The organism is Saccharopolyspora oryzae (genome assembly GCF_027853915.1).
Classification (GTDB): Bacteria; Actinomycetota; Actinomycetes; order Mycobacteriales; family Pseudonocardiaceae; genus Saccharopolyspora; species Saccharopolyspora oryzae.
The window spans coordinates 55884-113010 of sequence record NZ_JAQGLA010000014.1; the positions used below are offsets into that span (position 1 = coordinate 55884).

The following is a 57127-nucleotide window of genomic DNA, read 5'->3' on the forward strand; positions in this document are numbered from 1 at the left end:
GACTTCGGCGACGAGGTCGACGCGGCGGTGGCGTTCGTGGCGGGCCGCCTCGTCGAACGGGAGCAGACCCGCAAGGCCGAACGCCGCGCGCAGTGGTGGGAGACCTGGGAAGCCCTCACCTCAGCGGCGGAAGCCGTCTGACGCAGGAGGGTGCCGGTTCCAGACCGGCACCCCTCCGGTCACTCCGCCAAGCGCTTGGCCGCGGTGGCGATGCGCTCGTCCGTCGCCGTCAGGGCGATGCGGACGTGGTGGCCTCCGGCCGGTCCGTAGAAGGTGCCCGGTGCCGCGAGGATCCCCCGCTGCGCCAACCAGTCCACCGTCTGCCACGAGTCCTCACCGCGCGTCGCCCACAGGTACAGGCCCGCCTGCGAGTGGTCGATCCGGAAGCCCGCCGACTCCAGCGCGGGCCGCAGCACCGCGCGCCGCGCCGCGTACAGCTCGCGCTGCGCGCTCACGTGCGAGTCGTCGCTGAGCGCCGCGGTGATCGCTTGCTGCACCGGGCGCGGGACGATCATCCCGGCGTGCTTGCGCAGTTCCAGCAGGCGCCGCACCAGATCCGGGTCACCGGTGATGAACCCGGCGCGGTACCCGGCCAGGTTCGAGGACTTCGACAGCGAGTGCACGGCGAGCACGCCGCGCCGGTCCGCGCCCACCGAGGGGTGCAGCACCGACACCGGCTCGGTGTCCCAACCCAGCGCCAGGTAGCACTCGTCGGAGGCGATCACCGCGCCGAGCTCCTGCGCGGCCCGCACCTGCTCGCCCAGCTGCTGCGCGTCCAGCACGCGACCCGTCGGGTTCGACGGGGAGTTCAGCCACAGCAAGGTGGTTCCGGCCGGCGGCAGCTCACCGGGCGCGAGGCGCACGACCTCGGCACCGGCGATCTTGGCGCCCACCTCGTAGGTCGGGTACGCCAGCTCCGGGATGGCCACGACGTCGCCGGGCCGCACGCCGACCAGCGTGGGCAACCAGGCGACGAGCTCCTTGGAACCGATGGTCGGCACCACGGCGTCGGGCTCCAGCCCGGTGATCCCGTAGCGGCGCTGCAGCGACGAGATCGCCGCCTCGCGCAGCTCGGGGGTGCCGTGCGTGGCCGGGTAGCCCGGCTCGTCGGCGACCTCGGCCAAGGCGCGCTGCAAGTTCTCCGGCACCGGGTCGACCGGGGTCCCGACGGACAGGTCGACGATGCCGTCCGGGTGGGCCTTCGCCGCGGCGGACTGCCGGGCCAGCGAATCCCACGGGAACTGCGGCAACTGCGGACCGCGGGGCCCGGACGTCGCGTCCGGGCCGGTCGCGGCGCTCATTCGCCCTGCGGGGGCAGGCTCTTGATGGGCTCCACGTCGAAGTCCTTCTTGCCCACCTTCGCCGCACCACCCGGCGAACCGAGTTCGTCGAAGAAGTCGACGTTCGCCTTGGTGTAAGCGGCCCACTCGTCCGGCACGTCGTCCTCGTAGTAGATGGCCTCCACCGGGCAGACCGGCTCGCAGGCACCGCAGTCGACGCACTCATCGGGGTGGATGTAGAGCATCCGCCCGCCCTCGTAGATGCAGTCGACAGGGCACTCCTCGATGCAGGCCTTGTCGAGCACGTCCACGCAGGGCTCGGCGATCACGTAGGTCACGGTTGCACTCCTGCTCGAAGCGTTGTCCTACTCGCGCGCAGGAACCTCCTGCCGCGACTGCTGACAGTATCTCCCCTACCCACCCAGGACGCGTAACCGGTCCACAGCTCGGGAGCGCTGGCAACTCTACGATGCGGGCGTTAACGCCGTAAACCACTTCGGCCCCCGAACGACCCGCTGCGCACGCGTCCGACGTGGTCGATCAACGTCCGAACACCGACGTGCGCTACGCCACATTGGCACCGGGTTCAGTGCCTGCCACGGATCCTGGCTTTTGATCTTTGATTCGTCGTCAGGCGAATAACCCACCCTCGCAACTCGCACCGCCGCGGGTTCTCAGACGTCGCCTGGCGAGGACGGCCCGACTGCCGTGTATTGGCATACATAAAGTTGGGCACCCGCAGTCCAGGCGGCGTCTGAGGTTCCGCTACCGGCACCGCTACGCAAAACGAGTGCTTCAGACAGCTGTTCAGGCGTTCGCGCGCTTGCCCAGGACGATTCCCAGCATCATCGCGCTCGGCAGCGCACCGGCACCGAGCAGCAGCAGGGTCCGCCAGTCGTTGCCGAGCAGGACCATGTCGCCGCCCGGGCCGAGGACTCCGAACACGAGCACGGTCAGGAACCACACCACCAGCGGCGCCCCGGCGACCCGGCGGTGCGGGGAGAACCTCGCGGCCTCCGCCACCAGCAGCGGCGTGGTGACGGCCGCGAGCGCCGCGGTGATCGGGAACTGCACGGCGCCGATGTACGACGGCAGGAAGAGCAGTTCGACCAGCGCCAGGATGACGGCATCGACGAGCAGGAAGCCGAACACCACCCGGTCCAGGGGACTCAACGGTCGCCCACCGGTTCGGTGCCGCTCACCCCGAGGCCACCGAACAGGTCCGACTCGCAGCCCTGCGGATCACCGCTGGCCAGCACGTAGTGCTCGGTCGGGACGATGGGCTGCGCGACACCGTTGGACAGCGCGTAGGCCGCGATGCCCTCGCCGTGGTCCCACCGGTCCAGCCACACCTTGACCTGGGTGCCGTGCGCCCGCAGCGCGCTGATCTTGGCGGGCAGGTGCTCGGACACGTCGATCACGGTGGTGATCTCGTCGTCCTGGACGCTGGCCAGCTCGTGCGGTTCGGGCAGTTCGAAGGGCATGTCCTCGACTTCGGCCAGGGCGGCCAGGCCCTTCTCGATCGTGCCCTGCGACGGCACGGCGTAGAAGACGCGCTGCACGTCGGGCACCTGCGCGGCGGCGGCCACGGTGACCTCGTGCGCGCGGACGTGGTCGGGGTGGCCGTAACCGCCGTCGGCCGCGTAGCTCACGACGACCTGCGGCTTGACCTCGCGCAGCACGTCGGCCAGCGCGCCCGCCTGCTCCTCGCCGTCACCGATCGCGAAGGCCCGGGGGTGCGCGTCCGGCAGCGCACCCGCCTGTCCCGGCTGCTCCCAGAGCATCCCGGAGTCGCGCCAGCGGCCGATGCCGCCGAGGAACCGGTGGTCGGCCACCCGGAGCGCGGCGCACGCCGAGCGCAGCTCGCCGACCCGGTAGCCGCCGAGCTGGTCCGCCTGGTCGGCGGCCAGGCCGCGCAGGCTCTCCGGGATGACCTCGCCTTCCTCACCGAGGGTGCAGGTCACCACGAACACCTGAACGCCGCGGGCGGCGTAGCGGGCGATCGTCCCGCCGGTCCAGAGGCTCTCGTCATCGGGGTGTGCGTGCACCAGCAACAACCGCGGTGGGGCCGTCAGCTTCACCGGTCCAGCCTAATCTGCGGCGCGCACCACACGACGGACGGCATTCGCATTGCTCCGGATGATCTAGTGCCCAACAGCGAACAGCTCAACCCGGACATCAGTAGCCGTCGCTGTCGGCGTAGGTCCCGAGCCAGTCGGCCGCCGTCGAGAACGGACCGGACAAGCCGTTGCCCGGCTGAACGCCCTTGGCCTCCGGGCGCACCGCCAGCACCTGCGCCTGCTGGTACAGCGGCATCGCCACGCCCGACCGCCACAGCACCGGCTCCACGATCGAGGACGCCTCGTTGAACGGGATCTTGCCGGTCATGGCCGCGTCGATGGTCGGCTGCAGCAGCTCGTCGCAGTAACCGGCCGCGTTGTGCGGGAACGGCTGCTCGGTGTCCGAAGCGACGCCGGGGCAGCCGTAGGCCGAAGCCATCGTCGCCGCCGGGTCACCACCGGCCGGACGCGGCGCGATCGCCATGTCCACCGAAGCCACCGCACCGGACGCCCCGGCCTTCGGGTTCGCCGACAGCATCTCGCCGAACAGCTGGTCCCCGGTCGGCGTCACCACAGTCGCCTGGATCCCCTGCTCGCGCAGCTGCCGCGCGGTCTCCTCCGCGACCCGGATGTAGGACTCGTGCTCGAAGGGCGCGGCGATGACCAGGTTCAACGGCCGCCCGTCGCGCAGCCAGGCACCGCCGCTGCGGTGGTAGCCGGCCTCCTCGAGCAGCTTCTGCACCCGCGCCGGGTCGGGCTTCTCCGGGAACGCACCGGCCGGTTCCGTCGGGTTGTAGCCGGGCTCGGACGGCGCGAGGACCTGGGCGTGCGACTGCATCTGATCGGCCGGGCCACCGCCGGTGCCCGACTCGATCAGCGCCGGGCGGTCGAGCGAGGCGAGAACGGCCTGCCGCACCTTGATGTCGGACAGCACGCGGCTGTCCGGGCGCAGCAGCACCTCCACCGTCGCCGGCCGCGGCACGTTGATCAGCTTCACGGAGTCGCCGAGATCGCGCAGCGCCTGCATGGTCCCGCTGTCCGCGCCGAAGACCGCCAGGTGGCTGTCGCCGCTGCGCAGCGCCTCGACCTGGCGTCCCTTGTCCAGCGCGCGCAGCACGACCCGGTCGGACTTCGCGGGCGGACCCCAGTACCGGTCGTTGCGCTCCAGGATGATCTCGCCGCGGTCCAGGTCGATCTGCCGGATCGCGAACGGCCCGCCCGAAGCCGGGTAGCCGTCGTCCAGCACCGTCGACCAGCCGCGCGGCGCGTCCCGCAGCAGGTGCGCGGGGAGCAGGTTGTTGAACAGCGACTGCCAGCCGGGGAACGGCTTGGAGAAGGTCACGTCGACGGTCTTGCCGCCCTGCCGCGACGCCACGTCGTCGATCAGCTGGTAGCCGGCCGCGTCGGACACGCCGGGCTGCGAGCGCAGCTGCTGCCACAGGTAGACGAAGTCCTCGGCGGCGATCGGCGCGCCGTCGGACCAGTTCGCCTCGCGGCGGATCCGGTAGCGGACGGTGAACTTCTCCTGGTCCGGCACCACCTCCACCGACTCCATCAGCGTGGTGTCCAGCTGCAGCCGCCCGTCCGGGCCGGGCCGGTGCACCGACGGCAGCATCAGGCTGGCCAGCGCCGAGCTGGTCGGCGAGAGGTCGGCGAGGGTGTGCGGGTTGAACCCGCCCTCCAGCTCGTCGACCCCGACCACGACCTCCACCGGCATCGGCTGCTTGGACGGCGCGGTGGTCGTCGGGGGCTGCGTCGTCGGGGTTGGCGACACCAGCGGCGGTGGCGGTGCGTTGGTGCAGGCGGCCACCAAGCTCGCGGTTGTCACCAGCAGGGAGACCGCGACCAGTGGGCGGCGTCGACCCTGGGACACGCCGAACCTCCCCTTCACGTCTGATCCCCCGAACGCGCCCCGGTCACCGGGGCGCCTCGCACGTGCTGAAGACGCGCGAAGGCCCTCCATGGTTCCTTCCGCCGACCAGAAGATCGACACCGGGGTAGGTGCCCAGTCTGCTCGCCGCCCGCCCCGCGTGCCCGCGAAACGGAGAAATCCCGGCCCGGAGGCGGGAAAACCCGGCAATCCGACATCGCGGACGTACCGACCACGCCTGGAGCCAGAGGGGCTCCCGTCACCGGGAGCCCCTCTGCACCACTGCTCGAAATTCAGATCCCGTCTTTGATCCTCGTTGTCCTTGATGCGCCGCAGGCGCATAGCCCACCCCCGGCGCTTGCACCGCCGCGGGTTCTCAGCGTTCGCCTGGCGAGGACGGCCCAGCCGCCGTGTATTGGCATACATAAGGCTGGGCACCCGCAGACCAGGCGGGCGCTGAGGTTCCGCCACCCGCACCGCCACGCAAAACGAGCCCGGAGACAGGTTCTCAGGCGCTCAGCCGTTGTCGCGCGCCTTCGCGCGGGAACGCTCGCGGGCGCGGGTGGTGCTGTCCAAGGTGACCTTGCGGACGCGGATCGCTTCCGGGCCGACCTCCACGCACTCGTCCGCGGAGCAGAACTCCAGCGCTTCCTCCAGCGCCAGGGTCCGCGGCTTGGCCAGCCGCTCCAGCTCGTCCGCGGTGGACGACCGCATGTTGGTGAGCTTCTTCTCCTTGGTGATGTTCACGTCGAGGTCCTCGGCGCGCGGGTTCTCCCCGACCACCATGCCCTCGTAGACCTCGTTGCCGGGCTCGGTGAAGAAGCTGCCCCGGTCGGCCAGCTGCAGCAGCGCGTAGGTCGTCGCCGAGCCGGCCCGGTCGGCCACCAGCGAACCGGTGTGCCGGGTGCGCAGCTCGCCCACCCACGGGAAGTAGCCCTCGAAGACGTGGTTGGCGATGCCGGTGCCGCGGGTCTCGGTGAGGAACTCGGTGCGGAAACCGATCAGGCCGCGCGAGGGCACCACGTAGTCGAGCTTGATCCGCCCGGTGCCGTGGCCGTCCATGGTCTCCATCCGGCCCTTGCGACCGGCCAGCAGCTGGGTGATCGCACCCAGGTGCTCCTCCGGGGCGTCGATGGTCAGCCGCTCGAACGGCTCGCACAGCTTGCCGTCGATGGTCTTGGTGACCACCTGCGGCTTGCCGACGGTGAGCTCGAAGCCCTCGCGGCGCATGGTCTCGACCAGGATGGCCAGCGCCAGCTCACCGCGGCCCTGCACCTCCCAGGCGTCCGGCCGCTCGGTCGGCAGCACCTTCACGCTGACGTTGCCGATCAGCTCCGCGTCGAGGCGGTTCTTCACCTGCCGCGCGGTGATCTTGGTGCCGCCGTTGCGGCCGGTCAGCGGCGAGGTGTTGACGCCGATGGTCATCGAGATCGCCGGGTCGTCGACGGTGATCCGGGGCAGCGGCTCCGGGGCGTCCGGGTCGGCCAGCGTGTCACCGATGGTGATGTCCGGGATGCCGGCGATGGCGACCAGGTCGCCCGCGGAGGCCTCGGCGCACGGCACGCGGTCGAGGTTCTCGGTGATCAGCAGCTCGGTCAGCCGGACCTTCTCGACGGTCCCGTCCGCACGGCACCAGCCGACGGTCTGGCCCTTGCGCATGGTCCCGGCGTGGATGCGGCACAGCGCGATCCGGCCGAGGAACGACGAGGCGTCCAGGTTCGTGACCAGCGCGCGCAGCGGGGACTCGACGTCGGCGACCGGCGCCGGGACGTGCTTGAGCAGCACCTCGAACAGCGAGTCCAGGTTCTCCTCGTCGGGCAGCTCGCCGTCGACCGGCTGGGCGATCGACGCGCGACCGGCGCGGGCGGAGGCGTACACGACCGGAAGGTCCAGGATCGCCTCCATGTCGAGATCGGCCTCGCCGTCGAGCTCGCTGGCCAGCTCCAGCAGCAGGTCGTGGGTCTCCTCGACGACCTCGGAGCAGCGGGCGTCCGGGCGGTCGACCTTGTTCACCACGAGGATCACCGGCATCCCGGCGGCCAGCGCCTTGCGCAGCACGAACCGGGTCTGCGGCAGCGGGCCCTCGCTGGCGTCGACCAGCAGCACCACGCCGTCGACCATGGACAGCGCGCGCTCCACCTCACCGCCGAAGTCGGCGTGACCGGGGGTGTCGACGACGTTGATGGTCACCGGACCGGCGTCGGTCTCCCGGCGGATCGCGGTGTTCTTGGCCAGGATGGTGATGCCCTTCTCCCGCTCCAGGTCGTTGGAGTCCATGACCCGGTCGACCAGTTCGGCTCGTTCGGAGAAGGCGCCGGATTGCCGCAGCATGGCGTCCACCAGGGTGGTCTTGCCGTGGTCGACGTGCGCGACGATCGCGACGTTGCGGAGATCGCTGCGAATGGGGGCGGCGACACTGGTGACGGACACGCGTGGGTACTCCTGGCTCGGCGCGGAAATGCGGGCGCGGCTGGGTTCGTCGACTGCGGGCCGGGTGCGGTGCTGTTCCGGCGCACCTCGTGATCGGGCGCGAACACCTGGTCCTGGCACCCCTCGGGGCACCCCGCCGCGGCTCCACTGCGCCGCTGCTGCAGAGCTGTTCCGGACGGCACCCCACCAGCAGCGGGGCGCGTGCGTCGACGCGCGGCTCGTTCCAGGGTAGTGCAACGCGCAGCCGCATCGGCCGCCGCGTGCTCAGCGCAACACCGGGCGGCCGTCGCACAACATCAAGTTCGCCATCCGAGGTTAGGTTCGCCTACCCTGTGCCCATCCCCCGTCGGAGCGCCGGAGAGAAGCATCGTGGGCAAAGGCACCATCAAGGTCAAGAAAAAATGTTGCCGCTCGCAACCTCCCTGCAAGAGCTGCCCGATCGTGGTACTGCGCAACCTGCTCCGCGAAGCCAAAGCGGACGAGGTCAAGAAAGAGCAAAAGAAGGCAAAGAAAGCGGAAAAGAAAAAGAACGCGAAATGATCTCACCGCGGCGCCCGCCGCGGCCTCGGCCGGTGAGCGGTGATTACTTGTGGGCGACCGGGGTCAACGGGTCGGCGTACTTCGCCAGCTCCGGGATGGTGCGCAGCGCCTGGAACTCGATCACCTCGTAGCGAACCAGCTTGTGCAGGGCAAACGGGTCCGTGGCGAGGATCGCGTCGAGGCGGCCGCGGGACATCGCGCGGGCGATGATCACCCCGCCGCTGCGCGGGTGGCGGTGACCGGCCGCGATGAAATCACCGGCGTCGTAATGCTGGGTGACCCATTCGTAGTGATCTACCAACTGGGCGTCGATTTCCGATTCCGGGGCGGTGTATTGCAGCAGCACTACAAACATGCTTCCACGGTAGCTCTTCGACTTGACCGCTGCCGATCACCAAGCGGTAACATTGATTCGTGCGCGCATTGTCGAACAACTGGTGGACCGCCTCCGGGCGGCCCGACGCAGCGCACTGACGCACTCCGAAATCGGCCGCTCGACCGGGCGGCCGAGCAGTGCCAGGTCGATCCCGGTGGCGGTCGCCGACCACAGGAGAGACCCATGACCCGCTTGTCCGGGATCACCCCGTCCGGCCACGTCCAGCTCGGCAACTACCTCGGCGCGGTGCGGCGGTGGGCCGCCGAACGCGAACCCGAGGACCTGTTCTTCGTCTCCGACCTGCACGCCATGACCACGCCGAACCGCCCGCAGCGGCTCCGCGCGCTCACCCGCGAGCAGTTCGCCGTCCTGCTCGCCGCGGGCATAGATCCGGATTCGGTGTTCGTCCAGTCCGACCTGGCCGGCGAGCTGGGCGCGCTGAACTGGATCCTGGAGTGCACCTGCTCGTTCGGCGAGGCCGCCCGGATGGTCGAGTTCAAGGAGCGCGGCGCCGGGCAGGACGGTTCGCGCGTCGGCCTGCTGACCTACCCGGTGCTGATGGCCGCGGACATCCTGCTGCAGGGCGCGAGCCAGGTGCCGGTCGGCAGCGACCAGGACCAGCACGTGGAGCTGGCGCGCACGCTGGCCCGCCGGTTCAACTCGCACTACGGCCAGGTGTTCGTCGTCCCCGAGGCGGTGGTGCCCAAGACCGCGGCCAGGGTGCGGGACCTGGCCGATCCGGGCCGCAAGATGGAGAAGTCCAGCCCCCAGTCCCCCGGCGTGGTCTTCGTGCTCGACGAGCCGGACGTGATCCGCCGGAAGTTCCGCCGCGCCGTCACCGACGGGCTGGACCGGATCCGCTACGACCCGGACGACCAGCCGGGGGTGGCGAACCTGCTGGAGATCCTGGCCGCCTGCACCGGCACGAGCCCCTACACCGCGGCCGGCTCGACCAGCACTTACGCGGAGCTGAAGGACGTGGTCGCCGAAACGGTGATCGAGGAGCTGCGCCCCCTGCGCCGGCGCACCTTGGAGCTGCTGGACGACCCCGCCGAGCTGGATCGCATCCGCTCCCACGGAGCGAAGCGGGCGACCGAACGGGCCCAGCCCCGCCTCCAAGCCGCCTTCCACGTCACCGGCCTGCGCTGATCGGCCCCCGGGGGACGCCTTCAGGTGGACCGACCACCCGAAGGCGTCCCCCATCGTCCATTCGTTCACCAGTTCGAGTGGAGCACCTGGCGAACCGATGATCAGTGCCGACAACCTGGGCTCATGAGTACTGCGACTGAAGGCAACACCGCGTTCTTGGCCGAGAGGAGCTCCACCGTGGCTGCACCGTCGTTCGACCCGCACGCCCCGTTCGACCCGCTGGTCGATCTGGACGGCTTGTGGACGCCTGAACTCGCCGACAGGTACCTGCCGATCCCGGGGATGCCCCCGGCCAAGCACGAGTGCCTGGGCGGAAAGCTGATCACGAGCCCCTACGAAGGTTCAGCGAACATCTACGCGGCTGACGAGCTCTACATCCGCATGCGAGCGCCCGCCCGGCAACTCGGCGGAAACGCCTACACCACGCTGAACCTCGAAATGCCGCAGTTCTCCTCGCTGCGCTGGACCCAGCCGGACTTCGCAGTGCTTCGGGAGCCCGCACGCGGACGTGTCTGGATTCCAGCCCAGGCCTTCCTACTGGTCGGCGAATGCGTGTCACGGTCGACACGCCGAAACGACTACGTCGACAAGCCCGCGGAGTACGCCAAGGCCGGTATCCCGTACTTCATGCGTGTTGAGATCAAGTACGAGCAGGAACGCGCGTCGGTGGAATTGCTGCGGCTCGAAGACGGAACCTATCGCGATCACGCGAAGGCTCTGAGCGGCCAGACCTTCGAGACGGACCTGCCATTCCCGCTGTCGTTCGACCCCATCGAACTGCTGGAGCTCTAAGCCTCGGCCAGGAGGTCTCGGAGGGAGTGGACCAAGACTCGGTCGGCGTCGAGCCAGTCGAGGTCGGTCAGTTCGTCGGGCGCGACCCAGCGGACCTCGTGGTGCTCCACCGCTTCCGGGATCGCCGTCGGGTCGGCCAACTCGGCCACGTGGATGCGCAGCAGCATGCCGTTGTTGAGCGGGACGTCGGTGCCGACCCGGCCGGTGGGGCGCACCTCGACGGCCAGTTCTTCCCGGCATTCCCGGACGACCGCGGCCTGCTCGTCCTCGCCGGGTTCGACCCGACCACCGGGCAGTTCCCAGCGCCCGGCGTCCGGCGCCGGGTAGCTGCGCTGCTGCGCCAGCAAGCGTCCCTTGTGGACGATGGCGGCACCGACGACGACCTCGCGGCTCGCCCAGGACTCGGCGAGTTCGCGCACCGCGTCGATCCGGCGCGCCAGCACGTTCAGCACGAAGCGGCGGCCGATCGCGACGTCGGCCAGCCGTCCCAGCGGCCCGAACGGGGTCGTCCAGTGGACCGAGTCGGTCAGCAGCGTTCGCGGCCCGGCCGCGGCGAGCACCGACTCGTGCCGCAGCTCCGGCAGCAGGCCGGACACCAGCACGGAACTCTGCGCGTCGGCGTCGGCGCGCACGATTCGAGTGGTCAGATCGACCGGGAGGCGGGCGATTTTCGTGTGGAAGACGAGTTCATCACCGGGCACCAGCAGTGCCGCCGGACGGGTCGCGGCGGTGCCGCTGATCCCGATGTCCGCGAGGCCGACCTCCGCCGTTCGCGTGTGCCGCAGCGCGGCCCCCACCGTGGCGACAGGTGCCTCGATCAGTCCCGTGCTCCGCAACACCGACACGTGGAGACATCTTGCCCGACATGGCCCGGCGGGCCGATACCCACCTCCGGGCAGACCCCGACCCCGACCTCGTACTTGTTGCTGAAGCAATCAGTTGGCAGGCCGTTGATCAGGCCGGCTGGGCGCAAACCCGGTAGCCCTGGCCCCGCACGGTTTGCACCATCGCGTCGGCGCCGGCCGCAGCGAGCTTGCGGCGCAGGTAGCCGATGTAGACCTCGACGACGTTCCGGGTGACGAGCTGCTCCTCGCCCCACACCATGCGCAGCAGGTCGTCCTTGGGCACCACCGCATCGGGATGGCTGGCGAGCGCGACCAGCAACCCGTACTCGCGGGGCGAGAGCGAGATCGACTGACCGGCCCACCGCACCTCGCGTCCGGCGCGGTCTATCTCCAGCTCGCCGACCCGCAAGCACATCTGCCTGCCCGCGGTGTCGCGCCGCCGCAGCAGCGCGCGCACCTGCGCGGCCAGCACCAGGAAGGAGAAGGGTTTGACCAGGTAGCCGTCCGCACCGAGGTCCAGTCCGTCGGCCTGGTCGACCTCGCCGTTCTTCTCCGAGATCAGCAGCACCGGGATGGTGACGTCCTGGGCGCGCAGCCTCTCCAGCACCCGGTAGCCGGACAGACCGGGCAGCACGACGTCGAGCACGAGGACGTCGAAGGCGCCGGTGTGAGCCAGGCGCAGGGCCTCGGTGCCGTCGGCCGCGGCGGTGACTTCCATGCCTTCGGCGGACAGCCCTCGCTGCAGGGCTGCTCGGATCCCGGGTTCGTCGTCCACCACCAATACGCGCGGCACCATGCTTTCCAGCATGCCGAGCGGAGGGCGGGTCGGGCGCCGAACTCGCGATCCGTTCTCAGATGGCCACCTGTTTCTCAGGCTGATCTCAGCATCCGGCGACCGTCCGAATTGTCCGCATGACCCGCAGTAGCGGCGGGCTGTGAGATGCCTCGCCGGCTTCGCACGCGGTCGACGTCGCTCGAACGAGCCGCGTCAACCGCCATCGGGACCATCCGGGATCGGTGAAACCCATGGCCAAGCCAGGTGCGCAAACCGGATCAAGCGTTGCGAAAGTAGCAAGGGAACACAACGTTTGATCGTCGCAGCGAAACGAGGGGTTGACACATCGACCCAGCACATGACGTCTTGACAGCCCCCTTCCCGTCCGCGAAGGTCGATGCGATCGATTGACTGATCAATCAGTCGCGCATCGAAACGCAACACCAGCGGGGAGCTGCCGGGGGCCGACCGGACGGGCGGGCCGACCGACTCGAGTCGAGCCGACGCGTGCCCCCGCGAGACACAGGAGGTACCGCCCGGATGGCGAGCAGAGGACAGTCGAACGCCGCCCCGAGTCGTCGCGACTTCCTCCGGTACGTCGCGGCGGGTGCCGGCGCGGTGGGAGCCGGAACGTTGATCACCGGCTGCTCGGGCGGCGCGGTCCGCAAAGCGCCGGTGCCGACCGGCCCGCCGCAGTACGGCGGACGGCTGCGGGTCGGCGTCGTCGGCGGCTCCAGCAAGGACACGCTGGACGCGCACGCCACCGTCACGCACCCGGACCAAGCACGGATCTTCCAGCTCTACGACACCCTGCTGCGCTACGACGACGAGTACCAGGTCCAGCCGGCGCTGGCCGAGTCCGTCGAGTCCGACCCGCAGGCCCTGACCTGGACGATCCGGCTGCGCGACGGCGTGGAGTTCCACAACGGCAAGACCATCACCGCCGACGACGTGATCCACACGCTGCGCCGGATCGCAGACCCGGCCGACCCGAAGAACGGCGCGGTCGGGCTCAGCTCGCTGGACCTCAACGCCATGCAGGCGCTGGACCCGCGCACCGTCCGGCTGACCCTGTCCCGCCCGGACGTCACGCTGCCGGACCAGTTCGCCGAGTACGCCAACGGGATCGTGCCCGCCGACTACGACCCGAAGCGGCCGGTCGGCAGCGGCGCGTTCAAGTTCGACTCCTTCGAACCCGGCCAGCAGAGCCTGTTCACCAAGCACGCCAACTACTGGCGCGAGGGCGAGCCGTACCTGGACGAGCTCGTGATCATCGACTTCCCGGACGACACGGCGCGGATCAACGCGCTGCTCGGCGGCCAGGTCGAGGCCATCGACCAGGTGCCGCTCGGGCTGCTGCGCGTGCTCGACGCGGACCCGAACCTGCGGCTGCTGGAGTCGGAGACCGGCTCGTGGATCCCGTTCACCATGCGGGTGGACCGGCCGCCGTTCGACGACGTGCGGGTCCGGCAGGCGTTCCGGCTGGTCGTGGACCGGGAGCAGATGATCAGGCAGGTGCTCGGCGGCCACGGCACGGTCGGCAACGACCTGTACGCCCCCGCCGATCCGCTGTTCAACTCCGGCCTGCCGCAGCGCAAGCGCGACGTGGCCAAGGCCCGGCAGCTGCTGCGCGAGGCGGGCAAGGAGAACCTGACCGTCGAGCTGGTGACCTCGCCGGTGGCCGCGGGCGTGGTGGAGGCCGCGCAGGTGTTCGCCCAGCAGGCCGCGGAAGCCGGCATCACGATCAACATCCGCCGGGTGGACAGCGGCGAGTTCTTCGGCGACATGTACCTGTCCTGGGACTTCGCCCAGGACTTCTGGTTCACCCGGAACTTCCTGGCGCAAGCCGGCTCCGGAAGCCTGCCGGATGCCCCGTACAACGAAACCCACTGGGACCACCCGGAGTTCAACGACCTGGTGAACCAGGCGCGGGCGACCACCGATGAAGCGCGCCGCAAGGAGCTGATCGCGCGGGCGCAGCAACTCGAGTGGGAGAGCGGCGGCTACATCGTGTGGGGCTTCCCGAACCAGCTCGACGCGCACAGCGTGCGGGTGGTCGGCCTCAACTCGGACAAGAGCGGCATCCCGCTGAACTCCTACGGCTTCCGGCACGCCTGGCTGGCGAAGTGAGGGGACACCAGATGACTCGAATGCTGGTCAAGCGCATCCTGCTCGGCTTGGTGATCCTCTGGGCGGTGTCCGTGGTGGTCTTCCTGGCCACCCAGGCACTCCCGGGCGACGCCGCGCGCGCCATCCTCGGCCGCGAGGCCACCCCCGAGCGGCTGGCCGCGCTGCGCGAGCAGCTGCACCTCGACGAGCCGCTGTGGATGCAGTACTTCTCCTGGCTGGGCAACATCTTCCAGCTCAACCTCGGCGAGTCCTACGCCAACGGCATGCCGGTGACCGAGCTGCTGAGCTCGCGGCTGAACAACTCGCTGGCGCTGATGCTGTGCGCGACGTTGATCAGCGTGCCGCTGTCGATCCTGGTCGGCACCTACAGCGCGCTGCGCCGCGACAAGACCTTCGACCACACCACCTCGGTGGTCAGCCTGGTGCTGGCCGCGCTGCCGGAGTTCGTGGTCGGCATCCTGCTGGTGCTGCTGTTCTCCACCGGCGTGCTGAACCTGCTGCCCGCGGTGTACGTGATGACCGGGTCGGGTTCGGCGTGGAGCGATCCGGTGCAGCTGGTGCTGCCGACGTTGACGATGGTGCTCGCGGTTTCGCCCTACATCGTGCGCATCATGCGCGCCACCATGATCGAGGTGCTGGAGAGCGAGTACGTCCAGCAGGCCCGGTTGAAGGGCATGCCGGAGCGGACCGTGATCCTGCGGCACGCGCTGCCGAACTCGATCGGCCCGGTGGCCCAGGTGATCGCGCTGCAGCTGGCCTGGCTGGCCGGTGGCGTGGTCATCGTCGAATTCCTGTTCCGCTTCCCCGGTATCGGGTTCGCGCTGGTGGACGCGGTGAACAACCGCGACCTGCCGGTGGTGCAGACGCTGACGCTGGCCATCGCGGCCGTCTACATCGTCGTGAACCTGCTGGCCGACGTGGTGAGTCTGGCCGCCAACCCGAAGGTGAGGTCCGCCGCGCGATGACCACGACTGCGCAGAAAACCAACACCTCGACCAGTTCCGCCCCCGCGCCGCGCGCGGTCGGGGTCTGGCGGGCCGCGCTGCGGCTGCCGCGGACGAAGATCGGCCTGGCGCTGTCGGCGCTGGTGGTGCTGACCGCGATCGTCGGTCCGCTGCTGGCCCCGCACGCCGCCACCGAGTTCGTCGACACCCCGTTCTCCGACCCGACCGGGGCGACCTGGTTCGGCACCGACAACCTGGGCCGCGACGTGCTGACCCGGTTCCTGCACGGCGGTCAGACGCTGCTGCTGCTGGCGGCGCTGGCCACCCTGCTGGGCGTCGGGGGCGGCGCGCTGCTGGGCATGTACGCCGGTTACCGCCGCGGCTGGCTGGACGAGCTGCTGATGCGCTTCGGCGACATCGCGCTGGCGTTCCCGCAGGTCGTGCTGGCCCTGCTGTTCGTCAGCGTGGTCGGCCCCGAGCTGTGGCTGCTGGTGCTGGTGGTCGGCGGCAGCCACCTGCCCCGCGTGATGCGCGTGGTGCGGGCGGCCACCCTGTCGGTCGCCGAACGCGACTTCGTCAAGTCCGCCGAGGCGATCGGCCTGTCCAAGTTCCGGATCCTGCTGGGCGAGATCCTGCCGAACGTGACCGGCACCGTGCTGGTCGAGCTCGGCCTGCGGTTGAACTACTCGATCGGCCTGGTCGCGGGCCTGAGCTTCCTCGGTCTCGGCCTGCAGCCGCCGACCGCGGACTGGGGCCTGATGATCAACGAGAACCGGATCGCCCTGACCGTCCAGCCGTGGGCGGTGGCGCTGCCGGTGCTGGCGATCGCGATCCTGACCATCGGCACGAACCTGGTCGCCGACGGCCTCGCCCGCTCCGTCGCAGGTGTCGACCGAGGCATCGAGAAGGCCCGCTGATGCTCACCGATCACGCAAATTCAATGGAAATTGGACACGCGATTTCAACGGAAATCGTGTCGGGTTCCCGCCGATCCCACCTCCGGAGGTGTCGATGACTTCCCCCGCTCTGGACGCCGCCGGCCTGGAAATCCGAGGGGTTCCCTCGGAGGCCGCCATCGTCGCCGACATCTCGTTCACCCTGGCCCCGGGCGAGATCCTGGGCCTGATCGGCGAATCCGGTTCCGGCAAGACCACCCTGGGCCTGGCGATGCTGCGCTACTGCAAGCGCGGCACCCGCATCGCCGACGGCCGGATCCGCGTCGGCGACACCGACCTCATGGACCTCCCGGCCAAGCAGGCGGCCGCGCTGCGCGGTCGCCGGGTCGCCTACATCCCGCAGTCCCCCGCCTCCGCGCTGAACCCGGCGCTGCGGCTGATCACGCAGCTCAGCGAGGCCGTGCACGACGTCTCCGGCGATGCCGCGCGGAAGCGGATCAAGCAAGTGCTCACCGAGGTCGCGCTGCCGGACGACGACGAGTTCCTGCGCCGCTACCCGCACCAGCTCTCGGGTGGCCAGCAGCAGCGGATCGCGATCGCGATGGCGTTCGTCGGCCGCCCCGAGGTGGTGGTGCTGGACGAGCCGACCACGGGTCTGGACGTCACCACGCAGAAGACGGTGCTGGCCACCATCCGCGAGATGTGCGAGCGGCACGGTACGGCCGGCGTGTACATCTCGCACGACATGGCGGTGGTCGCCGAGCTGGCCGACCGGATCGCGGTGATGTACTCCGGGCGCATCGTGGAGACCGGCCCGACCGAGCAGGTGCTCAACGAGCCGCGCCACCACTACACCGCCGGTCTGGTGCTCGCGGTGCCGGACCTGGACGGCAAGCGGGCGATGCAGGCCATCGACGGCCAGGCCCCGTCGCCGCTGAGCCGTCCGGGCGGCTGCGCGTTCGCGCCCCGCTGCGCGGCGGCGACCGACGAGTGCCGCAGCGAGGTCCCGCAGGTCGAAGAGGTCTCGCCCGGGCACGAGATCCGCTGCCTGCACCCGCGTTCCGGACGGCTCGTGGCCGAGCCGCGTCCGCAGGGCACTTCGCCGGAAGCTGCCGAACCGGTGCTCGAGGTGCGCAACATCCGCGCCTGGTACACGGATTCGCCGGTGCTGCACGACGTTTCGCTGTCCGTCGAGCCGGGCACCTGCCTGGCGCTGCTGGGCGAGTCCGGCAGCGGCAAGACCACGCTGTCGCGCTGCCTGGCCGGTCTGCACGCCAAGCACGAGGGCTCGGTGCTGCTGCGCGGCGCCGAACTCGCGCCCAGCAGCGCGAAGCGCACCCGGGACCAGCGGCGCCAGGTGCAGTACGTGTTCCAGAACCCGTACGAGTCGCTGAACCCGCGCCGCCGCGTGCGCGACCTGGTGGCCCAGCCGATCTCGGTGCTCGGCGGTGGTTCCGGCGGCAAGAGCACCGAGGAGCGGGTGATCGAGGCGCTGGAGCTGGCCGCGCTGCGCCCGGACATCGCCGAGCGCTACCCGGACCAGCTCAGCGGTGGTGAGCGGCAGCGGGTGGCGATCGCCCGCGCCCTGGTCACCCGGCCCGACGTGCTGATCTGCGACGAGATCACCTCGGCGCTGGACGTGTCGGTGCAGTCGGCGATCGTCGACCTGCTGCAGGACCTGCGCGAGCGGATGGGCCTGGCGCTGGTGTTCGTCACGCACAACATCGCGCTGGTGCGCAACATCGCGCAGCAGGTGGCGGTGCTGCAGGGCGGGCGGATCGTGGAGCACTCCTCGGCCGACGAGCTGTTCGCCGCGCCGCAGCACGAGTACACGCAGTCGTTGCTGGCCGATGCTCCCAACTTCGAGCTGGAGGCGAGCAGCTGATGGGTGGTTTCGACCAGGTCGGCGAGGAGTTCGCCGCGATCGTCGCAGAGGACGACGCCGGGGCGGCGTTCGCGGTGTTCCGCGACGGCGAGCAGGTCCTCGACCTGCAGGCCGGGCACCGCGATCCCGAGGGCGCCGAGCCGATGACGACGGACACCCTGATGCCGATCTTCTCCGGCACCAAGGGAATCGTGGCCACCGGCGTGGCGCTGCTGATCGACCGCGGCGCGATCGATCCCGAGGCACCGGTGACCCGGTACTGGCCGGAGTTCGGCGCGGCGGGCAAGCAGGACGTCGCGGTGCGGCAGCTGCTCTCGCACTCCGCCGGCCTGCCCTACCCGGAACGCCCGGTGACCAGGGAAGACGCGGCGGACGACCAGGCGATGGCCGCGCTGCTGGCCGCGCAGGCACCGCTGTGGCCGGTCGGCTCGACCACCGCGTACCACGCGCTGACCTTCGGTTGGCTGGCCGGCGAGCTGATCCGCCGCGTGGACGGCCGTGCGGTCGGCGAGTTCCTGCGCACCGAGATCGCCGAACCGCTCGGCGCGGATTTCTGGCTCGGACTCCCGGAATCGGAGTGGCCGCGCACCGGTCGGCGCTGGCGCGCCGCCGACTACCAGGTGGCCAACCGGCTGAACACCCCGGAAGCCCTGGCCTACCGCGACAAGGTGTACGGCAACCCGCCCTCGCTGCTGGGCGACGGCGCCCCGTGGAACACCCCGGACTGGTGGACCAGCGGCCTGCCAGGTGGCGGCGCGATGGCGTCCGCCCGCGGCATGGCGGCGGTGTATTCGGCGCTGGTGAGCGGAAAACTGGTCGCCGAGTCCACAGTGGAGCGGATCAGCCGCGAGGAGAGCCGGGGAACCGACCCCGGCACCGGGCGTCCGCTGGTCTTCGGCCTCGGCTACGAGCTCCAGGACGCGCTGGAGACCTACGGCCCGTCGACCGACGGCTTCGGGCACAGCGGAGCGGGCGGTTCCCTCTTCGGCTGCTGGCCGAGCGCAGGTGTCTCGTTCGCCTTCAGCCCGTGCCTGATGCGCACCGAAGGCTTCGACGACCGAGCGCACCGCCTCCTCACCGCCCTGCACACCTGCCTCTGAGCCAATCCGATGTGGGGTGCCCGAACAGAACCGGCACCCCACATCGTGGTTTCGCGGCCGCGCTGAGCGCCGAAAATCCGTGTCGCGGAAGGCGTGCTCGGCAGTAGCCTGGCGCGCATGGAATTCGAGGTGGACGACTCCCGGGACCGGGTGGATCGCGACGTGGTCTGGAACTTCCTGTCCACGCAGGCGTACTGGGGCGGGTGGCGCCGGCGCGAGCACGTCGAGCGCCAGATCGACCTGGCGTGGCGGGTGGTCGGCGCCTACCGGAAGTCCGACGGCCGGCAGATCGGCTTCGCGCGGGCGTTCTCCGACGGGGTGGCCGGCGCCTACCTGGCCGACGTGTTCGTCCTCCCGGAGGCCCGCGGCCACGGCGTCGGCAAGGCCGTGGTCCGCACCATGATCGAGGACGGTCCGGGCCGCGACTTCCGCTGGATGCTGCACACCGACGACGCCCACGGCCTCTACCGGGCCTTCGGCTTCACCGAACCCGACACCACCTACCTGGAACGCCCCCGACCCGCCTGACCAACGCCGAGCCGTTCGCACGAAATTGACCACTCCTGGGGTGACAGCGCACCGGAACGTCCGGTGGAGTTCGGCGGGCGGAGCCCCCACCATGTCCTCATGACCGAACTACTCACCGACACCCAGGTCGCCGCGGCGCTCGAACACCTCCCGGAATGGCGGCAGGACGGGGCCCAGCTGTCCCGCACCGTCGAGTTCGCCAGCTTCCCGCAGGCGATCCAGGCGGTCACCCGGATCGCCGAGATCGCGGAGAGCGAGAACCACCACCCGGACATGGACATCCGCTGGCGCACCGTGGCGTTCCACTGCAGCACGCACTCCAAGGGCGGGATCACGGCCAACGACACCTCGCTGGCCCAGGAAATCGACAACGTGGTCGAGCAGCTGAAGTCCTGACGCAGCGCCGGTGGCGGGTCAGCCCTCCGCCAGATCCGCCACCTCGAAGGCGCAACCCCAGGACAGCGCCACCCCGCAGCCGCCGTGCCCGTAGTTGTGGATGATCCGCGCCCCCTCGTAGTGCTCGACCTCCACCCGCACCGACTCCCGCCCGGGCCGCAGCCCGACCAGCTCCTCGAGCACCTCGGCCTCGCCGAGCCGCGGCTCGATCGCGGCGCACCGCCGCCGGATCCCGGCGCTCACCGCTGGCCGGACCACCCGGTTCCACTCCTGGGCCTCCGCCACGCCGCCGAGCACGACGCGGTCGCCGTGCGGCATGTACGAGGTGAACTCACCCGAGTCGGTCAGCTCGACGAAGTACTCGTCGATGCCGGGGTTGCGCACCACGACGTGCTGGCCGCGCACCGGGTGCACCCCGGGATCGCCGACCAGCTCGCGCGCACCCACACCGGTGCAGTTGACCACCGTGCTCGCTTCGGCAGCCGCGTCGGCCAGCGTCGGGACCGGGCTGAGCTGCAGGTCTCCCCCGGCGTCCCGGAACCGCGCGACCAGGTGGTCGAGGTAGCGCGGCATGTCGATCAGCGGCACCGTCCCCCGGTATCCACTGGTGAAGCCCTCGGGCAGGTCGTCCGGGGTGCAGCGCCGCAGATCGGGGATCAGCCGGGCTTCGGTCGGGACCGCGTCGCCGAGGTCGAAGCGGGCGGCCATCCGACCGGCGCACAGGTGCACCCCGGAGGTGTCATCGCGGGCGAGCGCGGTGAACTCCGCGTGCGAGCGGGTCACCCAGTACAGCACCGGCTCGGCCGGCCTGAGCTGCGCCGGACCCCACATCGCACCGGCCACCGCTGAGGTGGTCGCGCGCGGCCGGTCCTCGGTCCGGATCCGAACCGGCCAGCCCGCCTCGGCGAGCACGACGCCGCAGGTCAGCCCCTGCACCCCCGCGCCGATCACCAGCACCTGTTCACCGGTCATCCTCGAAACGCTATCAGCGATCAGCCCTCCCCGACGAGCTGAAGTTCTGCCTGGTCAGGGGCCGTGAGTCTTTTGCGTCGCTATAGCACCACAAAAGACTCACGGCCCCTGACCAGCAGAAACGCCGGCTCCTCAGCCCAGGAAGTCCTGGATCTCCGCGAGCCAGGCGCCGGGGTTCTGGGCGCCGATGAGATGCCCGGACTCGACCTCCACGAGCTTCGCACCGGGGATCGCCGCCGCCAGTTCGCGCGAGTGGTGCGGTGGCACCAGCGTGTCCTGGGTCGTCGCGACGACCAGCGTCGGCACGGAGATCCCGGGCAGGTCGGCGCGGACGTCGATGGTGCGCAGCAGGTCGATGTGGTCGCCTGTTCCGGCCGGCACCCCGTCCGCCGTCCCGCGCAGCACCTCGTCCCAGCCGTCGAGCGAGTTCAGCGCCTCCGGCCCGAAGCAGTTCAGCAGCAAGAACCGCGCGAGCGCTTCCCGGTCGTCCAGGAGGTGCTGCCAGACGTCGAGGTTGAGGTGGAAGTGCCGGTCACCTCGGGCGAGTCCGGCAGTGAGCACCAGCGCGCTCACCCGTTCCGGATACCGCGCGGCGGCTCGAACCGCGACCGCCGTGCCCATCGAATACCCGAGCACCGCAAAGGTTTCCACCCCCGAGTCGACGGCAGCAGCGACGACGTCGTCGACCAGCCGGTCCAGTTCCAACGGCCGCTCGGCCTTCGGCGTCCCGCCCGATCCCGGGTAGTCCGGCGCGACGACGGTTCGCTCCTTCGCCAGTTCGTCGATGAACGGGAAGTTCGCCGCGACCGACCCGCCCGCGCCGTGCGCGAGCAGCAACCCGGGACCCGATCCGCGGACCTCAAACGACAGCGACATCAGTTCTTCCTTCCACTCCAACATTTCGCCGCACAGCAGCCGTCGCCACCCAGGCGAGGACAGCGGCGAGAATCCCGATTCCGATCAACCAGTGCGGCGACGCACCGCCGTCGAGCACCCGGCCACCGATCCACGCGCCGCCCGCGTTCCCGAGGTTGAACGCCGAGGTGTTCACCGCGACCGTCAACGTCGGCGCCGCCGCAGCCGCCGCGAACGCCCGCGCCTGCAACGCCGGGATGAGCGCACAACTCACCACGCCGAGCACCAGAACACCTGCGGCAGCAGCACCGCCGTGTTGCACGATGAGCGCGAAAACCCCTAGCACGAAAGCCATTCCGGCCAGCAGGCCGCGGACCGATCCCCACGGCCACCGGTCGGCCAACCGGCCACCGATCACGTTCCCCACCAGTCCGCCGCCCCCGAACGCCATCAACAACCAGCCGACGGCCCCGGCGGCGAACCCCGACACCTCGGTGAGGATGGTGGCGATGTAGGTGTACGGCGTGAACAGCGCGATCTGCGTGAGCACCGTGATCACGACGACCACGAACACCTCGCGGCTGACCAGCGCCCTGATCTCGGCCCACACCGAATCGGGACCGGTCGCGCTCGACGCGGGCACCGCGACGGCGATGAGCCCCATCGCGGCCAGGCTCACCACCGCGATCGCCCAGAACGTGGCCCGCCAACCGAACTCGTGCCCGATGAAGGTGCCCAGCGGCGCACCGAGCACGGTCGCCAGGTTCAACCCGGCGCTGACCACCGCGATCGCCCGACCCCGGCGCTCGGCCCCGACGACCGACACGGCCTGCACCAGCCCCACCGCGAAGAACGTCGAGTGCACCAGCGCCGCGAGGATCCGGGCGACCAGCACCAGCCCGAAAGCACCGGCGAGCGCCGCCAGCACGTTGCCCGCGGTGAAGATCGCGATCATGCCGATGAGCAGCGCTTTCCGCGGCACCCGCGTGGTCAGCGCGGTGACCGCGGGCCCGGCGACAGCGACGGTCAGCGCGTAGCCGGTGACGAGCAGGCCGGTGGTCCCGACCGAAACCCGGAGATCTCCGGCGATGTCGGGGAGCACCCCGAGGACTGCGTACTCCGCGGACTCGATGGCGAACACGCAGGCCAGCAAGGCCGCCAGGGTCCAACCGCTGCTTCTCATGCCGCAGACGCTAAAGTCTGACATCGATGGCAGAGTCAACGTCGCGTGAGCCGGATCTCATGAAGATCGGAGAGCTGTCCCGCCGAACCGGGGTCAGCCAACGCCTCCTGCGCTACTACGAACAGCAGGGCCTGCTCACCACGCGGCGAGCGCCGAGCGGCTACCGCTACTACGAGCCCGACGCGGTCACCGTCGTCGCCCAGATCCGGAACCTGCTGGCAGCGGGCCTGAACACGGAAACGATCCGCACGGTCCTCCCCTGCGCCCGCGGGGAACTCCCGGTCCTCGAACCGTGCCCGAACCTCCTGGCCACCCTCCGCGCGGAGCTGACAGCCCTCGACGACCGCCTGACCTGCCTCCAAGAAACCAGAACAGCCCTCGCCACCTACCTCGCGGCCACGGAGTCCTGACGCGCCGTGCCACTAGGATTTCCAGGCGGGCATCGGTGATTACCGGGAGGTTTCCTTGCCAGCGAAGGACGTCGGCCGAACCGAGGTCGAGCGCATCGCATCGTCGCTCGTCCGCGTCGAGGACGAGCACGTCGCGGGGCTGACCGCGTTCCTCCAGGACGTCGACCTGACGCTGAGCGCACTCGACTCCCCCGATGTCTTCCTGTGGATCGACCGGGATGGAGCCGGGCGCATCACCGGGAGCACCGGGTTCGAGCTGAGCGCGGACCGCCGCCACGCGCTCATCCGAAGCGTCGCGGTTCACCCGAGCGCGAGACGCGCCGGATACGGCTCGGCGCTCGCCAGGTTCGCGCTCGACGCAGCAGCACGAGAAGGTGCGCAATCGGCATGGCTGTTCAGCCGTCGCTCCGGACCGTTCTGGCAGAAGCTCGGTTTCGAGCACGCGAACCGGGACGAACTCGCCGCGGTGCTGCCCGACGCCCACCAGGTCCGGTTGTTCGTCGAATCAGGACAGCTGCAACGCGAAGTGGCCTGGTCCCGCCGACTCGATCACGCCTCTCCCCATGAGCGGACCGGCCCTCGGCAGCCGTTTGCTTGATGCGGTGCCCCACACGGGGACCACGGGGACGGACCATCGGAAAGGTTCCCAGTCCATCCCCGCGATCACCTGCTTCAGCTACGTTCGACGGGGAGCCACAGCTCGCACGTCGCGGTGCTGAAGTCGTCGGCCCGGTCGAGCACCGAGACGATCGACGGTCCTGCGCGCAGCCGCCAGGGGTTGGACGGGAACCACTCGGTCGCGGTCGCCGCCCACGCGTCCTGGAGCGCCTTCGGGTGCTCGCCCGAGGTGCGGAACACCGCCCACTGGCCGGTCGGCACCTCGATCGCATCGAGGTCGTCCGGGACCGGCGTGTCCGCACTCACCGCCACACCGTGCAGGTAGGTCAGCTCGCTGCCCTCCGCGTAGTCGGGGTCGACGTCGGCGCTGACCTGCAGCAGTCCGCCCGGATCGGTGTTGCCCAACTGCTTCAGCCGTTCGTGTTCGTTCGCGGGTAGTGAAGCGATGTGCTCCTGGATGTGCGGATTCACGCCCTCGTAGATGAGCGGCACGCGTGCCGCGTGTCCGATGAGGCGGAAGTCCGGCTGTTCGACGATTCGTGCGTCCATGGAGGTGCTCCCTTCGACGGTCAGGCGGAACCTGAGTTGCGGTTGGCTTCGAAGGGGGCCACCGTCGCGACGAACGTCGGCGGGCCGCGTGCCGTGCACAGCTCGGAAGGCCCGGCCGAACGCCTCCGTCGAGCCGTACCCGTACCGGACGGCGATCGTCAGGAGATCGTCACCACCGATCACATCGGCGGCGGCGACCGTCATGCGACGCCGGCGGACGTACTCGGACACCGGCATCCCGGCCAGGGACGAGAACATGCGGCGCACGTGGTACTCGGTCGTCCCGGACCGGCTGGCGAGCTCGGCGACGTCGAGCTCCTCGCTGAGGCGCTCCTCCACCTCGGACACGAGGTGGTTCAGGATCTCGATCACGTTTGCTCCCTTCGCCATCGATTCTCACGAGGGGAGGACCGGGCACGCCCGATCTTTCCTGCCCGATCCGATCGAGCGCCACGCACCGGAGGGTCAGAGCTTGTCCGCGAAGAAGGGGATGACCGCCTTCAGCGCCTCTCCCGCCCCGTTGGGGCGGTCGTACAGGTCGTAGTGCGAAGCACCGTCGATCTCGAGGAGCTCCTTGTCGGTGGATGCAGCCCGCTCGTAGATCTCGTGGCCGTCGCGGTAGGCGCCGAACGCGCCCTGCTTGGCCTCGTCACCGATCACGATCAGCAGGGGCTGGTCGAGGAGTTCCTCGGCCAGGTGGAACGCATCCCATCCCAGCGCTGCCGTGCCGTGCGCGACCTCGAAGAGGACGCAGCCGTGCTCCGCCTGGCCGCGATCGGTGCGGTAGTACTCGAAGGCCTCGATGATGTCGATGTCCCCGGTCTGCTGCGCGGCCTCGGCCGTCTCCGGCAGGAACCCGTTGACCGCGCTCTGCTCCCCGCGCGCCTCCGCAGTGCGCTGCTGGGCGATCGCGCCGAGCGCCTGGAGCACGCCGCCGTTCTGGCCCGCGATCTCCCGCTGGAGCCGTCCGAAGTTCGCTCCGGTGATGGAAACGACCGCCTTGAAGCGCTTCTCGGTCTTCGCTGCCGCGAGCGTGTACCCGCCACCGCCGCAGATGCCGAGCACGCCGATCCGGTCGGCATCGACGTGGGGAAGGGTGACGAGGTGGTCGACGACGCGGCTGAAGTCCTGGACCCGCTGGGCGGGGTCCTCGAGGAACCGCGGCTCGCCGCCGCTCGCGCCCTGGAAGCTGGCGTCGAACGCGATGACCACGTACCCGGCCTCCGCGAGGGCGGGGGCGTAGATGCTTCCGGAGGTCTGCTCCTTGCAGCTGCCGATCGGGTGGGCCGCGACGATCGCGGGGTAGGTCTTCGACTCGTCGAAGTCCGGCGGGAAGTGGAGATCCGCTGCGATGTCCCAGTGCATGTCGGGATTGCGGAACGTGATGTGCTCGATGGTGCCGGTGACCACGGTGCCTCCTCAGTGATTCCGGGGCAGCTCCCCGTCGTGGCATCCACACTCACTCGCGGCGCGGGACCGAACCAGCCCACGTTCTTTCCTGGGAAGAATCTGTCCCAGGACACCAGCACGGGGCCGCTTTACGCTCGCCCCATGCCGTCCTCACCCCAGCTCAAGGCCCTGGGCGACTTCTTCCGCGTCAGACGCGGCGAGGTCTCCCCGGACGCGATCCCCGCCAACGTGGTGAGCACCTCCACGCGGCGGCGCGTCGCGGGGCTGCGGCGCGAAGAGGTCGCGCAGCTCGCCGCGGTCAGCACCGACTACTACACGCGTGTCGAGCAGGGCCGCCTGGCACCGTCGGACCAGGTCTTCGAGACGCTGTGCCGGACCTTCGCCCTGTCCTCGGAGCAGAGGGCCTACGCCGAGGACCTCCTCAACCACGCCCGCGGCTACCTGATGTCCGCCCCCGGCCGCGAGGCCGCGCACGACCGGCTCCAGCTGCTGCTGGACCAGCTCACCGACCTCCCTGCTCTCGTCCTCGGCCCCAGGATGGACGTCCTCGCCTGGAACGCCCCCGCAGCGGCCTTGATCACCGACTTCGCACGGATCCCCGCCGCCGACCGCAACTACGTCTCCATCACGTTCACCGCACCCGAGGTGAAGGACCTGTACGAGGACTGGGCGTCCGTCGCCCGCACCTGCGTCGGCATCCTCCGGCGCGAGGCCGCGGAGAACCCCGACGATCCGGAACTGGCCGCGCTCGTCGGCCGGCTCTCCATCGCCAGCGACGACTTCCGCCGCTGGTGGGCCGAGCACCGAGTCGCCGAGCAGGACTTCGGAGCCAAGGTCATGATCCACCCCACGGCCGGCCGGATGCGCCTGAACTGGGACTCCTTCACCTACGCGGGCGCGGCGAGGCAGCAGCTCATCCTGTGGTCGGCCGACCCCGGAACCCCGGACGCCCAAGCCCTGTCAACCCTCGTCACCTGAGAGTCGGCAACCTCGTCGACAAGCGCGGAATGCTGGCGGGGAGGGGAAGATCGTCGACAGGACCTGAGCACGGACACCGCTCGATGCAGAAAGCCCCGATCCGGCAAGTGCCGGACCGGGGCTTTCTGCTCGTTCGCCTCGAAGATCAGACGTTGAACCTGAACTCGACGACGTCGCCGTCGATCATCACGTAGTCCTTGCCCTCCATGCGGACCTTGCCCGCGGACTTGGCGTCCGCCATCGAGCCCGAGGCGACCAGGTCCTCGAAGGAGACGATCTCGGCCTTGATGAAGCCGCGCTCGAAGTCGGTGTGGATCACGCCGGCCGCCTGGGGGGCCGTCCAGCCCTGGTGGATCGTCCAGGCGCGGGCTTCCTTCGGGCCGGCCGTCAAGTAGGTCTGCAGGCCCAGGGTGTGGAAGCCGGCGCGGGCCATCGCGTTCAGGCCCGGCTCCGACTGGCCGATCGACTCCAGCAGCTCGCGCTGGGACTCCTCGTCCAGCTCCTTGAGCTCCTCCTCGACCTTGGCGTCCAGGAACACCGCGTCGCCGGGCGCGACCAGTTCGCGCAGCTCGGCCTGCTTCGACTCGTCGCTCAGCACGCCCTCGTCTGCGTTGAACACGTAGAGGAACGGCTTGGTGGTCAGCAGGTTCAGCTCGCGCAGCTCCGGGCTATCCGCCATGCCCGCCGCGAACAGCGTCTTGCCGGAGTCGAGGATCTCCTTGGCCTGCTGCGCGATCTCCAGCGCCGGGCGCTTGTCCTTGTGGGTGCGGGCTTCCTTCTCCAGCCGCGGCAGCGCCTTCTCCAGGGTCTGCAGGTCGGCGAGGATCAGCTCGGTGTTGATCGTCTCGATGTCGCTGGACGGGTCCACCCGGCCGTCGACGTGCACCACGTCGGGGTCGTCGAAGACGCGGATGACCTGGCAGATCGCGTCCGCCTCGCGGATGTTGGCGAGGAACTTGTTGCCCAGGCCCTGCCCCTCGGAGGCGCCCTTGACCAGGCCCGCGATGTCGACGAACGACACCGTGGCGGGCACCGTCTTGGCCGAGCCGAAGATCTCCGCCAGCTTGTCCAGCCGCTCGTCCGGCAACGGCACGACGCCCACGTTCGGCTCGATGGTGGCGAACGGGTAGTTCGCCGCCAGAGCGTCGTTGCTGGTCAGCGCGTTGAACAGGGTGGACTTGCCGACGTTGGGCAGCCCGACGATTCCGAGGGTGAGGCTCACGCCCTGGAGTCTAGGTGCTGCATCAGAGCGGCATCGGCCCCGGTGGGCAGGTCGTGAGGTGGATCCCGGCCGACGCGGGCGCAGGAGCACTGCTGCGCCCGCGTCGGGCGGGTCAGTTGTCGTCCTCGTCCTCGCCCTGCTCGTCGTCCTGACCGCCCTGCTGGTCGTCCTGCTGGCCGTCCTGGCCGCCCTCCTCCTGCTCCTGCTGTTGCTGCGGGGCGGGGGCCGAACCGTCGCAGCCGGCCGTGACCATCAGCGCGAACGCGGCCCCGGCTGCGGCGGTGACGAGCTTGATCTTCGAATTCGCCATGATGCGACGATAGGGATCAAACGCCCATTTGCCCACCCGGATGGCCGTGTCTTTTTTCCGCTAGTAGCGGGTGCTGGGCGCTGGCACGATCGAAGGCATGTTGGTGGGAACCGAAGAAGCCTTCCGGGCCGTGGCCTCGCGTGATGCGCGGTTCGACGGCTGCTTCATCCACGCGGTCCGCTCGACGGGCATCTACTGCCGCCCCTCCTGCCCGGCCCGGACCCCGAAGCGCAGCAACAGCATGTTCTTCGCGACGGCCGCCGCCGCGCAGGCCGCCGGGTTCCGCGCGTGCCGGAGGTGCCTGCCGGACGCCGTGCCGGGCTCGCCGGAGTGGAACCTGCGCGCCGACCTCGCCGGACGGGCCATGCGGCTGATCACCGACGGCGTGGTGGACCGCTGCGGGGTCCGCGGGCTGGCCGACCAGCTCGGCTACTCGGAACGGCACCTGACCAGGGTGCTCACCGCCGAGCTCGGTGCCGGACCGCTCGGCCTCGCCCGCGCGCACCGCGCGCATTCGGCGCGGATCCTGATCGAGACGACCGCGATCTCGTTCAGCGATGTCGCCTTCGCTGCCGGGTTCTCCAGCCTTCGGCAGTTCAACGACACCATGCGCGAGGTCTTCGGCACCACGCCGACGGAGATGCGCAGCCGAGCGCACCGCCGCAACGACGCACCGAGCGGTGCCGGCACCGTGCAGCTGCGACTGCCGTTCCGCGCACCGTGCGATGCGTCCGGGGTGCTGCGGTTCCTGAGCCAGCGCGCGCTGGCCGGTCTGGAGGACACCGGGCCGGACCACTACACGCGCTCGCTGCGGCTGCCGTACGGGACGGGTGTCGCGACGCTGCGACCGCAGGAGAAGTACGTCGCCTGCACCCTGCAGCTGACCGACCTGCGCGACCTCGGCAGCGCGGTGTCCCGGCTGCGCCGCCTGCTCGACCTCGACGCGGACCCGATCGCGGTGCGCGAAGTGCTCGGCGCCGACCCGCTGCTGAGCAGCTCCATCGCCCGCTCGCCGGGGGTTCGAGTGCCCGGCAGCGTGGACAGCCTGGAGATCATCGTCCGGGCGGTGATCGGCCAGCAGATCTCGGTCGCGGCCGCCCGCAAGACCACCGAACGACTGGTCGCCGACCTCGGCGAGCCGCTGCCGCACCCGGATGCGGTGACCACGTTGTTCCCCACCGCTGAAGTGCTCGCCGAACGAGTCGTGGATGCCCTGCCCGGTCCGCGTCGGCGTGCGGAGACCGTCCGCGACGTGGCGGCGGCCGTCGCCGAGGGGCGGCTGGCCCTGCACCCCGGCCGGGACGAGGGGGAACTGCGGCACGACCTGGAGCGGATCCGCGGGATCGGCCCGTGGACGTCGAGCTACGTCGCCATGCGCGTGCTCGGCGCACCGGACGTGCTGCTCATCGGAGACCTCGCGCTGCGCCGCGGCGCCGAGGCGCTCGGACTGTCCGAAGACCCCGCGGTGATCCAGGAACACTCCCGCCGGTGGAGCCCGTGGAGCTCCTACGCCGGAGTGCTGCTGTGGGAGGCTGCGGCCACGTCACCGCAGCTGCAGCAGGCTTCGTGAATCCCCGCTCGAGAAGAACCCAGGAGTAATCGTGATCAAGTGGTCCACTGTGGATACTCCGACCGGGCCGTTCACGGCCGTGGTCGATGCTGATGGTGCCGTGCTCGCGTCCGGCTGGACCGCCCAGCTCGACGAACTGCTCCCCCAGGTCTCGCCTTCGCTGCTGCCCGAAGCCCCGGTCGCGGCCTCCGACCTCGGCGACGTGACCCGCGCGATCCGCTCCTACCACGACGGCGACCTGCACGCCGTGGACGGAATCCCGGTGCGGCAGCGCTCGGGCCCGTTCCTGGAGCACGCCTGGGAAGTCCTGCGCAAGGTCCCGGCCGGAGAGCCGGTGAGCTACACCGAGTACGCTGCGCTCGCCGGCCGCCCCCAAGCGGTCCGCGCCGCGGCCTCGGCCTGCGCCCGCAACGCCGCAGCGCTCTTCGTGCCGTGCCACCGAGTCCTCCGCAGCGACGGCTCCCTGGGCGGCTTCCGCTGGGGCCTCCCCGTCAAGCGCTGGCTCCTCGACCACGAAGCCGCGGCCTGAGCCAGAAAGCTCGTGAGTACTTCGGGGTGCTCTGGCACCCCGAAGTACTCACGATCAGGTCTGGAGCTCGAGGGTGGAGCCTTCTCGGGACTTCCGGACGCGGAGGCGGACGCCGATTCGTTGGCGCATCTCCTCGACGTGCGAGACCAGGCCGACCACTCGGCCTCCCGCGCGCAGGTCGTCGAGGGTGTCCATGACCAGGTCGAGGGTGTCCGCGTCAAGGGTGCCGAAGCCTTCGTCGATGAACAGCGTGTCCAGCAGCGCACCACCGGTCTCCGCCGCCACCACGTCCGCCAGGCCGAGCGCCAGCGAGAGCGAGGCAAGGAACGATTCTCCGCCGGAGAGGGTCTTGGCCGGACGTATCTTGCCCGAGTAGTCGTCGAGCACGTCGAGCCCGAGCCCACCGCGAGTACCGCGCGCCCCGGCCGCATCGGAGTGCACGAACGAGTACCGCCCGCCGCTCATCCGCTGCAACCGCCGGGTCGCCGCGACGGCGACCTCCTCCAACCGAGCGGCCAGCACGTACGCGCGCAACGACATCTTCCGCGCGTTCTGCCCGCGGCCGTTGACCACGTCCGCCAACGCCTCCAGCTCGGCGTGCTCCGCCAACGCCGGCCCGAGCTCCGCCCACGCTCCGCGCAAGCGCTCCGCGAGCTGCGCGATGTCGCGCTGCCGCTGCTCGGCGCGATGCGCCAACGCAGCTGCGCGCTCCGCCGCTTCGCGCGCGACGGTCGCCGCCTCGGTGGCCTCTTCGAGGCCGACCTCGGCGGTTCCGTCGACTCCGACCAGCTCCGCGCTCGCCAGCGCTGCGCGGGCGCCTGCGGCGCGCTCTTCGACCTCGGCTAGCGCCTCGGTGAGCTGGGTGAGCCGTTCCTCGCTGCGCTCGGCGGCCAGGGCAGCGGCCGGGTCGTCGAATCCTGCTGAGGTTGCGGCTTCGGCGAGGACCTCCTGCTGTTCGGCCAGGCGGCGTGCGGCGTCGTCGCGGGCGGTTCGGGCCGCTACCAGCTGTTCGAGCTGGGCTGCGACGTCGAGCAGATGTGCGCGGCGGTCGGCGATGCTGGGGAAGTCGCCGCGCGCTTCTCGCAACCGCAGCTCCCGTTCTTCCACTGTGGACAGCAGAGCGGTGTGCTCACTACGCGCGGTCACGAGGCCGGTGCGCAGTTGCGACAGCTGCTCGGCCAAGCGTTCCGTGGAGGCTTCCAGCTCTGCCAGGCCATTGGTGCGCTGCGGAAGTTGTTCCGCCGCGCTCCGCAACGCGGCGCGCTCCGCTCGCAGTTCTTCCAGTTCGGCCGCGAGCTCCGACTCGGTGCGGTCGCCGAGCCGTTCCACCAGGCCGTCGACCTTCTGCTGCGCCCGTTGCACTTCCACCGCCGCTTTCTCGCGGCGTGCGTGGGCCTGCTGCTCGTCGAGCTGGGCCTTCTCCTCGTCCTCCGCGCGCACCGGGTCGTCGATCGGCTCGGCTGGTGCGGGGTGTTCGGCCGAGCCGCACACCGGGCAGGGATCACCGGCGGCGAGCCGGGTCGCGAGTTCGGCTGCCATGCCGGCGAGACGACGGGCTCGGAGGTCTTGGAGCAGGTCGCGGGCCTGCTGGTGCGCATCGACCGCCTGCTGGGCGCTGGACGTCGCCGTCGAGAGCGCCTGCTGCGCAGCCGGAAGTTCGCGCGCGGCGTTCAGCAGCGCTGCGACCTCAGTTCCCCTGGACTGCACGCTCTCCAGGCGGAGTTCCGCGTGCTTGGCCTCTTCGACCTGTTCGCGGGCAGTGGTGATGCGTTCCGGAAGAGCCGTCTGCTGTTCGAGCAGCTTCGCCTCGCGCTGCTCGTCCCGGGTGATCTGCTCCGCGAGCTCGGTCGCCCGGCGGCGGTCGGTTTCCTGTTGCTGCGCCTCGGGAACCAGGTGCGCCAGGGCACCGGCTTCCTCTCGTCGCGCCCCGGCTCGGGTACGCAGGTCTTCCAGCGGCGTTTCCGCATCCAGCTCGCACCGCGTCGCCGCGGCGACGACCTCGGCGCTCGCCTTCTCCCGTTCCTGCTCGGCACGGCGGACCGCACGGTGCGCGGCCAGGACCGGGACTGCGCGGTGCGCTGCCTCCCGCTCCGCGCGCCAGGCGTCGTGCTCGGCCTGCTTCTCCCCGATCTCGGCGAGCGTGGCGTTCGCCTGACGAACCCGGCGCACCTTGTCGGCCAGCTCCCGGCGTTCCGCCAGCGCTGCTTCGGCGGACTCCCGGTCGCGGCGCAGCCGGGACTGCTCGGCCTGCGCGCCTTCCAGCTCGCGGACCGCGGTCTTCTCGATGTCCTCCAACCAGCTCTGATCGTCCACATCGGACTCGTGTGCGACACCGGAGACCTGCGAGACCCGCGCCAGCAGCTCGCGCACCTGCTGGGTCTGCGCCTCGACCTCCCGGCCGCGCTCCCGGCGGCGCTCCACGAACCAGCGCTCGACCTCGCCGAAGCGCTGGGTGCCGAACAGCTTCTCCAGCAGCTGCTCGCGCTCGGCGGTGTCCGAGCGCAAGAACCGGGCGAACTCGCCCTGCGGCAGCATCACGACCTGGAAGAACTGCTCGACCGTCATGCCCAGCAGCCGCTGGACCGTGCGCGCGACCTCGTCGATCCGGGTCAGGCCCTCCGGCGGGTACTCGGTCGGGGCGCCGTCCACCCAGGTCAGCGAGGCCTTCGCCTGCTGCGTGGTGAACCCGTCGCCGCGCTTCTTCGGCCGCTCGTACTCGGGGCTGCGCTCCAGCCGCAGGCGCTGGCCCTGCACGGTGAGCTCCAGCACCACCGTGGTCGCCACGTCGGCCGCGGCGGTGTCGCAGCGCAGCCGCTTGACCTGACCGCGGGCGCCCGGAACCGAGCCGTAGAGGGCGAAGGCGACCGCGTCCAGCAGGGTCGTCTTGCCCGCGCCGGTGTCGCCGTGCAGCAGGAACAGGCCGTCGGCGCCCAACTCGTCGAAGTCGACCACCTGGTGGTCCCGGTACGGGCCGAAGGCGGTGACTTCCAGGCTGTGCAGTCTCATCGCGTCCCCTCCGCGGCAGCGACCGCGCGCAACGCCTCGCCGATCAGCGCGCGTTCGGATTCGCTGGGATCCGAGCCCCGGCAGTCCGCCACGAACTGGTCGGCCAGCGCGTGGTCGTCGCGGCCCCGCACGATCTCGGCGTAGCGCAGCGGGGCGGTCGCGCGGCCGGTCGCAGGCTTCCACTCCAGGTGGACTGCGTGCGGGAACCGCTGCTGGAGCTGGCGCATCGGCTCCAGCGGGCGGACCTCGTCGGTCAGCGTCACCGACAGGTAGCAGTCCTCCAGCTCGGCGTGCTCGGGCTCGTTGAGCAGGTCCGCCAGCTCGCCCTGCGCGGTGGCCAGGCGGCGCGGGACCGGTAGCTCACGGCGCTCGACGCCGGCGAGGCCGTCGGCGTCCAGGTCGACCAGCCACACCGACTTGCGCTGCTTGGCCTCGGAGAACGAGTACGCCAGCGGGCTGCCGGAATAGCGCAGGTGCTCGTCGATCCGCTGCGGACCGTGCAGGTGGCCCAGCGCGACGTAGTCCACGCCGTCGAAGACCGAGCCCGGCACCTGCTCGACGCCGCCGACCGCGATGGTGCGCTCCGACTCGCTGCTGTCACCGCCGGTGACGAACGCGTGCGCCAGCACCACCGAACGCGTTCCTGCGGGGCGCCCGGCCAGATCGGCGCGGATCCGGTTCATCGCCTCGGTGAGCACTGCGGTGTGACCGCGGGACTCGATCTCCGCGCTGGCCCCCGGCACGTCCGAGCAGATCTGCAGCGCGCGGCGCGCCGGATCCGGCTCCAGGTACGGGATGCCGTAGACGGCGACCGGGCCGTGCTCGTCGGCGAACTCGACCGGCACGTGCAACCCGGCGACCTGGGTGCGCAGGTGCAGGCCACCGGCCGCGGCGAACTCGGCGAACGCGCCCACCCGCGCGGCCGAGTCGTGGTTGCCGGAGGTCACCACCAGCTGGGCGCCCGCCTCGCGGATCCGCGCGAGGACGCGCACGCAGGTCTGCACGGCCTCGCCCGATGGCACGGCGCGGTCGTAGAGGTCCCCGGCGACCACGACGACGTCGACCTGCTCCTCGACGACCAGATCGGCCAGCCCGCCCAGGACGGCCTCCTGATCTCCGAGCAGGTCGCGCCCGTGGAACGTCCGGCCCACGTGCCAGTCGGAGGTGTGCAGTACCCGCATGGACCTCAAGCTATCGACGTCCCACCGGATCCCCGTCGACCCCCCACATCGCTTCGGCGTGTCGGACACCCCCACCCCATCGCGTGACAGCCCGATCACGTGCTGTCGAGCTGGGTCGATTCCGTGACCGGCCTGCGGGTGACGCGGGGCTCGCGCCGGGGTGCGTGATCTTGTCGGGTCGGTCGGCCATCATTTGGGCTGGAAGCGGCCACTACCGGACGGAGCTCATGTGGGTACCGGCGTCCTGATCACCATCGTCGTCGTGCTGACGCTGTTGTTCGCCGCGGCGCTGGTGCTGATCTGGCGGCTGTACACCGACAGCGCGCACCGCGCCGACGAGGCGCTGCGCATGGTCGAGGCCGAACGCGCCCGCAGCACCGAGCAGCAGGCCGCGCTGCGCCGGTACGAGGTGGCCTTCGCCTCGATCACCGGCCGCGGCGAGCTCGGCGAGCAGGTCCTGGTCGAGACAGCGCGGTCGCTGGGCCTGCGCGAAGGCATCCACTTCACGCTGCAGACCGACCTCGCAGGCGGCGGCGCGGCCCGGCCGGACATGGTGCTCGAGGTCGGCGGTGGCCGACAGGTCCCGGTCGACGCGAAGGCGAGCCTGGCGGTGTGGGCCGAGGCGATGGAGACCGACGACGCCGAGGAGCGCCGCGACGCGCTGCGGGTGCACGTGCGCAACATCCGGTCCCGCGCCACCGAGCTCGCGGGCAAGGGCTACCAGAAGTGGGCCGATGCGATCTACGGCTCGATCATGTTCGTGCCGTCCGACGCGGCGGTGGTCGCCGCCCTGGACACCGACCCGCAGCTGCTGACCTGGCTGCTGGACAAGCGCGTCTTCCTGTGCGGACCAACGGGTTTCGCGGTGCTGGCCTCGGCGGCGATGTTCGCGGGCACGGAACGCACCATCGCCGAGGACATCGAGCAGGTGCGCGGCCAAGCGGTCCGGGCCCAGCGGGCCGCGAACGGCGCGGTGGAAGCGGTGAACCTCTCCAGCACCCACCTCCAGCGCTTCGTCTCGGCCCGGCGCCGCGAGCTCGACGCCCTCGAATCCTTCCGCAGCGCGGTCCAGCCCCTGGCCGAAGCAGCCGGTTCCGGCACGGTCGACTCGGTCCGCCGCAACGAAGACGCCCTGGTCAACGGCACTTCAACGCCGCTCCCGGACGACGACGCACCCCAACTCGTCCAGAGCGCGGAGAACGAACCCCGCTGACAGGTCGTCCACTGAGGACGGTGCAACTCGGGTCGTGAGCACTTTGGGTTGCTATAACGCCCCAAAGTACTCACGACCACCTACCAGGCCAAACGGCCGGAGGTACCAGTGCAGGACGAGGGTGGAAAACCCTCAGTCAGACGTAGGTCTCGACGAAGGCCGTGACGGTGTCCGCGATCAGGGCCGTGTGGGGGCCCTTGCCGAAGCCGTGGTCCAGGCCCTCGTACGGGTGCATCTCCACCGTCACGCCGCGGCGGCGCAGGTCGGCCGCGAAGTCCAGGCTCTGCTCCAGCGGGACCAGGGAATCCGCCGTGCCCTGCTGGATCAGGAACGGCGGCTCGTCGCCGGAGAGGTTGCGGACCGGGCTGATCGCCGCCGCCTTCTCCGGGCAGTCCACCGGCATGCACCCGAGCAGCTGCTCGACCACCCGGCGCGCGTACTCCTGCATGTGCGGCTGCGCGCGCTGCGCCTCCGCGCTCATGTCCGTCGGGCCGAACCAGTCCACGACCGCGCGGATCCCGGTCAGCCCGCCGCCCGGCTTGTCCGGGTCGCCGGCGATCGCACCGAGCTGAGACACCAGGTGCCCGCCCGCGGACGCGCCCCAGAGCGCGACCCGATCGCCGTCGAGGCCCCACTGACCGGAACGCTGCTGCAACCAGCGCACCGCGTCGGCGACGTCGATGATCTGCGCCGGAGCCTGGGCCACCCCGGTCAGCCGGTAGTCCACCGTCGCGACCGCGTAGCCGCGTTCCAGCAGGCGCTGCGTGGTCAAGGCCTCGGTGGCGCTGAGGTCCGCGTCGATCGTGCGCTTGCCGGCGTCCCAGCCGCCACCGTGGACGTAGACCACCAGCGGAGCCGGGGTCTGCTGCCGAGCGGGCAGGAACAGGTCCAGCTTCAGCGCACCGGTGTCGTGCTCGGCGTAAACCTGGTCGCGCACCACCTCGGCCGCGCCCAGGTCGCGCGTCGCCACCTCGACCTGCGGAGCTTCGTCGGCACCCGAGACGCGCGAGCACCCGGCGGTGAGCAGAGCGATCAGGGCGAAGCAGGCCGCCAGGACACGTCGCGTCACCGACATCCGCCCCGAGCCCTCCCCGATCTAGCTAAAGCTCACTCGAATGCATGAGCTTAACAAGATCAGTGGAGCGTCATCGGCGAATCAGCCGCGCTCATCCGCCGCACGCTGCTCACCAGCCAAGAAGTGCGCGATCCGCACCGTCGAGTCGTAGAGGTCGCGGTAGTGGCGGAAGTAGGTGTCGTAACGCTCGGTGTGCTCAGGGTTCGGTCGGACGGTGCGAGCCACCGGGTTCCAGCTGTCCGGCTCGACGGCCGTGCTCGTGCCCACCCCGGCGAGCAGCGCATCGCCATAGGCCGCACCGATCGTCTCGCCCGGCACCTGCTGCTCCTGGCCGGTGATGTCGGAGACGATCTGCGTCCACAACCCGCCCTGGGTGCCGCCGCCGACCGCGACCAGCCGCCCGGCCGTGCCGCCGGCCTCCCCCATCGCCTCCAGGTTGTGGCGGACGCCGAACCCGATGCCCTCCAGCGCCGCCCGGTACAGCTCGGCCCTGCCGTGCTCGAGGGTCAGCCCGGCGAGCATCCCCCGCGCGTCCGGGTCGAAGATCGGCGTCCGCTCCCCCGCGAAGTACGGCAGCAGCAGGAGACCGCGGCTGCCCGCGGGAACCGCCGAGGCCTGCTCGACCAGGTCGGCGAACTCGCCGTCGACCAGGTTCCGCAGCCACTGCGTGACCGCGCCCGAAGTCGCCATGCCCGCCGCCAGCGTGTACGTGCCGGGGAACGCACCGCAGGTGCCCCACAGCGCCGGGTGCGGCCGCACCTCGTCGAGGACCTGGACGAAGAACATCGTGGTGCCGTACATCAGCATCACGTCGCCCGGCTGCCGCACGCCGACGCTGGTGGCTTCCGCCCAGGCGTCCACGGTTCCGGCGGTGACCGGAAGTCCTTCCGGCAGACCGGTTTCGGCCGCCGCCCGCGCGCTGACGTGCCCGACGACCTCGGTCGGCCAGGCCAGCTCCGGCAGCGCCCACCCGGGCGCCACGCGCTGCGCCCAGTCCTCCGCCCAGCTGCGGGACTGCAGGTCGTAGAGCGGGTCGCACTGGCTGGCCGAGTGGTGGTCGAGCACGTAGCGCCCGGTGAGCCGGTGCACCAGGTACGAGCTGCACATCAGGAGCATCTCGGTGCGCTCGTAGACCTCCGGTTCGTGCTTGGCCAGCCAGCGGATCTTCGGCCCGACGGCCTGGCTGGACAGCGCCGAGCCGCCCCGGCGCAGGATCTCGTCGGCACCGAACTCCTCGGTCAGCTCGGCGATCTCCTCGGTCGCGCGGGTGTCGACGCCGTAGAGGATCGCCGGGCGCAGGGGTTTGCCGTCGCCGTCGGCGGGCAGCAGCACCGGGCCGATGCCGCTGACGCCGAGCCCGGCGATCTCGCGCCCTTCGGCGGCCGGGACGAGTTCCCGCGCCAGCGCCAGGAAGTCCTCCCACCACACCGATTCGGGATCGTGCTCGACCCACCCCGGGTGCGGGTAGGACGTCTCGTGCTGCCGACTCGCCCGGGCCAGGATCCGCCCGTCGGTGCTGACCAGCACGCCCTTCGAACTAGCCGTCCCGATGTCGATCCCGAGCAGAACCTTCTCGGCCACCACGCCTCCTCAACTCGCACCTTCGGTCCCCCACCGCGCCCCAGTCTCCCCGACGCGCGGAACGCAAATTCAATGGAAATCGGACGTCCAATTTCCATTGAATTTGCGTCCGTCGTCCACAGCGGTCAGCCGCGGGTCCACTCGTCGAGGCGGACGTCGAGCTGGGACGCCACTGCTCGGAGGGTTTCGCGGTGGTCGCCGGGGATGGCGTGGATGTGGTTGGCGCCGAACTTCGACAGGAACAGCTCGCCCGGCGCGTCCAGGCGTGCGAAGGCGTGCGGCCACTCCGGCGTCGACTGGTCCACCAGCGCCTTGTTGGTGGCGTCGTCGTAGCTCTCGAACTCGCCGAGCATCAGCTGCAGCCGGTACTCGCCGTCCTCGCGGGTCAACCGGCCCAGCGTCATCTCGCCCGGCGCCGCGATGTGCTGGACGGACGCGCCACCGGCCGGGAAGAAGAACACCTCCGGGTAGAAGTTGACCTTGGCCAGGTTCTCCGCCGGGTCGTCGCTGCGCGCGGCGTACCAGGTGGCGTGCTGACCGGAGTTGCACAGGTCCCAGATGTCGCGGTCGGCGTGGTAGTGGCGGACGTCGGCGAACAGCACCGGCTTGCCGGAGATGGCCTTGAACAGCTGCATGGTCAGCGCGCCGTCCATGTCCGCCTCGGTGGCACAGACGTGAGTTTCCTTCGGACCGTTCCAGTCGTAGGGGTCGTTGAGGAACGCCTCGGTGACGTCCATGGTCGCGAAGTTCTCGGTCAGCTCCGGCTGCGCCTTGATCCCGGAGAAGTCCAGGTTGCGCTCGGCGATGATGTCCCGGATCGCCAGGTAGGAGCGCAGCTGCCGCTCCAGCAGATCCGGGGTCAGCTTCTTGCCGTCGTAGTGCACCCCGGCCGCGTGCTGCTCGATCCACTCGCGGGCCTTGCGGGCTTCCCCGGCGTCCGCCTTGTCCGCGCGCAACACCAGCTCGTACTGGTCGATCTCCTCGACGTCGATGCCGAACTTGCGCATCCACTGGTCGGTGTTGGCCACCGCGGTGTTCATGCCCATCGGCCGCCCGCCGAACCGGCCGAAGGTCGAACCGCGCAGCGACTTCACCGCGGCCGACGCCGTGGCCTGCACGCCGATCTTCTCGACCAGCGCGGCGTCGTCCGGCGCGCCCCACGCGCGGGTGTGCCGGCGACCGATCTGGTCCAGCGCACCACCGGCGGCGAGCATGCCGACCAGTCCCGGCTCGGTCGGGTCGGTGCTGGCCACCAGCACCAGCGGACTGCGGGTCGCGTCCGCGGCGAGCATCGTGAAGTGCGGGAAGGACCAGACCGCGTAGTAGAAGACGGTCACGTCCACGTCGGCTGCGGCGACCTCGCGGGCCACCGAGGTGGCCAGCGCGTTGGTGGCCACCAGGTCGTCGCCGACCACCACTTCGTGCCCGGCGTCGCGCAGCGCCCGAACCAGACCGTCCTGTTTGGACTGGATGAAGTCGGCGTTGCGGGCGTGGACGTGGTGACGACCGTCGGAAATGCTGACGACACCGATGCGGGCCACAGTTCCTCCAAATTGAGCGACAGGCGGCGTTGACTGCGCAGGAGCGGCGGCGAGGAGGCGCCACCAGCACCACCCGGCGGGCTCCCCCGCGGGGTCGCCCGACCGGAACAACTCGTGTCCGAAAAGCCGATATCACCGGCGAGCAATCGTTTACTCGGACGCTATTCTGGCAGGACACGGGCTGTCAAGGCAGGTGGCCCGCCATCACTCGGGAAGAGGTCACGAGGAGGAACCGTGGCGACGATCAGTGACGTGGCGACCCGCGCCGGGGTGTCCACCGCGACGGTTTCCCGCGCGCTCAACGGCAAGAGCTCCGTCGACCCCGCGCTGGCCGCCAGGGTGCTCACCGCGGCTGCCGAACTCGGCTACCGGCCCAACGGCCCGGCCCGCAACCTGCGCAAGCAGGAGACCGCGGTGCTGGCGTTGATCATCGCGGACGTGGAGAACCCGTTCTTCACCGCGATCGCGCGCGGTGTCGAGGACGTGGCGCACGCGGCGGGCTACTCGGTGGTGCTGTGCAACTCCGACGACGAGCCGGAGAAGGAGCGCGAGTACATCGACGTCGCGCTGCAGGAGCGGGTCGCCGGGGTGCTGCTGTCCCCCACCGGGCACGGCGAGAGCGCCGAGCTGCTCGGCCGGCACACCACGCCGGTCGTGGCGGTGGACCGGCCGCTGCCGAACTCGCCGAGCGACACCGTGCTCGTGGACAGCCGGCTCGCCGCAGCCGAGGCGGTCCAGCACCTCGCCGACCAGGGGTACCGCCGGATCGCCTGCCTGACCGGCCCGAGCGGCGTGCTCACCGCCGACGACCGGCTCGCGGGCTACCGCGACGGCCTCCGCACCGCGGGGCTGCCGGAGAGCGACGAGCTGGTGCGGCGGTCGGAGTTCAAGGCGGCCGGCGCCAAGCAGGCCGCGCATTCGCTGCTGACCCAGCCGGACCGCCCGGACGCGGTGCTGGTGGGCAACAACATGATGGCGGTCGGCGTGCTGGAGACCTGCGCCGAGCTCGGCATGCGCCCCGGTCGCGATATCGGCGTGGTGGCCTTCGACGACGCACCGTGGGCAACCCTGCTCGACCCACCCCTGACGGTCGTCGCCCAGCCCGCCTACGACGTCGGGGCGGTAGCGGCCCAGCTCCTCCTCGGCCGGATCGCCGGTGAACGGGGCGAGGTGACCACGACGACCCTCTCCGCGCACCTGGTCGCCCGCGCCAGCAGCACCCGGCCCCAGCAGGGCTGAAGCGAACGGACCGCCCACCTCTCCTTTCGAGGTGAACGGTCCGTTCGCTCTGCTCCGACCTGGTGGTCAGCCGTTGGACTGGTGCTCTTCGACGGCGTCCTGGACCGCTTGTTCGACGTCGGACGGCCGGGTTCCGTCGTTCTGGCCCGTGGTGTGCGGCGCCGTCGTCTCCGGGGTCGACGGCCGGGCCGGAGTCGCCGACGGGGCCGGCGACGCCGGGGTCGACGGAGGTCCGGTCGGGGCTTCCGACGGAGGCGCCGACGGGGCCGGGGCGCTCGGCGACTGGGTCGGCACCGACGGGAGGCCGGGCAGCGCTCGGCCCGATGCGTTCCCGCCGTACCAGTAGGCCGTCGAGCCGTAGTCGCCCGGCTCGTCGTTGACCGGGCCGTGCTCGATGCCCGCCACGATGCCGGTGCGGAACGGCACCGCGTCGTTCACGAACAGCCGGTAGGCGCCCGTGCAGTCGTACTGGCAGCCGTCGCCGTTGATCTCGTGCGACGGGTTGCCCGCCAACGGCATCGAGTAGGTGGTGCCGAACCGGAAGTACCAGCCGGACTCGTAGAAGTCCTCGGTGCCGGTCCCGTGCCAGGCCGGGTCGCGGTTGCCGTCGACGAAGAACCGCTCGTCGCCTTCCAGGTAGTTGCGCTGGTTGACCTCGCGGGTGTTGACATCGCGGGTGCCGGCGCGCGTGTCGGAGAGCGGCTGGTCGGAACGCGTCCTGGCACCCGGCGGGATCAACCCGCGCATGCTGTGCGTGACGCCGTAGAAGGTGCCCGATCCGCTGGCGGTCAGGAAGTTCCAGTCCTGGCCCGGCACCGTCTGGCCGCGGTGGTGGGTGGCGTGGAAGTAGCCCGCGCCGGGGACCGGTGCGGTCGGCGCGCTGGTCACCTCGGCGGTCGCGCCGGTCACCGGCACCCCGCCGGTGTTGACCAGCTCCACCTTGGCGTTCTGGCCGAACGGCATCGGCCACCAGGACGTGTACCAGCCGTCCAGACCCGGGTCGATCGAGCTCATCATGTTGCGCACGTCGTACTCGCCGAGGCCGCTGCCGAAGAACTCGCCGATCGGCGCGTCGACCGTGGTCTGGCCGTCGAAGCTGATGCGCAGGCGCATCTTGTCCAGCACCTCGTCGGAAGCGGCGACGTCCTCCGGCCTCGTCGGGTAGCGGCCGACCAGCTTCTCGCGGGCGAAGACCGGGTTGTCGATGCGGTATCCGTGCGCGGCTTCTTCGCCGGGGTGGCCCGGTCCGAGGTCGAGGACGTCGGTGCGGACCCAGTCGCCGCCGACCTTGCTCTGCACGTCGTAGCGGAACTCGTTGAAGTCCAGCGACGAGGAGATGAACTTGTTCTCGACGTCCACCGTGGACTTGCCGGAGGTCACCGTCGGCGGCACCTCGATGACCTGCACGCCCCACGAACCCGGTGCGGCGCCGCCGCTGCGCCACTCGCCGACCTGCTGCCCGTCGACGCTGAGGCTGCCGACCTGGTCGGCGATCTGCGGGTCGTACCGCCTGATCACCCGGATGCCGTCGTTGTTCGGCGCCACCCGCATCGTGAACCGGCTGCGCCCGGCCGCGCCGAACGCCCGCCCGTCGTCGACGACCTGCGGTGCGGCCACCACCTGCGGCACCTTCAGCCGCAGCTGGTTGATCTGGCCGGCACCGGACAGGTCGGCGACGGGGGTGACTGCGCCGGGCGCCAGGTCGAAGTCGCGGCGCACCGGGGTGCCGCTGGGGCTGCCCTTCGGGTCGGCGACGCCGAACTGGCGCAGCTTCTCGACGACGTCGGTCGCCTGCTCGTTGGGGTTGAAGGTCTGCACCCCGTCCGCGTCGGGGAAGGCGCGGTAGGACAGGTGGTAGAAGTACGGGTTGTGCTCGACGGTGACCCGCATCGACTTGCGGTACGGCATCGGCACCTTGATCACCACGCCGCCCGCGGTGTCGTTGTCGTCGCCGACCAGCGGCCACACGAACGGGGCGCCCAGCTTGCCGCGCACCACGTCGATGAACGGGGCGTCCACCACCGTCCGGCCGTCGAGCTCGATCACGATGTTGCCGGTCGCGGTGACGTCGCCGAGGGGTTCCCGGGTGCTCCAGATCGAGGTGATCTCACCGGGGCCGTCGTGCTCGCCGATCACGCAACCGCGGTCGGAGATGCGCAGGCAGGAGTAGGTGCCCTGGAACCCGTCGTTGTTCCCGCCGGTGCGGTCGTAGCTGGAGAACTGCAGGGACTGCTCGGCGCCGCGGGACTGCGACATCGAGTCGAGGTTGCGGTAGGTGTCCCAACCGACCGGCCCCTTGGTCGGCGCTGCGGGCTGCGCCTGCGATTGACCGGAGCCGAACCCGACGCCGGCGTTGGCGACCACTCCGGCCGCTGCGAGCGCCACGACTCCCAGGTAGGCACCGACTCCGCGGGCACGGCGTCTCCCGCTCGACCGCGGCGTTGCTGAGCGGACTCTCATCGTGCTCGGCCTCCCCACGCATCACTGTCCTCAGTGGACTGTGGTGCAGCTGTTCCGATGATGGTGCGCGGCTACTGGATCGAGTTCTCGTTCTGCTCCGCAGCGGAAGATCACTCGCGCATTCCGCGAAAGCGTAGGGAAGAGATCTCCGGGAAGGAAGTGATAGTGCTGCGGTGTCGGGGAATCAAGAACGCTAATTCACCCGATCTGATGGTCACCGGGCGCGATCTCGCCGACAACCACCATCCAGGTGTATTGCCCGATTCCAGCAAAAGGCCGTGCCACCAAATAAATCGGTTCGGCACGGCAAGTATCCACATCGGACGGCGTGAGCCGCGGTTCACCCGACTTCGGGTGCGTGGGCGCGAATCCGGCCGCCGCGCCGGAGCGCGGCGACCGGATCGGCGGGTCAGCTCTGGTTCAGCCGGGCGTAGACCTCGGCGGCGTTGTCCTTGGTGACCAGTTCGGTCGGCAGGGTCTGCGTCTTCGGCACCTGCTGGCAGTCGACCAGCAGCTTCTTGGCCGCCTCCACGGCTTCAGCACCGCCGGTCGGGTACAGGTTGGTGGCCTGCAGACGACCCTCCTCGACGGCCTTGATGCCGCCGGAGGGGATCGGCAGCCCGTCGATGCCGACGAACTTCAGGTCGTTGCGACCGGCGGCCTGCGCGGCCAGGTACGCGCCTTCGGCCATCGGGTCGTTCTGCGAGTACACCGCCTGGATGTCCGGGTGCGCCTTGAGCAGCGCGTCCATCTTCTCCTGGCCGACCGAGCGCTCCCACTCGCCGTCCGCGGTGTCCACGATCTCGATCTTCGAGCCCGCGATGCCCTCCTTGAAGCCCTTTTCGCGCTCCGCGGCCGGGGTCGAGCCGGACAGGCCCTTGATCTGCACGATCTTGCCGCCCTGCGGCAGCAGCGTGTTCTTGAAGTACTCGCCCGCCTGGCGCCCGATCTGCACGTTGTCCGCGCCGATGTAGGTGGTGAAGGCCTCGCCGTCGACCTTGCGGTCCAGCACCACGACCGGAATTCCCTTGTTGTAGGCCTTCTTCACCACGTCGGTCAGCGGCGTGGCCTCGTTCGGCGAGATCATCAGCAGGTCGACCTGCTTGGTCACGAAGTTCTCGACGTCGCTGATCTGCTTGGAGTTGTCCTTGGCCGCGTCGGAGAACTGCACGTCGAACTGCGGCACCTTGCCCGCCGCGTTGCGGATGTCGTCGTCCATCCGGACCCGGTAGGGCTCGGCGAGGTTGGCCTGGCTCATCCCGATCGTGTACTTGCCACCCGGGCCCTTGCAGTTCTTGGTGGGATCCTGCTGCTGCACCTGCCCGCTGTTCTCGCTGGTGGTGCCGCAACCGGCGGCAGCGAGCGCGAATGCGGCGCAGGTGGCTGCGACCAACGACCTCGTTGTCTTGCGCATCGTGCTTCCTCCCGGATGTTGGTTCACGACGTGGGGCGCAGCCGCTGCAGCGCCGCCGCCGCGACGATCACCAGACCCTTGATGAGCAGTTGCAGATCGGTGTTGACGCTGTTCAGGCTCAGGATGTTGTTCAGGATGCCGAGCAGCAGCGCACCGGCGATGGTGCCGATGACCGAGCCGCGGCCACCGGCGAGGCTGGTGCCGCCGACGACCACCGCGGCGATCCCGTCCAGCTCGTAGGCGATGCCGTCGTTCGGGCTGCCCGCGTTGAGCTGTCCGGCGTGCACGATCCCGGCCAGCGCGGCGCAGAACCCGGAGATGGCGAACGCGACGATCTTGACCCGGTTCACCGGCACACCGGACAACCGCGCGGCCTTCTCGTTGCCGCCGATGGCGTAGAGGTGCCGCGAGTACGCGCTGCTCCGCAGGAACAGGATCGCGGCCACCGCCACCACGGCGAAGATCAGCACCGGGATCGGCACCACACCGCCGAACGTGCGCTCGCCGAGCAGCGAGAACAGCATCGGCGCCTGCCCCGGCCCGTCCCCGTAGGAGATCTGCACGGTCTCGCCGCCGGACCACATGCGCGCCAGTCCGCGCGCGATCTGCAACCCGGCCAGCGTGACGATGAACGCCTGCACCCCCAGCAGCGCGACCGCGGTCCCCTGCAGCGCGCCGAAGACGATGCCGGCGATCAGCACCAGCACGACGGCCGCCCACACCCCGAGGCCGTCCTCCACCATCAGCACGGCCGAGCCGACCGCGGCCAGGCCGAGCACCGACCCCACGGACAGGTCGATGCCGCCGATCAGGATCACGAAGGTCAAGCCGACCGCGATGATCCCGATCTCCGACACCGCGCGCACGATGTTGAACAGGTTGTCGCTGGTCAGGAAGAGGATCTGCCCCTCGTCGTTGCGGGGCGAGAAGATCACCGCGGCGAGGAACACCGCGACCAGTCCGAAGAAGCTCTGGAACCGGAACAGCGTCTCGACGGTGCTCGTCCGCTTCTGCGGCGCGGCCGCCGAAGGCCGCTCCGCCGTCTGGTTGCTCACCTCGCGCCTCCCCCGGTGCTCTGCGGCCCGGTGCCGACCACCGGGTCGGACCCATCACCCGACCGCTCGCCCATCGCGGCAGCCAGCAGTTCGGCCTCGCCGGCCTGCGCGGTGTCGAACTCGGCGACGCTGCGGCCACCGCGCAGCACCACCACCCGGTGGCAGACGCCGACGAGCTCCGGTAGCTCCGAGGACGCCAGCAGCACCCCGATGCCGCGTTCGGCGATCTCGCCGAGCAGCTGGTAGATCTCCGCCTTCGCGCCGATGTCCACCCCGCGGGTGGGATCGTCCAGCAGCAGCAGCCGGGGTTCGGTCAGCAACATCCGGCCGAACACGACCTTCTGCTGATTGCCACCCGACAGGGTGCCGACCGGGTCGAGGATCCGGCCGAGCTTGACCTTGAGCTGCTGCACGCTGCCCTCGGTCGTTGCCACCTCCTTGCGGCGGCGGACCAGCCCCAGCGGCCCCAGCTTGTCGAGCACCGACAGCACCGTGTTGGCCAGCACCGAGTGCTCCAGCACCAGCCCGGAACTCCTGCGGTCCTCCGGCACGAAGGCGATGCCCTCGCGCAGCGCACGGCGCGGACCCCTCGGCCGCACCGGGCGCCCGTCGAGGGTCACCTCCCCCTCCCACGTGCCGGAGGACCCCGCCCCGAACAGCGTTTCCAGCAGTTCGGTGCGTCCTGCGCCGAGCAACCCGCAGAGCCCGACGATCTCCCCGCGGCGCACGGTCAGATCGATGCCCGCGGGTTCCCGGCGGCCCACCTTCGGTCGGCGCGGGCGCACGGCGAAGCCCGACACCGCCAGCAGCTCCTCGCCCACCTCGTGCTGCTCGGTCTGGAACCTGGTCTTCACCGAGCGGCCCACCATCGCCTCGGCGGCCTGCTCGGCGGTCAGCTCCCGGGCGTCGAACTCGGCGACCTTGCGGCCGTTGCGCAGCACGGTGGCACGGTCGGCCACCCGGCCGATCTCGTCCATCCGGTGCGAGATGTAGACGATGCCGGTGCCGCTGCGGCGCAGCTCGGCGATCACCGCGAACAGCCGCTCCACCTCGGTGCTGGACAGCGCCGAGGTCGGCTCGTCCATGATCAGCACCTTCGCGTCCAGCAGCAGCGCGCGGGCGATGGTGACCAGCTGCTGCTCGCCGACGCGCAGTTCGCCGACCGGGCGCTGCGGGTCCAGCTCCATGCCGGTGCGGCGCAGCAGCTCCCGGGTGCGGTCGGCCATCTTCCGGCGGTCGACCGCGCCGAAGCGGTTGCGCGGCTCGCGCCCGAGGTGGAGGTTCTCCGCGACGCTGAGCGCCGGGACCAGGTCGAGCTCCTGGTGGATCATCGCGACCCCGGCGTGCTGGGCGTCGGCCGGTTTGCCGAACTGGACCTGCCGGCCCTCGATCGAAATCGATCCAGCGTGATCGGTGACGTCACCGGACAGCACCTTCATCAGCGTGCTCTTGCCGGCGCCGTTCTCCCCCAGCAGCGCGTGCACCTCACCGGCGAGGACCGACAGGTCCACGTCGTCGCACGCCAGCACACCCCCGTAGCGCTTGCTGATGCCGGCCATTTCGACCAGCGGTGGCGCTGTGCCCATGAGCCTCCCGTCACGCCGTTCGCGGAACGCGAGAAAACGATTGCTCGGACGCTAAAATGCTCACGCTACTTGTGTCAAGGTTCACACACCCGGCCAAGCGACAGCTCGCCCGATGATCGGCACGAACATCGCATTCCGGTCATCGCGGGGCCGGAATCGCCGGAACCGAACGTGGGGTAATCCGCAAGTTCTGGAAGAGGGCTCTACGCCCGGCGTACTGGACCGTTACCGTTGTGACTCGTGACCGCGATCCGCGAGAGCCAGAGCTCCTCCCCCGGCAACGGCTTGCCTCCCTGGTCGGCGCGCTCGGCCTTCCGCTCGGCCGGAGTGCCGCTGTGGGTTGCCGTGCTGCTGGCCGCAGTGCCCACCGCGATCGGCACCGTGCTGGACATCCTGATCTGGAGCCAACCCGGCATCCTGTTCAAGGCGTGCTTCTTCGTCGGGAGCGTGCTGGGTGTGCTGCTGGTCAAGCGGCGCAACGTCTTCGGTCCGATGGTGCAGCCGCCGCTGGTCCTGGTCATCGTGATGCCGCTGCTGGTGCTGTTGACCGGGTCCGGTGCCGCCGCGGGTGCGGGCTTCACCGGCAAGGCGCTCGCGGTAGCGCGCCCGTTGATCAGCAGCTTCCCGATCATGGCCGGGGCCACGATCGTCGCTCTGGGTATCGGGCTCGTCCGCATGTTCGTTACGGAGAAGCCCGGCAAGCGCCCCGAGGACGCCGACCCCGATGCGGCCACCAAGAAGCGCCGGCTGCCCAACCCGCCCCGCAAGCCCGCAGGTGAAGAGCGCAAGCGGCGCCCCGAGGAGCGCAAGCCCCGTGGTGAGGACGGACGTCCGAAACGCGGTGAGCGGCGCGAGCGGCCTGAACGAGGTGAACGGCCCGAGCGCGCGGAGCGCGGTGAGCGCGGACGCGCGCAGGCGCCAGGACGGCCGCGGCGGGAGGAGCCGCCGCGACGCAGCGAAGCGCCCCGGCGAGGCGAAGCCGCGCCCGGGCGACCGCGCGGAGCGGAAGGCCGGCCGGCGGAGCGGGCCGTGCCGCCGCGGCGGGGCGCAGCCCCGCGGCAGGCGCCGGGACGGCCGCGGCCGGCGGAGCCGCCGCAGGGCGAGCCGCCGAGGCGAGCCCGGAGGCCGCGACGCGACGAGCGGTACGGATGAGGACTTCAGCAGACGCGAAAAAGGCACCCGGCGGATCGGCCGGGTGCCTTTTTTCAGGTCTGGTTCGTCACCGGATCCGGGTCAGCGGACGCCCCGGGGCTTGTCCGGGTTGCTGTCCAGGTCCTTGCGGAGCTCCCGCGGCAGGGCGAAGGTGACCTTCTCGTTGGCCGTGGTGACCTCGTCGACCTGGTTCCAGCCGCGCTCCGCCAGGTGGTCCAGGACCTGCATGACCAGCACGTCCGGCACCGAGGCACCGCTGGTCACGCCGACCGTGGTGACGCCCTCCAACCAGGCCTCGTCGATCTGCGAGGCGAAGTCCACCAGGTGCGAGTCCGACGCGCCGGCCTGCAGGGCGACCTCGACCAGGCGCTTGGAGTTCGAGGAGTTCTGCGAGCCGACCACGATCACCAGGTCGCACTCCGGCGCCATCGCCTTCACCGCGTGCTGGCGGTTGGAGGTGGCGTAGCAGATGTCGTCGCTCGGCGGCGCCTGCAGGTCCGGGAACCGCTCCTTGAGCTGGTCCACCCGCTCCATCGTCTCGTCCACGCTGAGCGTGGTCTGCGACAGCCACACGACCTTGTTCGGGTCGCGGACCTCCACCTTGTCGACGTCCTCCGGCTTGTCGACCAGCTGCACGCGGTCCGGGTCCTCACCGGCGGTGCCCTCGACCTCCTCGTGGCCCTCGTGGCCGATCAGCAGGATGTCGTAGTCCTCGCGGGCGAACCGGTGGACCTCCTTGTGCACCTTGGTGACCAGCGGGCAGGTCGCGTCGATGGTGCGGAGGTTGCGCTTGGCCGCCTCCTCGTGCACCGCCGGGGACACGCCGTGCGCCGAGAACACCACGAGCGCGCCCTCGGGCACCTCGTCGGTCTCGTCCACGAAGATCACGCCGCGCTCGGACAGCGTGTCCACCACGTGCCGGTTGTGCACGATCTCCTTGCGCACGTAGATCGGTGCGCCGTAGGTCTCGAGCGCTTTCTCGACGGTGACCACCGCGCGGTCGACACCTGCGCAGTACCCACGCGGCTTGGCCAGCAGAACGCGCTTGGTCGGCCCGGCGTCCTGGTCAACGAGGTCAGTGGCCTCGGGCGAGGTCGTCATGCCCCCAAGGGTACGGACCTACCCCGCAACGCTCAGAACCTGTCTTCACTCATTTTGCGTAGCGGTGCAGGTAGCGGAACCTCAGACGCCGTCTGATCTCCGGGATCCCCGACTCATGTATGACCAATACACAGCACTGGGGCTGTCCTCGTCAGACGACGCCTGAGAACCCGCGGCGGTGCAAGCTGCGAGGGTGGGCTAAACGCCTCCGGCGTTTCAAGACCAAGGACGAGCGTTCAGCCTCGCGCCCGGCCTGGCGGACGCAGATCACGTCGCCGGGCCGCGGGGCTGATCACAGTAGTGCGGTGAGGTGATGGCTTCCCGGGGTCAAGTGCGGCAGGCTGGGCACATGTCTTCGTTTCCGCTGCCGGTGCGAGTCGCCGCGGGGCTGGCGGCCACCGCCGTCGAACAGGCCCGTCACCTGCCGACCACGCTGCTCGGGCTGCCGGTCACCGTGGCCAGCCAGGCGCTGCAGGCGTCGATGCGGGTCCAGCAGCAGATCACCGAGCTGGCGATCAAGGGCGACGAGGCGCTCGCCGTGCTGCGCACCCCGGAGGAGCAGCCCGCCTGGGCGACCTTCGACGAGGACGAACCGGAGGCCCCCGCGGCGGAGTCCTCGCTGATCGCCGAGTACGACGAGCTGACGCTGCCCCAGCTGCGCGGCAGGCTCCGCTCGTTCGGCGAAGCGGAACTGGCCGAGCTGCTCGCCCACGAGCAGCAGCACGAGCAGCGCCCCGAGTTCCTCCGCATGCTGAAGAACCGCTTGGAACGCCTCCGCGACGAATGAGCCACGACTTCCCGACGAGATCTGAGGAGTGCAGCTGACTTCCCCGACGAGCCCTGAGGAGCCTTGGCCGGTACGGACCGTCGCGCGCAAGATCGCCGAGTGGATCAACCGCCTCGGCTCGATCTGGGTCGAGGGCCAGATCACCCAGATCTCGATGCGCCCCGGCGCCGCCACCGCGTTCCTGCAGCTGCGCGACCCGTCCGCCGACGTGTCGCTGACGCTGACCTGCTCCTCCGCGATGCTCCGCAAGATGGATCCGCCGCTGACCGACGGCAGCCGGGTCGTGGTGCACGGCAAGCCGACGTTCTTCGTCGGGCGCGGCACACTGAGCCTGCGGGTCGACGAGATCCGCGCGGTCGGCATCGGTGAGCTGCTGGCCCGCATCGAACGGCTGCGCCAGCTGCTCAAGGCGGAGGGCCTGTTCGACCCGGCCCGCAAGCGGCCGCTGCCGTTCCTGCCGAACCGGGTCGGGCTGATCACCGGCCGCGCCTCCGCCGCCGAGCACGACGTGCTGACCAACGCGGAGCTGCGCTGGCCCGCCGTGCAGTTCGAGATCCGCAACGTCGCCGTGCAGGGCTCGAGCGCGGTGCCGCAGATCCTCGAGGCGCTGCAGGAGCTCGACAAGATGCCCGAGGTCGACGTGATCGTGCTGGCCCGCGGCGGCGGCAGCGTCGAGGACCTGCTGCCGTTCTCCGACGAAGCACTGTGCCGCGCGGTGTCGGCCTGCCGCACGCCGGTGGTCAGCGCCATCGGGCACGAACCTGACTCGCCGCTGCTGGACCACGTCGCCGACGTGCGCTGCTCGACGCCGACCGGCGCGGGCAAGCGCGTGGTGCCCGACGTGGCCGAGGAGACCCAGCGCATCCACCAGCTGCGCGACCGCGCCCGCCGCGCGTTGCACGGATGGGTGGACCGGGAGCGGCGGCTGCTCGATGCGCTGCGCAGCCGTCCGGTGCTGGCCGATCCGCTCGGGCCGCTGGCGCAGCGCGCTGAGCAGGTGGGCATGCTGCGCGACCGCGCCCGGCGGGCGATGACCACCGCGCTCAACACCGAGCAGCACGCGCTGACCGCCACCCGATCTCGCTTGACGACCCTCGGTCCTGCGGCCACGCTGGCTCGTGGATACGCGATCGTGCAGCGCATCGAGGACGGCGCGGACGGCGTGCTCCGATCGGTCGACGAAGCCCCGCCGGGAACTCGATTGCGGGTGCGGGTCGTTGACGGTGCGATCCAGGCCGTCGTGCCGGATCGAGCAGGCTGAACAGGACGGAAGAACCGTGCACCCCGAGCTGGACCCCTCGTTCCTCCCCCTGACCGTCGGTGTCGCGCGTTCCGCGGCGACCGGTTCGCGTCAGGCCGGTGAGGTGCAGCGCCGCGCCGAAGCAGCGGACACCGCTGCGGCCGGGTGCTGGGCCGCGCTGCTCGGCGGCTGCCAGTCCGCCGATCGCCGGGACCTGCCGTCGCAGCTGCGCGCGCTGGTCGAGGCCACTTCCGGGTACGTGGGGGCCGGGTGGTGGGCGGTGTCGGCGCACCGACGTAGGGTCGCGGAGGCGCAGTTGCGCATCAACGACGCGGTGCGCGAAGGCGACGGTGCCGAGTTCGCCGAGGCGTTCGTCGGCTACGACCAGGCGATCGCCACCGCGGTGGTGTCCGTGCAGAAGAACGTGGAGAGTCCGACCCCGTGACCGCGAACGAGCAGCAGGACGAGCACTTCGACCCGGTGGCCGACTACCCGGAGATCGCTGAGCTCGGCTACGAGCAGGCCCGCGACCAGCTGGCCGATGTGGTCAAGCAGCTGGAGGCCGGCGGCCTGTCCCTCGAGGACTCCCTAGCGCTCTGGGAGCGCGGCGAAGCCCTCGCGGCGGTGTGCGAACGCCACCTCGCGGGCGCCCGCGAGCGCGTGGAACGCGCCCTCGCCGCCGTCGAACAGGAGTAACCCTCCCCCTGCCTGGCTGCCGGGTCCCGCAATTTCAATGGAAATCGAAGGTCCGATTTCCATTGAAGTTGCGGATCATCGGCGTGTCCGCATCTGACACGCCGACACCTGTGCACCGCATCGCTCCGACCAACCGACGACGCACGGCCCACCTTGAACCACAGTTTCAATTGAAACTGCGCTCGGCCGTGCCTGGGTTTTGCAGTTTCAATTGAAACTGTGGTCTCGACTTGACAACCCGCACCTTCCGGGTATAGGCGCAGCCCAGGACGGGACGTATCGGCGTGTTGGGACCCGACACACCGACGCTTGTGGACAGGTCGTCCTGCCTGTGGAGAACTTCCGCAATTTCAATGGAAATTGGACGTCTGATTTCCATTGAAATTGCGGAACCCCCGGACCACGGAGCACGGGTGTGGAGCGTGAGGGACCGGGGGTCAGGGTTTGGTGGGGGCTTTGAGGGCTGCTTCGGCGAGGGTTCGGAACTCGGGTTCCGCTGCGTCTCCTGCGATCAGGAGGCGGACGCCGTTGTGGTCGGTCGCCCAGGCCTGCTCCTCGCCGACGCTCTGGTAGCGGACCCACTGCTGGCCGCCGGCTTCGACCGTGCCCAGCGCCTGCGGCGGCTGGCGGGTGTCGGCGGTGACCAGCTCTTCCTCGACGGCCGTCGACTGGGAGAAGCGCAGGTAGTGGCCGCCGCCGGTCAGCCAGCCGACGCGCACGACCTCGGCGTGCGAGCGCAGCGTCAGCACGTTCACCGAGTTGGAGCGCCAGTTCGCCGGCAGTTCGGGGTCGAGGAGCGGGAAGTGCACGCGCGCGGACGCCCGGTCCAGCTCGGCGGGCACGTTGACGGTCGGGACCTCGACCGAGGGGCTGCCGGGGTTGAACGAGCACCGGCCCAGCAGGCCCGCCATCCCGAAGGCGATCAGGACCAGCGAGAGGATCGCGAACACCATCGCCGAAACGGTCCGGGGCGGACGCGACGGCGCCGGTTGCTGGTTGCTGGGTTCGGCCACGACCACCATGCTCTCACCAGCGGCCTTCCTGCCGGTCGGGCAGGCGCGGCCGGAGTGGGCTGGCCCACGCGATGCCTCCGACCAGGCCGCCGATCTGCGAAGATCGGAGCCAGCGAGCCTGAGCGCGGGCCTGGTCCCGTCGTGCTCGGGCAGTAGAACCCGAAGATTGATCACGACCGGGAGGCGCGATGAGCTCCAGCACCGAACGACACCGGGAAGCCCCGGACCGCAACCTCGCCATGGAACTCGTCCGCGTGACCGAAGCGGCCGCGATGGCCGCCGGACGGTGGGTCGGCCGCGGTGACAAGAACTCCGGTGACGGCGCCGCGGTGGACGCGATGCGCAAGCTCATCGGCACCGTGTCGATGCAGGGCGTCGTGGTGATCGGCGAGGGCGAGAAGGACGAAGCCCCGATGCTGTTCAACGGCGAGGAGGTCGGCAACGGCGAGGGCCCGGCGTGCGACGTCGCCGTCGACCCGATCGACGGGACCACGCTGCTCAGCAAGGGCATGCCGAACGCGCTGGCGGTGCTCGCGGTTTCCGAGCGGGGCACCATGTTCGACCCGTCCGCGGTGTTCTACATGGAGAAGATGGCCGTCGGTCCGGAGGCCGCCGGGTCCATCGACATCAGCGCACCGATCGCGGAGAACGTGCGCCGGGTCGCCAAGGCCAAGCACATCGACGTCTCGGACGTGACGGTGTGCATCCTGGACCGCCCGCGCCACGAGCAGATCGTCAAGGAGGTCCGCGAGGCGGGCGCGCGCATCCAGTTCATCTCCGACGGCGACGTGGCCGGTGCGATCGCGGCGGCGCGCCCGGGCAGCGGCGTGGACATGCTGCTGGGCATCGGCGGCACCCCGGAGGGCATCATCTCGGCCTGCGCGCTGAAGTGCCTCGACGGCGAGATCCAGACCCGCCTGTGGCCGCGCGACGACGCCGAGCGCGCGAAGCTGCGCGAGGCCGGGCACGACGTGAACCAGGTGCTGACCACTTCGGACCTGGTGCGCGGCGACAACATGTTCTTCTGCGCCACCGGCATCACCGACGGCGCGCTGCTCAAGGGCGTGCACTACCGCGCGAACCGGTGCACCACGCAGTCGATCGTGATGCGCTCCAAGTCCGGCACCGTGCGCGTCATCGAGGGCCAGCACCGGCTGACCAAGCTGCGCGAGTACGCCGATGTGGACTACGGCGACGACTCCGCTCGCCACGGCTTGCTGCCCTGACCGGCGCTTCCGGGAAACTGGTAAATATCCCCGGGCATCGGAGCCTGCTCGGTTCTTGAAGCGGTGACCTGCTGTTTCGCAGCGGGTCACCGCTTCTCCATTTCCGGTCTCATCCCTTAGTGGGTACGTCGATGGAGCGAATCCCCTTACTGTCCGTACCCAGCCGGCCAGCGGAGCCGGGACCTCGGGAGGATTCGACGGAAATGCGGAAGCGTTCGGTTCTCATCGCCGCCCTCGCGGCCGTCGGCGCATTAGGCGCACTGGGCATGCCCGCGACTGCCCAGCCCGACGACGTCAACCCGTACATCGTCGGCGGCCACGACGCCACCGAGGAGTACTCGTTCATGGTGTCCCTGCAGCAGCAGGGTTCGCACATCTGCGGTGGCTCGCTGATCAAGCCCGACTGGGTCGTGACGGCGGCGCACTGCGTGCAGGGCGGCGGCGACTTCACCGTGCGGGTCGGCAGCAACGACCACACCACCGGTGGCGAAGAGGCCAAGGTCACCAACGTGCAGACGCACCCCTCCGGTGACATCGCGGTGTTCCAGCTGGACCACCCGCTGCAGGCGGCCCCGATCAACATCGCCTCCGCCTCCGGTGACCCGGGCACCGCCACCCGGATCATCGGCTGGGGCCAGACCTGCGGCGAGCCCGGCTGCGGCCCGGCCCCGCAGAACCTGCAGGAGCTCGACACCCAGATCGTCGACGACAACACCTGCCAGGGCATCGACGGCCAGGGCGAGATCTGCACGGACAACCCGAACGGCAACTCCGGCGCCTGCTACGGCGACTCGGGCGGCCCGCAGATCAAGGGCACCCAGGGCAACTGGGAGCTGATCGGTGCGACGAGCCGCGCCGGCAACAACGACTCGACCTGCGCCACCGGTCCGTCGATCTACACCGACGTGACCGCCTACGCGGACTGGGTCAACCAGAACACCGGCGGCTGACCAGCCCCGATCGACACGAACGCGCAACCGGGCCCCACACCGGTTGCGCGTTCGCCTTTCTCCGCCGGTCAGGGCTCCCGTGATCGAATCGGCGGAGGTCAGGTCAGGTTGGAGGAGTGGCCCGGGAAGAGGTGGGCTTCCGGGTTGAGTTCGACGGCGATGTTGTTGACCGCCGTGGCCGCTTCGCCGAATCCCGTTGCGATCAGCTTGACCTTGCCCGGGTACGCCGCGACATCGCCTGCCGCGTAGACCCGCGGCCGGTTGGTGCGCATCGTCGTGTCGACCAGGATCGCCCGCTTGTCCAGCTCCAGGCCCCACTCCTCGATGGGGCCCAGGTCGGCGGTGAAGCCCAGCGCGGCGACCACGGTCTGCGCGGGCAGCACCCGGCGCTCCGATCCGCCCACCTCGATCTCGACCTCGCGGACTCCGCTGTCGTCGCCGCGGATCTCCACCACCTCGGCCGGGGTGATCAGCGGGACGCCCAGGTCCTCGACCTTGCTGACCAGGCCCGGGTGCGCGCGGAACCGCGACCGGCGGTGCACCAGCGCGACGCTGCGCGCCACCGGGTGCAGCGCCAGGGCCCAGTCGAACGCGGAGTCCCCGCCGCCGACCACCACCACGTCGCGTCCACTGTGGATGGACAGCTCGGGGATGAAGTGCACCACGCCGCGGCCGACCCAGTCGCCACCGACGGGCAGCGGACGCGGGCTGAACTCGCCGATCCCGGCGGTGACCAGGACCGCACCCGCCCGCACCGACTCGTCGCCGACGCCGACCAGCAGTCCACCATCCACATCGGACAGCTCAACGGCGTGCTCGCCGAGCAGGTAGCGCGGGGCGTACTGATCGGCCTGCTCCACCAGCGCGGCGACCAGATCCCGGCCGCGCACCTCGGGGAACCCGGCCACATCGAAGATCATCTTCTCCGGGTACATCGCGGTCACCTGACCGCCGGGCTCGGGCAGCGCGTCCACCAGCGCCACCGACATCCCGCGAAAACCCGCGTAGT

General features: G+C 70.4%; 53 protein-coding genes (2 of these 53 only partly in view). 25 read left to right on the top strand and 28 right to left on the bottom strand.

Annotation, left to right across the window (positions count from 1 at the left end):
* Positions 1 to 141: the final stretch of a CHAD domain-containing protein gene (locus tag OU415_RS12510; protein WP_270948846.1), read on the top strand. The gene continues 795 nt to the left of window position 1, outside the view; the window shows 141 of its 936 coding nt (coding positions 796-936); the start codon falls outside the window, past its left edge; it ends in the stop codon at positions 139 to 141.
* Between the two features lie 38 nt (positions 142 to 179).
* On the opposite strand, the gene dapC is transcribed toward OU415_RS12510, so the two are convergent.
* The 6 genes from dapC to typA form a co-directional block, all read right to left on the bottom strand.
* Entirely contained in the window at positions 180 to 1301 is a 1122-nt protein-coding gene (dapC, locus tag OU415_RS12515; RefSeq protein ID WP_270948847.1) for a succinyldiaminopimelate transaminase, read from the bottom strand.
* Entirely contained in the window at positions 1298 to 1618 is a 321-nt protein-coding gene (gene fdxA, locus OU415_RS12520; RefSeq protein ID WP_093152999.1) for a ferredoxin, read from the bottom strand. Before fdxA ends, dapC begins: the two co-directional genes overlap by 4 nt.
* 469 nt (positions 1619 to 2087) lie before the next feature.
* Complete coding sequence (locus OU415_RS12525) at positions 2088 to 2453, bottom strand: hypothetical protein (RefSeq protein WP_270948848.1); 366 nt, start codon at positions 2451 to 2453, stop codon at positions 2088 to 2090.
* On the bottom strand, positions 2450 to 3361 hold the full coding sequence (gene mshB, locus OU415_RS12530) for an N-acetyl-1-D-myo-inositol-2-amino-2-deoxy-alpha-D-glucopyranoside deacetylase (RefSeq protein WP_270948849.1): 912 nt from the start codon (positions 3359 to 3361) through the stop codon (positions 2450 to 2452). The genes OU415_RS12525 and mshB overlap by 4 nt, the downstream gene beginning before the upstream one ends.
* Positions 3362 to 3458: 97 nt before the next feature.
* Entirely contained in the window at positions 3459 to 5213 is a 1755-nt protein-coding gene (locus OU415_RS12535; RefSeq protein ID WP_270948850.1) for an ABC transporter family substrate-binding protein, read from the bottom strand.
* A 513-nt stretch (positions 5214 to 5726) separates the two neighbouring features.
* Positions 5727 to 7640: a translational GTPase TypA gene (gene typA / locus OU415_RS12540; protein WP_270948851.1), complete on the bottom strand. Its 1914-nt coding sequence runs from the start codon at positions 7638 to 7640 to the stop codon at positions 5727 to 5729.
* Between the two features lie 369 nt (positions 7641 to 8009).
* Here typA and OU415_RS12545 point away from each other — a divergent pair, with 369 nt between their 5' ends.
* On the top strand, positions 8010 to 8180 hold the full coding sequence (locus OU415_RS12545; protein WP_270948852.1) for a hypothetical protein: 171 nt from the start codon (positions 8010 to 8012) through the stop codon (positions 8178 to 8180).
* Between the two features lie 43 nt (positions 8181 to 8223).
* Here OU415_RS12545 and OU415_RS12550 read toward each other — a convergent pair whose 3' ends face one another.
* Positions 8224 to 8535, bottom strand: coding sequence for a YciI family protein (locus OU415_RS12550; protein ID WP_270948853.1), 312 nt, complete (start codon positions 8533 to 8535; stop codon positions 8224 to 8226).
* Positions 8536 to 8739: 204 nt separating this feature from the next.
* On the opposite strand from OU415_RS12550, the gene trpS reads away from it, so the two are divergent.
* Positions 8740 to 9705, top strand: coding sequence for a tryptophan--tRNA ligase (trpS, locus tag OU415_RS12555; protein ID WP_270948854.1), 966 nt, complete (start codon positions 8740 to 8742; stop codon positions 9703 to 9705).
* A gap of 123 nt (positions 9706 to 9828) precedes the next feature.
* Positions 9829 to 10497 carry a Uma2 family endonuclease gene (locus tag OU415_RS12560; RefSeq protein WP_270948855.1) on the top strand — a complete coding sequence of 223 codons (669 nt, stop codon included), beginning with the start codon at positions 9829 to 9831 and terminating at the stop codon, positions 10495 to 10497.
* Here the strand turns inward: OU415_RS12560 and OU415_RS12565 are convergent.
* Together OU415_RS12565 and OU415_RS12570 are read right to left on the bottom strand one after the other, a co-directional pair.
* On the bottom strand, positions 10494 to 11342 hold the full coding sequence (locus OU415_RS12565; RefSeq protein WP_270948856.1) for an NUDIX domain-containing protein: 849 nt from the start codon (positions 11340 to 11342) through the stop codon (positions 10494 to 10496). The genes OU415_RS12560 and OU415_RS12565 overlap by 4 nt on opposite strands.
* A gap of 109 nt (positions 11343 to 11451) precedes the next feature.
* Positions 11452 to 12138 carry a response regulator transcription factor gene (locus OU415_RS12570; RefSeq protein ID WP_270948857.1) on the bottom strand — a complete coding sequence of 229 codons (687 nt, stop codon included), beginning with the start codon at positions 12136 to 12138 and terminating at the stop codon, positions 11452 to 11454.
* Between the two features lie 519 nt (positions 12139 to 12657).
* Here OU415_RS12570 and OU415_RS12575 point away from each other — a divergent pair.
* The 7 genes from OU415_RS12575 (at position 12658) to OU415_RS12605 (ending at position 19996) form a co-directional block, all read left to right on the top strand.
* Positions 12658 to 14247, top strand: a complete 1590-nt coding sequence (locus tag OU415_RS12575) for an ABC transporter substrate-binding protein (protein ID WP_270948858.1) — start codon at positions 12658 to 12660, stop codon at positions 14245 to 14247.
* Positions 14248 to 14258: 11 nt separating this feature from the next.
* Positions 14259 to 15212 carry an ABC transporter permease gene (locus OU415_RS12580; protein WP_270948859.1) on the top strand — a complete coding sequence of 318 codons (954 nt, stop codon included), beginning with the start codon at positions 14259 to 14261 and terminating at the stop codon, positions 15210 to 15212.
* A complete protein-coding gene (locus tag OU415_RS12585) occupies positions 15209 to 16108 on the top strand; it encodes an ABC transporter permease (protein ID WP_270948860.1) in 900 nt (299 codons plus the stop codon). Before OU415_RS12580 ends, OU415_RS12585 begins: the two co-directional genes overlap by 4 nt.
* Positions 16109 to 16202: 94 nt before the next feature.
* The gene (locus tag OU415_RS12590) at positions 16203 to 17972 is read left to right on the top strand and encodes an ABC transporter ATP-binding protein (protein ID WP_270948861.1); all 1770 of its coding nucleotides are present in this window, start codon (positions 16203 to 16205) and stop codon (positions 17970 to 17972) included.
* Entirely contained in the window at positions 17972 to 19072 is a 1101-nt protein-coding gene (locus tag OU415_RS12595; RefSeq protein ID WP_270948862.1) for a serine hydrolase domain-containing protein, read from the top strand. The genes OU415_RS12590 and OU415_RS12595 overlap by 1 nt, the downstream gene beginning before the upstream one ends.
* A 117-nt stretch (positions 19073 to 19189) precedes the next feature.
* A complete protein-coding gene (locus OU415_RS12600; protein ID WP_270948863.1) occupies positions 19190 to 19600 on the top strand; it encodes a GNAT family N-acetyltransferase in 411 nt (136 codons plus the stop codon).
* Between the two features lie 99 nt (positions 19601 to 19699).
* On the top strand, positions 19700 to 19996 hold the full coding sequence (locus OU415_RS12605) for a 4a-hydroxytetrahydrobiopterin dehydratase (protein ID WP_270948864.1): 297 nt from the start codon (positions 19700 to 19702) through the stop codon (positions 19994 to 19996).
* A gap of 18 nt (positions 19997 to 20014) precedes the next feature.
* Here the strand turns inward: OU415_RS12605 and OU415_RS12610 are convergent, their stop codons facing one another.
* From OU415_RS12610 to OU415_RS12620, 3 genes are all read right to left on the bottom strand, one after another.
* Positions 20015 to 20968, bottom strand: a complete 954-nt coding sequence (locus OU415_RS12610) for an FAD-dependent oxidoreductase (RefSeq protein ID WP_270948865.1) — start codon at positions 20966 to 20968, stop codon at positions 20015 to 20017.
* Positions 20969 to 21100: 132 nt separating this feature from the next.
* On the bottom strand, positions 21101 to 21844 hold the full coding sequence (locus OU415_RS12615) for an alpha/beta fold hydrolase (RefSeq protein ID WP_270948866.1): 744 nt from the start codon (positions 21842 to 21844) through the stop codon (positions 21101 to 21103).
* Positions 21828 to 23006 carry an MFS transporter gene (locus OU415_RS12620; protein WP_270948867.1) on the bottom strand — a complete coding sequence of 393 codons (1179 nt, stop codon included), beginning with the start codon at positions 23004 to 23006 and terminating at the stop codon, positions 21828 to 21830. Before OU415_RS12620 ends, OU415_RS12615 begins: the two co-directional genes overlap by 17 nt.
* A gap of 59 nt (positions 23007 to 23065) precedes the next feature.
* Here OU415_RS12620 and OU415_RS12625 point away from each other — a divergent pair, with 59 nt between their 5' ends.
* Both OU415_RS12625 and OU415_RS12630 read left to right on the top strand, forming a co-directional pair.
* Positions 23066 to 23416, top strand: a complete 351-nt coding sequence (locus OU415_RS12625) for a MerR family transcriptional regulator (protein WP_270948868.1) — start codon at positions 23066 to 23068, stop codon at positions 23414 to 23416.
* A gap of 55 nt (positions 23417 to 23471) precedes the next feature.
* Positions 23472 to 24014 (top strand): GNAT family N-acetyltransferase, encoded by a 543-nt coding sequence (locus OU415_RS12630; protein WP_270948869.1) that lies wholly within the window; start codon positions 23472 to 23474, stop codon positions 24012 to 24014.
* Between the two features lie 74 nt (positions 24015 to 24088).
* Here the strand turns inward: OU415_RS12630 and OU415_RS12635 are convergent, their stop codons facing one another.
* Positions 24089 to 24955, bottom strand: coding sequence for an AraC family transcriptional regulator (locus OU415_RS12635; protein ID WP_270948870.1), 867 nt, complete (start codon positions 24953 to 24955; stop codon positions 24089 to 24091).
* A 93-nt stretch (positions 24956 to 25048) separates the two neighbouring features.
* A complete protein-coding gene (locus OU415_RS12640; RefSeq protein ID WP_270948871.1) occupies positions 25049 to 25993 on the bottom strand; it encodes an alpha/beta hydrolase in 945 nt (314 codons plus the stop codon).
* 141 nt (positions 25994 to 26134) lie between these two features.
* Here OU415_RS12640 and OU415_RS12645 point away from each other — a divergent pair, with 141 nt between their 5' ends.
* Positions 26135 to 26971 carry a helix-turn-helix domain-containing protein gene (locus tag OU415_RS12645; RefSeq protein WP_270948872.1) on the top strand — a complete coding sequence of 279 codons (837 nt, stop codon included), beginning with the start codon at positions 26135 to 26137 and terminating at the stop codon, positions 26969 to 26971.
* A gap of 145 nt (positions 26972 to 27116) precedes the next feature.
* Here the strand turns inward: OU415_RS12645 and ychF are convergent, their stop codons facing one another.
* Positions 27117 to 28193, bottom strand: coding sequence for a redox-regulated ATPase YchF (gene ychF, locus OU415_RS12650; RefSeq protein ID WP_270948873.1), 1077 nt, complete (start codon positions 28191 to 28193; stop codon positions 27117 to 27119).
* A 112-nt stretch (positions 28194 to 28305) separates the two neighbouring features.
* Positions 28306 to 28503 (bottom strand): hypothetical protein, encoded by a 198-nt coding sequence (locus tag OU415_RS12655; protein WP_270948874.1) that lies wholly within the window; start codon positions 28501 to 28503, stop codon positions 28306 to 28308.
* 97 nt (positions 28504 to 28600) lie between these two features.
* On the opposite strand from OU415_RS12655, the gene OU415_RS12660 reads away from it, so the two are divergent.
* Positions 28601 to 30073, top strand: coding sequence for a DNA-3-methyladenine glycosylase 2 family protein (locus OU415_RS12660; protein WP_270948875.1), 1473 nt, complete (start codon positions 28601 to 28603; stop codon positions 30071 to 30073).
* A gap of 28 nt (positions 30074 to 30101) precedes the next feature.
* The gene (locus OU415_RS12665) at positions 30102 to 30602 is read left to right on the top strand and encodes a methylated-DNA--[protein]-cysteine S-methyltransferase (RefSeq protein ID WP_270948914.1); all 501 of its coding nucleotides are present in this window, start codon (positions 30102 to 30104) and stop codon (positions 30600 to 30602) included.
* 54 nt (positions 30603 to 30656) lie between these two features.
* On the opposite strand, the gene OU415_RS12670 is transcribed toward OU415_RS12665, so the two are convergent.
* Positions 30657 to 33608: an AAA family ATPase gene (locus OU415_RS12670; RefSeq protein ID WP_270948876.1), complete on the bottom strand. Its 2952-nt coding sequence runs from the start codon at positions 33606 to 33608 to the stop codon at positions 30657 to 30659.
* Positions 33605 to 34789, bottom strand: coding sequence for an exonuclease SbcCD subunit D (locus tag OU415_RS12675; protein ID WP_270948877.1), 1185 nt, complete (start codon positions 34787 to 34789; stop codon positions 33605 to 33607). Before OU415_RS12675 ends, OU415_RS12670 begins: the two co-directional genes overlap by 4 nt.
* Positions 34790 to 35018: 229 nt before the next feature.
* On the opposite strand from OU415_RS12675, the gene OU415_RS12680 reads away from it, so the two are divergent.
* Complete coding sequence (locus tag OU415_RS12680; protein ID WP_270948878.1) at positions 35019 to 36002, top strand: DNA recombination protein RmuC; 984 nt, start codon at positions 35019 to 35021, stop codon at positions 36000 to 36002.
* A gap of 136 nt (positions 36003 to 36138) precedes the next feature.
* Here the strand turns inward: OU415_RS12680 and OU415_RS12685 are convergent, their stop codons facing one another.
* The 3 genes from OU415_RS12685 to OU415_RS12695 form a co-directional block, all read right to left on the bottom strand.
* Positions 36139 to 37077 (bottom strand): alpha/beta hydrolase, encoded by a 939-nt coding sequence (locus OU415_RS12685; protein WP_270948879.1) that lies wholly within the window; start codon positions 37075 to 37077, stop codon positions 36139 to 36141.
* Between the two features lie 81 nt (positions 37078 to 37158).
* Positions 37159 to 38658 carry an FGGY-family carbohydrate kinase gene (locus OU415_RS12690; protein ID WP_270948880.1) on the bottom strand — a complete coding sequence of 500 codons (1500 nt, stop codon included), beginning with the start codon at positions 38656 to 38658 and terminating at the stop codon, positions 37159 to 37161.
* Positions 38659 to 38783: 125 nt separating this feature from the next.
* The gene (locus OU415_RS12695; RefSeq protein ID WP_270948881.1) at positions 38784 to 40199 is read right to left on the bottom strand and encodes an L-fucose/L-arabinose isomerase family protein; all 1416 of its coding nucleotides are present in this window, start codon (positions 40197 to 40199) and stop codon (positions 38784 to 38786) included.
* Positions 40200 to 40433: 234 nt separating this feature from the next.
* Between OU415_RS12695 and OU415_RS12700 the strand changes: the two genes are divergently transcribed.
* Entirely contained in the window at positions 40434 to 41438 is a 1005-nt protein-coding gene (locus OU415_RS12700; RefSeq protein ID WP_270948883.1) for a LacI family DNA-binding transcriptional regulator, read from the top strand.
* A gap of 66 nt (positions 41439 to 41504) precedes the next feature.
* On the opposite strand, the gene OU415_RS12705 is transcribed toward OU415_RS12700, so the two are convergent.
* The 4 genes from OU415_RS12705 to OU415_RS12720 all read right to left on the bottom strand — a co-directional run bounded on the left by OU415_RS12705 (position 41505) and on the right by OU415_RS12720 (position 47953).
* Positions 41505 to 43823, bottom strand: a complete 2319-nt coding sequence (locus OU415_RS12705) for a glycoside hydrolase family 172 protein (protein WP_270948884.1) — start codon at positions 43821 to 43823, stop codon at positions 41505 to 41507.
* A gap of 484 nt (positions 43824 to 44307) precedes the next feature.
* The gene (locus OU415_RS12710) at positions 44308 to 45312 is read right to left on the bottom strand and encodes a substrate-binding domain-containing protein (protein ID WP_270948885.1); all 1005 of its coding nucleotides are present in this window, start codon (positions 45310 to 45312) and stop codon (positions 44308 to 44310) included.
* A gap of 23 nt (positions 45313 to 45335) precedes the next feature.
* The gene (locus OU415_RS12715; RefSeq protein WP_270948887.1) at positions 45336 to 46367 is read right to left on the bottom strand and encodes an ABC transporter permease; all 1032 of its coding nucleotides are present in this window, start codon (positions 46365 to 46367) and stop codon (positions 45336 to 45338) included.
* A complete protein-coding gene (locus OU415_RS12720) occupies positions 46364 to 47953 on the bottom strand; it encodes a sugar ABC transporter ATP-binding protein (RefSeq protein ID WP_270948890.1) in 1590 nt (529 codons plus the stop codon). Before OU415_RS12720 ends, OU415_RS12715 begins: the two co-directional genes overlap by 4 nt.
* Before the next feature lie 240 nt (positions 47954 to 48193).
* On the opposite strand from OU415_RS12720, the gene OU415_RS12725 reads away from it, so the two are divergent.
* Positions 48194 to 49105: a DUF6542 domain-containing protein gene (locus tag OU415_RS12725; RefSeq protein WP_270948891.1), complete on the top strand. Its 912-nt coding sequence runs from the start codon at positions 48194 to 48196 to the stop codon at positions 49103 to 49105.
* Between the two features lie 81 nt (positions 49106 to 49186).
* Here OU415_RS12725 and OU415_RS12730 read toward each other — a convergent pair whose 3' ends face one another.
* Positions 49187 to 50206 (bottom strand): 4-hydroxy-3-methylbut-2-enyl diphosphate reductase, encoded by a 1020-nt coding sequence (locus OU415_RS12730; RefSeq protein ID WP_270948892.1) that lies wholly within the window; start codon positions 50204 to 50206, stop codon positions 49187 to 49189.
* Between the two features lie 349 nt (positions 50207 to 50555).
* Here OU415_RS12730 and OU415_RS12735 point away from each other — a divergent pair, with 349 nt between their 5' ends.
* The 4 genes from OU415_RS12735 to OU415_RS12750 are packed head-to-tail and all read left to right on the top strand — an operon-like array spanning position 50556 to position 52929.
* A complete protein-coding gene (locus OU415_RS12735; protein ID WP_270948894.1) occupies positions 50556 to 50993 on the top strand; it encodes a lipid droplet-associated protein in 438 nt (145 codons plus the stop codon).
* 34 nt (positions 50994 to 51027) lie between these two features.
* Positions 51028 to 52254 (top strand): exodeoxyribonuclease VII large subunit, encoded by a 1227-nt coding sequence (gene xseA, locus OU415_RS12740; RefSeq protein WP_270948915.1) that lies wholly within the window; start codon positions 51028 to 51030, stop codon positions 52252 to 52254.
* Positions 52255 to 52270: 16 nt separating this feature from the next.
* Positions 52271 to 52678, top strand: coding sequence for a hypothetical protein (locus OU415_RS12745; RefSeq protein WP_270948895.1), 408 nt, complete (start codon positions 52271 to 52273; stop codon positions 52676 to 52678).
* Positions 52675 to 52929, top strand: a complete 255-nt coding sequence (locus tag OU415_RS12750; protein WP_270948896.1) for an exodeoxyribonuclease VII small subunit — start codon at positions 52675 to 52677, stop codon at positions 52927 to 52929. Before OU415_RS12745 ends, OU415_RS12750 begins: the two co-directional genes overlap by 4 nt.
* Before the next feature lie 437 nt (positions 52930 to 53366).
* On the opposite strand, the gene OU415_RS12755 is transcribed toward OU415_RS12750, so the two are convergent.
* Positions 53367 to 53951: a DUF4245 domain-containing protein gene (locus OU415_RS12755; RefSeq protein WP_270948897.1), complete on the bottom strand. Its 585-nt coding sequence runs from the start codon at positions 53949 to 53951 to the stop codon at positions 53367 to 53369.
* Between the two features lie 179 nt (positions 53952 to 54130).
* Here OU415_RS12755 and glpX point away from each other — a divergent pair, with 179 nt between their 5' ends.
* Together glpX and OU415_RS12765 are read left to right on the top strand one after the other, a co-directional pair.
* Positions 54131 to 55168 (top strand): class II fructose-bisphosphatase, encoded by a 1038-nt coding sequence (gene glpX / locus OU415_RS12760; protein ID WP_270948899.1) that lies wholly within the window; start codon positions 54131 to 54133, stop codon positions 55166 to 55168.
* 203 nt (positions 55169 to 55371) lie between these two features.
* Positions 55372 to 56118 (top strand): S1 family peptidase, encoded by a 747-nt coding sequence (locus OU415_RS12765; protein WP_270948900.1) that lies wholly within the window; start codon positions 55372 to 55374, stop codon positions 56116 to 56118.
* A 98-nt stretch (positions 56119 to 56216) separates the two neighbouring features.
* On the opposite strand, the gene OU415_RS12770 is transcribed toward OU415_RS12765, so the two are convergent.
* On the bottom strand, positions 56217 to 57127 hold the 3' portion of the coding sequence (locus tag OU415_RS12770) for an NAD(P)/FAD-dependent oxidoreductase (protein ID WP_270948901.1). The gene runs 70 nt beyond the window's last position; only the last 911 of its 981 coding nucleotides appear in the window; its start codon lies off the right edge, out of view — the gene reads right to left on this strand; its stop codon occupies positions 56217 to 56219.

Coding starts and splice junctions, on each gene's coding strand:
- dapC (WP_270948847.1), bottom strand. CDS start 1,301: ATGAGCGCCGCGACCGGCCCGGACGCGACGTCCGGGCCCCGCGGTCCG.
- OU415_RS12550 (WP_270948853.1), bottom strand. CDS start 8,535: ATGTTTGTAGTGCTGCTGCAATACACCGCCCCGGAATCGGAAATCGAC.
- trpS (WP_270948854.1), top strand. CDS start 8,740: ATGACCCGCTTGTCCGGGATCACCCCGTCCGGCCACGTCCAGCTCGGC.
- OU415_RS12560 (WP_270948855.1), top strand. CDS start 9,829: ATGAGTACTGCGACTGAAGGCAACACCGCGTTCTTGGCCGAGAGGAGC.
- OU415_RS12570 (WP_270948857.1), bottom strand. CDS start 12,138: ATGGTGCCGCGCGTATTGGTGGTGGACGACGAACCCGGGATCCGAGCA.
- OU415_RS12575 (WP_270948858.1), top strand. CDS start 12,658: ATGGCGAGCAGAGGACAGTCGAACGCCGCCCCGAGTCGTCGCGACTTC.
- OU415_RS12580 (WP_270948859.1), top strand. CDS start 14,259: ATGACTCGAATGCTGGTCAAGCGCATCCTGCTCGGCTTGGTGATCCTC.
- OU415_RS12585 (WP_270948860.1), top strand. CDS start 15,209: ATGACCACGACTGCGCAGAAAACCAACACCTCGACCAGTTCCGCCCCC.
- OU415_RS12590 (WP_270948861.1), top strand. CDS start 16,203: ATGACTTCCCCCGCTCTGGACGCCGCCGGCCTGGAAATCCGAGGGGTT.
- OU415_RS12595 (WP_270948862.1), top strand. CDS start 17,972: ATGGGTGGTTTCGACCAGGTCGGCGAGGAGTTCGCCGCGATCGTCGCA.
- OU415_RS12600 (WP_270948863.1), top strand. CDS start 19,190: ATGGAATTCGAGGTGGACGACTCCCGGGACCGGGTGGATCGCGACGTG.
- OU415_RS12605 (WP_270948864.1), top strand. CDS start 19,700: ATGACCGAACTACTCACCGACACCCAGGTCGCCGCGGCGCTCGAACAC.
- OU415_RS12610 (WP_270948865.1), bottom strand. CDS start 20,968: ATGACCGGTGAACAGGTGCTGGTGATCGGCGCGGGGGTGCAGGGGCTG.
- OU415_RS12615 (WP_270948866.1), bottom strand. CDS start 21,844: ATGTCGCTGTCGTTTGAGGTCCGCGGATCGGGTCCCGGGTTGCTGCTC.
- OU415_RS12620 (WP_270948867.1), bottom strand. CDS start 23,006: ATGAGAAGCAGCGGTTGGACCCTGGCGGCCTTGCTGGCCTGCGTGTTC.
- OU415_RS12625 (WP_270948868.1), top strand. CDS start 23,066: ATGAAGATCGGAGAGCTGTCCCGCCGAACCGGGGTCAGCCAACGCCTC.
- OU415_RS12645 (WP_270948872.1), top strand. CDS start 26,135: ATGCCGTCCTCACCCCAGCTCAAGGCCCTGGGCGACTTCTTCCGCGTC.
- OU415_RS12655 (WP_270948874.1), bottom strand. CDS start 28,503: ATGGCGAATTCGAAGATCAAGCTCGTCACCGCCGCAGCCGGGGCCGCG.
- OU415_RS12660 (WP_270948875.1), top strand. CDS start 28,601: ATGTTGGTGGGAACCGAAGAAGCCTTCCGGGCCGTGGCCTCGCGTGAT.
- OU415_RS12670 (WP_270948876.1), bottom strand. CDS start 33,608: ATGAGACTGCACAGCCTGGAAGTCACCGCCTTCGGCCCGTACCGGGAC.
- OU415_RS12675 (WP_270948877.1), bottom strand. CDS start 34,789: ATGCGGGTACTGCACACCTCCGACTGGCACGTGGGCCGGACGTTCCAC.
- OU415_RS12685 (WP_270948879.1), bottom strand. CDS start 37,077: ATGTCGGTGACGCGACGTGTCCTGGCGGCCTGCTTCGCCCTGATCGCT.
- OU415_RS12710 (WP_270948885.1), bottom strand. CDS start 45,312: ATGCGCAAGACAACGAGGTCGTTGGTCGCAGCCACCTGCGCCGCATTC.
- OU415_RS12720 (WP_270948890.1), bottom strand. CDS start 47,953: ATGGGCACAGCGCCACCGCTGGTCGAAATGGCCGGCATCAGCAAGCGC.
- OU415_RS12730 (WP_270948892.1), bottom strand. CDS start 50,206: ATGACGACCTCGCCCGAGGCCACTGACCTCGTTGACCAGGACGCCGGG.
- OU415_RS12735 (WP_270948894.1), top strand. CDS start 50,556: ATGTCTTCGTTTCCGCTGCCGGTGCGAGTCGCCGCGGGGCTGGCGGCC.
- OU415_RS12755 (WP_270948897.1), bottom strand. CDS start 53,951: ATGGTGGTCGTGGCCGAACCCAGCAACCAGCAACCGGCGCCGTCGCGT.
- glpX (WP_270948899.1), top strand. CDS start 54,131: ATGAGCTCCAGCACCGAACGACACCGGGAAGCCCCGGACCGCAACCTC.
- OU415_RS12765 (WP_270948900.1), top strand. CDS start 55,372: ATGCGGAAGCGTTCGGTTCTCATCGCCGCCCTCGCGGCCGTCGGCGCA.